At 51.9% G+C, this 45,000-nt stretch carries 31 protein-coding genes, 2 rRNA genes, 1 other RNA gene and 1 riboswitch (1 of these 35 only partly in view); of the genes, 21 read left to right on the forward strand and 13 right to left on the reverse strand.

Annotation, left to right across the window (positions count from 1 at the left end; all coding sequences use genetic code 11):
* Nucleotides 1-230: DUF6444 domain-containing protein (locus G491_RS35665; protein ID WP_248635518.1), on the reverse strand; the 230-nt coding region annotated here is incomplete at its 3' end.
* A 142-nt stretch (nucleotides 231-372) separates the two neighbouring features.
* Between G491_RS35665 and G491_RS0124615 the strand changes: the two genes are divergently transcribed.
* The 4 genes from G491_RS0124615 to G491_RS0124630 all read left to right on the forward strand — a co-directional run bounded on the left by G491_RS0124615 (nucleotide 373) and on the right by G491_RS0124630 (nucleotide 7,359).
* Nucleotides 373-1,257 carry a hypothetical protein gene (locus tag G491_RS0124615; protein WP_028316436.1) on the forward strand — a complete coding sequence of 295 codons (885 nt, stop codon included), beginning with the start codon at nucleotides 373-375 and terminating at the stop codon, nucleotides 1,255-1,257.
* Between the two features lie 165 nt (nucleotides 1,258-1,422).
* Nucleotides 1,423-3,489: a hypothetical protein gene (locus tag G491_RS0124620; protein ID WP_028316437.1), complete on the forward strand. Its 2,067-nt coding sequence runs from the start codon at nucleotides 1,423-1,425 to the stop codon at nucleotides 3,487-3,489.
* A 28-nt stretch (nucleotides 3,490-3,517) separates the two neighbouring features.
* Nucleotides 3,518-5,464, forward strand: a complete 1,947-nt coding sequence (locus G491_RS34585) for a serine/threonine protein kinase (protein WP_084511683.1) — start codon at nucleotides 3,518-3,520, stop codon at nucleotides 5,462-5,464.
* On the forward strand, nucleotides 5,461-7,359 hold the full coding sequence (locus G491_RS0124630) for a serine/threonine protein kinase (RefSeq protein WP_028316438.1): 1,899 nt from the start codon (nucleotides 5,461-5,463) through the stop codon (nucleotides 7,357-7,359). Before G491_RS34585 ends, G491_RS0124630 begins: the two co-directional genes overlap by 4 nt.
* Nucleotides 7,360-7,444: 85 nt before the next feature.
* Here the strand turns inward: G491_RS0124630 and G491_RS0124635 are convergent, their stop codons facing one another.
* From G491_RS0124635 to G491_RS0124655, 5 genes are all read right to left on the reverse strand, one after another.
* Entirely contained in the window at nucleotides 7,445-8,119 is a 675-nt protein-coding gene (locus G491_RS0124635; RefSeq protein WP_028316439.1) for a PspA/IM30 family protein, read from the reverse strand.
* A gap of 262 nt (nucleotides 8,120-8,381) precedes the next feature.
* On the reverse strand, nucleotides 8,382-9,935 hold the full coding sequence (locus tag G491_RS0124640; RefSeq protein ID WP_157468550.1) for a hypothetical protein: 1,554 nt from the start codon (nucleotides 9,933-9,935) through the stop codon (nucleotides 8,382-8,384).
* Nucleotides 9,895-13,182, reverse strand: a complete 3,288-nt coding sequence (locus G491_RS34590) for a tetratricopeptide repeat protein (RefSeq protein ID WP_051327509.1) — start codon at nucleotides 13,180-13,182, stop codon at nucleotides 9,895-9,897. Before G491_RS34590 ends, G491_RS0124640 begins: the two co-directional genes overlap by 41 nt.
* 1 nt (nucleotide 13,183) lies before the next feature.
* On the reverse strand, nucleotides 13,184-13,903 hold the full coding sequence (locus tag G491_RS0124650) for an IclR family transcriptional regulator (protein ID WP_157468552.1): 720 nt from the start codon (nucleotides 13,901-13,903) through the stop codon (nucleotides 13,184-13,186).
* A 273-nt stretch (nucleotides 13,904-14,176) separates the two neighbouring features.
* Nucleotides 14,177-15,460, reverse strand: a complete 1,284-nt coding sequence (locus G491_RS0124655) for a radical SAM family protein (RefSeq protein WP_028316442.1) — start codon at nucleotides 15,458-15,460, stop codon at nucleotides 14,177-14,179.
* A gap of 232 nt (nucleotides 15,461-15,692) precedes the next feature.
* Here G491_RS0124655 and G491_RS0124660 point away from each other — a divergent pair, with 232 nt between their 5' ends.
* The 5 genes from G491_RS0124660 to G491_RS0124680 are packed head-to-tail and all read left to right on the forward strand — an operon-like array spanning nucleotide 15,693 to nucleotide 21,969.
* Nucleotides 15,693-16,112 (forward strand): ExbD/TolR family protein, encoded by a 420-nt coding sequence (locus G491_RS0124660; RefSeq protein WP_028316443.1) that lies wholly within the window; start codon nucleotides 15,693-15,695, stop codon nucleotides 16,110-16,112.
* 1 nt (nucleotide 16,113) lies between these two features.
* Nucleotides 16,114-16,851: an energy transducer TonB gene (locus G491_RS34595; RefSeq protein WP_028316444.1), complete on the forward strand. Its 738-nt coding sequence runs from the start codon at nucleotides 16,114-16,116 to the stop codon at nucleotides 16,849-16,851.
* The gene (locus tag G491_RS0124670) at nucleotides 16,848-18,125 is read left to right on the forward strand and encodes a tetratricopeptide repeat protein (protein WP_028316445.1); all 1,278 of its coding nucleotides are present in this window, start codon (nucleotides 16,848-16,850) and stop codon (nucleotides 18,123-18,125) included. Before G491_RS34595 ends, G491_RS0124670 begins: the two co-directional genes overlap by 4 nt.
* Nucleotides 18,122-18,922: an ATP-binding protein gene (locus G491_RS32385; protein ID WP_051327510.1), complete on the forward strand. Its 801-nt coding sequence runs from the start codon at nucleotides 18,122-18,124 to the stop codon at nucleotides 18,920-18,922. Before G491_RS0124670 ends, G491_RS32385 begins: the two co-directional genes overlap by 4 nt.
* Nucleotides 18,923-18,942: 20 nt before the next feature.
* Nucleotides 18,943-21,969: a hypothetical protein gene (locus G491_RS0124680; RefSeq protein WP_028316446.1), complete on the forward strand. Its 3,027-nt coding sequence runs from the start codon at nucleotides 18,943-18,945 to the stop codon at nucleotides 21,967-21,969.
* On the opposite strand, the gene G491_RS0124685 is transcribed toward G491_RS0124680, so the two are convergent.
* Nucleotides 21,944-23,236, reverse strand: coding sequence for an MFS transporter (locus tag G491_RS0124685; RefSeq protein ID WP_028316447.1), 1,293 nt, complete (start codon nucleotides 23,234-23,236; stop codon nucleotides 21,944-21,946). The two genes, G491_RS0124680 and G491_RS0124685, sit on opposite strands and share 26 nt — an antisense overlap.
* A 180-nt stretch (nucleotides 23,237-23,416) precedes the next feature.
* Nucleotides 23,417-23,537, forward strand: a riboswitch (cobalamin riboswitch).
* Nucleotides 23,538-23,676: 139 nt separating this feature from the next.
* Between G491_RS0124685 and G491_RS0124690 the strand changes: the two genes are divergently transcribed.
* Nucleotides 23,677-23,871, forward strand: a complete 195-nt coding sequence (locus tag G491_RS0124690) for a hypothetical protein (RefSeq protein WP_028316448.1) — start codon at nucleotides 23,677-23,679, stop codon at nucleotides 23,869-23,871.
* A gap of 22 nt (nucleotides 23,872-23,893) precedes the next feature.
* Here G491_RS0124690 and G491_RS0124695 read toward each other — a convergent pair whose 3' ends face one another.
* The gene (locus tag G491_RS0124695) at nucleotides 23,894-24,640 is read right to left on the reverse strand and encodes an esterase/lipase family protein (RefSeq protein WP_248635520.1); all 747 of its coding nucleotides are present in this window, start codon (nucleotides 24,638-24,640) and stop codon (nucleotides 23,894-23,896) included.
* Nucleotides 24,641-24,929: 289 nt separating this feature from the next.
* On the opposite strand from G491_RS0124695, the gene G491_RS0124700 reads away from it, so the two are divergent.
* From G491_RS0124700 to G491_RS0124725, 6 genes are read left to right on the forward strand one after another with little or no spacing between them, the layout of a single operon-like run.
* Nucleotides 24,930-26,291, forward strand: a complete 1,362-nt coding sequence (locus G491_RS0124700) for a nicotinate phosphoribosyltransferase (RefSeq protein ID WP_028316450.1) — start codon at nucleotides 24,930-24,932, stop codon at nucleotides 26,289-26,291.
* A gap of 60 nt (nucleotides 26,292-26,351) precedes the next feature.
* A complete protein-coding gene (locus G491_RS32390; protein ID WP_035220082.1) occupies nucleotides 26,352-27,305 on the forward strand; it encodes a sensor histidine kinase in 954 nt (317 codons plus the stop codon).
* A gap of 15 nt (nucleotides 27,306-27,320) precedes the next feature.
* The gene (locus tag G491_RS0124710) at nucleotides 27,321-28,049 is read left to right on the forward strand and encodes a response regulator transcription factor (RefSeq protein WP_015948354.1); all 729 of its coding nucleotides are present in this window, start codon (nucleotides 27,321-27,323) and stop codon (nucleotides 28,047-28,049) included.
* A gap of 36 nt (nucleotides 28,050-28,085) precedes the next feature.
* Nucleotides 28,086-28,766: a cyclic nucleotide-binding domain-containing protein gene (locus tag G491_RS0124715; protein WP_028316451.1), complete on the forward strand. Its 681-nt coding sequence runs from the start codon at nucleotides 28,086-28,088 to the stop codon at nucleotides 28,764-28,766.
* 14 nt (nucleotides 28,767-28,780) lie between these two features.
* Nucleotides 28,781-29,881, forward strand: a complete 1,101-nt coding sequence (locus G491_RS0124720; RefSeq protein WP_015948357.1) for a type IV pilus twitching motility protein PilT — start codon at nucleotides 28,781-28,783, stop codon at nucleotides 29,879-29,881.
* Nucleotides 29,882-29,924: 43 nt separating this feature from the next.
* Complete coding sequence (locus tag G491_RS0124725; protein WP_015948358.1) at nucleotides 29,925-30,977, forward strand: type IV pilus twitching motility protein PilT; 1,053 nt, start codon at nucleotides 29,925-29,927, stop codon at nucleotides 30,975-30,977.
* Between the two features lie 135 nt (nucleotides 30,978-31,112).
* Here G491_RS0124725 and G491_RS0124730 read toward each other — a convergent pair whose 3' ends face one another.
* From G491_RS0124730 to grpE, 3 genes are all read right to left on the reverse strand, one after another.
* Nucleotides 31,113-32,831 carry an alpha/beta hydrolase gene (locus G491_RS0124730; RefSeq protein ID WP_015948359.1) on the reverse strand — a complete coding sequence of 573 codons (1,719 nt, stop codon included), beginning with the start codon at nucleotides 32,829-32,831 and terminating at the stop codon, nucleotides 31,113-31,115.
* Between the two features lie 441 nt (nucleotides 32,832-33,272).
* A complete protein-coding gene (dnaK, locus tag G491_RS0124740; RefSeq protein WP_028316453.1) occupies nucleotides 33,273-35,192 on the reverse strand; it encodes a molecular chaperone DnaK in 1,920 nt (639 codons plus the stop codon).
* 95 nt (nucleotides 35,193-35,287) lie between these two features.
* Entirely contained in the window at nucleotides 35,288-35,914 is a 627-nt protein-coding gene (grpE, locus tag G491_RS32395; RefSeq protein WP_015948361.1) for a nucleotide exchange factor GrpE, read from the reverse strand.
* 269 nt (nucleotides 35,915-36,183) lie between these two features.
* Here grpE and ffs point away from each other — a divergent pair.
* The 5 genes from ffs (at nucleotide 36,184) to G491_RS0124770 (ending at nucleotide 42,026) form a co-directional block, all read left to right on the forward strand.
* Nucleotides 36,184-36,398, forward strand: an RNA gene (gene ffs, locus G491_RS35085) — signal recognition particle sRNA large type.
* 61 nt (nucleotides 36,399-36,459) lie between these two features.
* Nucleotides 36,460-37,539, forward strand: a complete 1,080-nt coding sequence (locus G491_RS0124755; protein WP_028316454.1) for a S1C family serine protease — start codon at nucleotides 36,460-36,462, stop codon at nucleotides 37,537-37,539.
* A 13-nt stretch (nucleotides 37,540-37,552) separates the two neighbouring features.
* A complete protein-coding gene (locus G491_RS32400; RefSeq protein WP_015948363.1) occupies nucleotides 37,553-38,791 on the forward strand; it encodes an HlyC/CorC family transporter in 1,239 nt (412 codons plus the stop codon).
* A gap of 299 nt (nucleotides 38,792-39,090) precedes the next feature.
* The gene (locus tag G491_RS0124765) at nucleotides 39,091-40,341 is read left to right on the forward strand and encodes a thiolase family protein (protein ID WP_028316455.1); all 1,251 of its coding nucleotides are present in this window, start codon (nucleotides 39,091-39,093) and stop codon (nucleotides 40,339-40,341) included.
* 95 nt (nucleotides 40,342-40,436) lie between these two features.
* The gene (locus G491_RS0124770) at nucleotides 40,437-42,026 is read left to right on the forward strand and encodes a peptide chain release factor 3 (protein WP_015948365.1); all 1,590 of its coding nucleotides are present in this window, start codon (nucleotides 40,437-40,439) and stop codon (nucleotides 42,024-42,026) included.
* Between the two features lie 164 nt (nucleotides 42,027-42,190).
* Here G491_RS0124770 and rrf read toward each other — a convergent pair.
* Nucleotides 42,191-42,307, reverse strand: a 5S ribosomal RNA gene (gene rrf / locus G491_RS0124775).
* A gap of 65 nt (nucleotides 42,308-42,372) precedes the next feature.
* Nucleotides 42,373-45,000 (reverse strand): 23S ribosomal RNA (locus tag G491_RS0124780); it runs 395 nt beyond the window's last position.

The raw sequence follows: 45,000 nt of genomic DNA on the forward strand, positions 1-45,000 counted from the left end.
GAGGGCGGTTTGCTGGAATTACCGGAGTTCTTGTTGAGCTGGGCTTCCAATTTTTCAATGCGTTTGTTTTGCTGTTGAATGATTTGGCCCTGTTCCTGAACAAGCTGGGTGAGTTGGTCCACGGATTGTTGAAGCTGTTGGACGGTGCGTTCCAGATAGAGCACATACTCACGCATAGGTTGGGGAGTGAGTTGCCAGTCCAGGTCGGATATGGGGCGCTTGGGTTTCATGAAACAACCCTAGCACATAACACAGAGGACGTCTAGTAGGAATAATTCCTAAGTAGGACTTTTTTTAGCCCCCTGAACGCTTACGCTTTTTCTGCCTAATAGATCCCACGGGGGCGAACACGGCCGTTTTTTAAAAAAAGACATGGCGGTCGGCTCCGTTCTGGCAGCTTTCCTTCTGATTTTTCCGATCTCCGCAGGCACAGGCGCTCATAAAATAAAGTCCTATTCCGGAGAATTTGAAGCCTATAGAGAAAAACTCATTCATTCTGATGCGCAGGAACCCTTGGATGTCATGGTCGCTGAATTGGAGAGTTTTATTGATCACAGCTTTTCAATTCAATCTTCGATGAAGCCAAGGACCCAAGAAGCCCTTAAGAATGCAGAAAAAATGATCACAATATTGGAATTTTTCTTCATTCGCCTTCAACGCTTGCAAGCCCTCCAGATGCAAACCGAAGCAGGCGTCTCTCCTGATTTCACGGACGCATCGCTGGCCGGGCTTCAGCATCGTATAATGACGGATTTTAAAAAGAGAACCTCAAACGAAAGAACCGGGGTGACTTCACACGCTTTTCAAGTCTGGCTGCACCTTACTCAGACGTCCGTTAAATTGGTTAAGGACAAAAAAATAAAACCCTTTATGAAATGCATGAATGAATCCTTTGAGGTTCTGAATGATCAGTTAGCCATTTATATGGGGGAAAACTTTCTTACGCCTCCCATTCATGTCGACCAAATTTTTAACGCTCCAAATTACGCCGAATTCCCTGCGGATTATAAAAGCGTCTCAAAGGAAAAGCTGGAGGAGTATGTCACAATTAGCGTGAGCGAAAATGGGTTTATAACTTTCACAGTCAAGGCAAATGAAGAGTTTCCGGCCTGGACGGCTGGAAAAACAGTCGTGTTTATTCCCACGGCCACCAAAAAAATCGATTTTCGGGGTAAAGTAAAATACTTGTTCAAAATAAAAAGAGTCGGAGGAAACCTGCAAGACGCCTTTCTCGAGGAAAGAAATGTCCTATATTAAGCGACGCGCCAGTTTAAGCTGCAATTGTGACAAATAGAGCATTTTACAAAGACTCTCAAAGACGCCCTTCGTCGACCGCCCAGGCGCCCCTTTTGAGCGCTGCAATCGCCGATTTGTTCGCCGCCCGCTTGAGACCAGTGTTAACCTTGAGAAAATATATTATTCATGGAACCTCAATACAACATCATTTTCAGGGGTGAAGTCCTAAGCGGCAAGGATCCGAAAAACGCCCAAAAGGTCTTCACCGCGGTATTCAAGCAACAAGCGCCCAAGGTGTTGGCCTCCATGAACGGAGGCGCCCCGTACATCCGAAAAAACCTGACTTTGGACCAAGCCAGAAAGTTCAAGGCCGTCTTTGACAAGGCGGGAGCGCGGATACAGGTTGTAAAAACCTTCAAATGCCCGGATTGCGGCCATATCCAGAAGACCAACAGCCAGTGCGAAAAATGCATGAATCTGAAAATGGAGTTCGAGTCCGGCCCGGAGCCGGACCAGCCTGACGAACCTCCATCCAAGGCGGCTGTCAGCCCAAAGTCCCCCAAGGGCGGCGGGCCTGCTCCGACTTTTTCCACAAAAAGACTGAACCAGTTCGCCGCCTATAAAGTTGTCTTTAAAGGGCAAATTCAGGCGGGATTTGACCAGGAGACGGTTAAGAAAAACCTGGCTAACGAGTTCAAGACCGACGTCTTTAAAGTAAACGCCCCGTTTGCAGGGGGGGACGATTATCACCAGGGGCAGTTAAATGGGATAAAGGCCGAGGAACTGCGGGAACGATTTGAACGCGCCGGCGCCATAGTGGACGTGATCGAAACCGTCAAGTGCCCCATGTGCGGCAAGGTTTTGGAGGCGGGGGAAAACTGTCCGGATTGTTTTGAGGAGCACGAGGGCCCGGAAATTGAGGACGTAGGCTATGTAAGCAGCGTCCCGGAGTCCTCCAAAATAGAGAGGGAAAAATCCACCTTTGGGGAGGGGACGGGGGAGAAAGAGGAATTTCGCCAGGAAGCCGTCAAACGATTCAGAAGGGGCGCCATACTATTATCCCTTTTATTTGCCTGGGCTTATTATGCCGGAAAGGGCATGGCCTTTGATTTCGATTTTTCCTATCTCCTTTCCGCCCCCTACTTTTGCAGAGGCTGTTTTTTTACGGCCAGGGCGAAAGGCTATTCCAAATGGCTCTGGCCTCTGGGGCTGCTCCTGTTAATCGGCGTTGGCGTCATGTATTTATTGCCGGACAAAACAAGCGGCGAAGGCAAAACGCAAAACGCCGACAAGCCGTTTTATAAAAAGGATTATGTCTGGGGCGCTGTTTGTCTGGCTGTAATGGCTGTTTTGCCCCTGGAAGACGTGGTAACGCATTTCAGATACAATGCTGCACTAAAAAAAACGAACCTGATTTTGCAAAACGCCAGCGACATGTCTTATAAAACGCCTCCAATGGAGCAGGCTGACGAGTTAATTGCTCATTTAGATGATTTATTTTCCATACTCAGTTACAGCAAAGTAACTTCCCACAAGGCGATACTAATTCGCGAAGAATTTACTTCCATACTGGAACATTTTTTCATCGGGCTGCAAGGCAAGCATCTCAGGCAAAGCGTGTCGGCGGAAGGGGTTTTGGAAGGATACTCCGTGGAGGAAATTTTTCATCTTAAAAAGAAAGTGATCGAAGCGTTTGAAGAAATGGTCCTGGACGAGCCCACAACTTTAATGGAGCACACGTACATCGTTTGGTACATGGTTACGCACAAAAAGGACATACCGGAAAATTTCCCCAAGCAATTCATGCAAGAGCTTGACTCCAACATAGACGCGATAATGGATAACCTGAAAATATACATGGAAGAGAATTATCTGGCGGCGCCCATCCATGAAGACCAGATTTTCAATCCCCAGAACTACGCCTCGGACCCCAATGAGTACAATCCAAGGTCCAGGAAGGTGATTGAAAAAATGGCAACCATCAGCATCGACAAGTTTTCAGGCATTCACTTAGTGTTCAAGGAGACTCCGTTTACGCCAAAGGCATTTGTAGGCGCCCGCCTTGTGTTCATTCCCAAGGTCCACAAGGAATTTAATAATAACCGCGAAACGCATTTATACCGTTATTTCAGGGTTGGAGGCGACCTTCCGGACTACCTGCTTGGAAAAAGGGACGTCCTGGCGAGAGCGTCATATAAAATGGTTGAGAGACATAGGGTTTATCAAAAACACCACCCTTTACTGACCAGATAATCCTTTAAACCGCCGCAAGTCAGGTTTTATGGACGATATTCAAGCACTGTCCCAGAGCGGGCGATACGGGAACCCGAAGTTGATAGGCTCCGGCGCCACGGCCAACGTGTATGCGGCTCGCAACCTGAAGACCGGCCGGGACGTTGCGGTGAAAATCCTGCATCCCAGCCTGGCCCGGGACGCCGCCAACCTGGAGCAATTCAAGCGGGAGATTCAAATAGCCCGGCTGGTGAAGCACCCCGGCATGGTTCCGGTTTACAACATGATGCGCCTGAAAGGGCGGGTTTGCATGGAAATGGAGCTGCTGCGGGGCATGACCCTGAAGCAGTATCTCCACGGTCAGGGAAGATTGTCCCTAAGCCTGGCCGCTAAAATCGGGACGAAAATCGCCGGCATCCTCCAGGCGTGCCACAAAAACAACGTCATTCACCGGGACCTGAAGCCGCAAAATATTTTCCTCACCAAGGACGGACGGGTGAGAATCCTGGACTTTGGCATCGCCAAGATGACGGCCGTAAGCGATCTGACCAAGACCGGGGTTTCTCTGGGCACCCCGGAATACATGGCGCCGGAGCTGTTCGCCGGGTCGTCGTCGGACCCCCGAACCGACTTGTACAGCCTGGGGATCATCCTTTTTGAAATGATCGCCGGCCGCCCGCCTTTTCAGGGGGACTCCATCGCCGAGCTGTTCACCACCCATCTAAGGACTCCGGTTCCCAATCTCCAGGAGTACAATCCTCAAACCCCGGCCTGGCTGAAAGAGGCCGTTAACAAGCTGCTGGAAAAAAATCCGGTCAACAGATACCAGTGCGTGGAGGAGTTCCTGCTGGATTGCAAAACCCGAAATGTGGCCGCCAATGCCCTGCCCAGCCTGAACAAGGCGCCCTGCATCCATTGCGGGAATGAAACCATCAAAAACCTGCCTTTTTGCGTTTTTTGCGGGTTCGGCTTTTCCCAAGCCTCGCGGGACGGAAGATTCCGGCTGATTCGCAATGTGGGCCATCGGAACTTCCGCATACCTCAATCCGAAAAGCGGGAGTTGCTGTCCTTTATTAATGAAACCTTTGACCTGGATTTGAAAAAGATTCCCGCCCACCGAAAGGTCCTGCTTACGGGCGTGGACAAAATGTTTGCGGAGCTGGTTCAAAAAAAGGCGGAAAGGAAAAACATCTTTCTGCAAGTGCACGAGATTTCGGGCGTCAAAGACTCAACCACGGAAGCGCTCCGGCTGACGACCTTCCTGCTTCCCATTCTTTATCTGATCTTATTTCTGCGTTATTTCGTCCTTCTCATTTTTGAAGTCACCACCCGGGTCTCCTCTCTGCAATTTATACTGCCGCTTATAGTGGCGGTCGTCGCCGGCGCATTAGTGTTCGCCATATCAGCCTCCATTATCGTCCGATCAAGCCTGGAGCCCATTCTCAAGCATAAGGACATCTTCTCAAAGGATTTGTTCCAGGACGCCAAATGGCTTCGCAATGTGTCCGACGCCCTGCAAAAACCCAGGACCGATGAAATGCGATTGACGCTGGCGCAAAGCATTGAGCGGATCCTTCTGCTTAAGGAAAACGCCGGCGACGTTCCGGGCCAGGGCCTGGAAATGGAAAAAATGAAGGAATTGATTCTTATCAGCGCCCGCGTAGCCAACCTGGCCAGCGAGGTGGACAACGTGCTCACGCAAATTGACTGGCACGGACTGGACGCCGAGCGCCTGACGGACAAGGCCTTGAAAGGCGACATGTTCTACATGGACCTCTTGGTGCAATATCAGGATTTGCAGGAAAAGCGCGACTCCCTCATGGCCCGGTTCAACGAATTGCGCTTTACCCTGAATCGCTTGTGCTCCCAGACCCTGGTTTTGAAAATGGAATTGGAGCGGGACGTGCTGGAGGAATATGAATCCGGCCTGAAATCCCTTGAAATGGAGCTTGGCGCATTAGCTGAAGTGAGGCTGGAGGTGACATTCCTGGTATGAGCGCCTTTAATGATCTGAAAAAAGGCAGCGTGCTAAAAAAGCGCTACCGGATAGAAAGGGTTCTTGGCAGCGGCCATAGCTCGGTCGTTTATGAAGCGGTGGACATGCGGTCCGACACCCTTGTCGCTATTAAGGTCATGGATCCGCTTCTCAACCTGGACTCCACCATCCAGGAGCGTTTTCTCCGGGAAGTGCAAATCCTTCAGCCCATTAATCATCCGAACATCATCCAGGTTTACGACGCATTTGAAACTCAGGGCTGGCGCTGCATCAGCATGGAGATCGCCCCGGGCCGGGACGGGAAGGAATACATCAGCCAAAGCGGCCCCATGCCTTTTACCGTATTCCTGAAAATCATGGATCAACTTTTAGACGCCCTGGCCGCTTGCCACGATAAGGGCGTCGTGCACCGGGACGTCAAGCCTCAAAACATAGCCATAGATGAGGAGCATCATCTCAAGCTGCTGGATTTCGGCATCGCTAAAATGAATACCATGAGCGACCTGACCAAAACCGGCACATCCCTGGGCACCCCGGAATACATGGCGCCGGAAATCTTCCGAAAAGGAGCGTCGTTCGACCCCAGAATAGACATCTACGCCGTGGGCCTGGTTATGCACGAGTTTTTGTCCGGCAAATCCCTGTTTCAGGCCAAAACGCTGAACGCCTTGTTTCAATTGCATCAAACAGGGGACAGAGCGCCCGTAACCGAAATGAGGCCGGACCTGCCTGACTGGATCGATTCCATCATCGCCAAGTGCCTGGAGCCCGACCCGGCGGAGCGGTATCAGTCGATTATTGAACTTCGAAGCGACATCAACAAAAGCAAAATGGCGTCCGCCCATTTGCAAAGACAGGCTGAACCGGCGCTTTGCAGCAATTGCCGAGCCAAGTTGTTCGCCCATACGCCTTTTTGCTGCCAATGCGGGGCCTTCGCCGAAGTCAAATTGACTCCCGGCGAGTACTCCCTGATCATCCAGGAATGCGGGGAGCATAGGCGGCTGGCGAAGTTTCTGGAAAAAACGCATAAGAAGGTTTCGGCCAAAGAGGTGGAAAAAAGCCTGGAAAAGCCTCCGGTGCTGGTTGCCAAAAACGTCAGCAAAGAGACGGCGGAAAGGCTTGCGGCGGACTTGTCGCTGTTTCCTTGCCGCACCCTGGTTACCAACCGTCTGTCTCAATCCTTTAAGCTGCCGGATTATTACGCTGCCATAGCATTTGTTTTGCCTCTGATCCTGATCATGTTCTCCGGAGCCAAAGCCAACGCCTTGCTGACGGCGGGCCTGGTCCTGCTTGCACTGGAAGCGGCCGCCTTTGCAATGTTCATGCGCAAAACCCGGCCGCTGATAAACATCAGCATCCAGGACGCCGGGCAGCCCCCGCCGCCAAGGGCCTTGGAATACGCTGAAAGAATCAAGGGGCTTTCCACGCCCAGATTCCGAAGCGCCATGGGAAACCTGTTCTCCAAATATTTCAGGATTCACAAAAAGGTCTCCCGGATGACCGGCGGAGAGCTTGAAGCCGAGGCGCTCGACCGGGTCATGGGCCTCGCCCTGGACAGCCTTAAAACCGCGGAGGAGTATATGCAGGCCCTAAGCTCCACATCCATTGCGGAGCTTAAGGAAAGGGAGTTTCGGCTTTCCACGCAAATAGAAATGGCAAAAAACGTGGAAACAACCGATAAGCTGATCAAGGCCAAGGCGGAATGCCTGTCTCAAATCACGATGTACCGGGAGATGGAGGACAAGTATCACAACCTGTTTACGTCCGTGACTCAGGCCAACGGGGCTTTGCAACGTTATGAAGATTCTCTGATGGACGCGTCGGAGGAAGGCATGATCAACGCTCTGGTGGAAAAAATGAACAACGCCCTGGTTATTGACGGAGATTTTCACTGACGAAAAAAGCCCCGGATGGATTTCCGGGGCCTTTATAATTCATGATGTTATTTCCGCGCTTAAGCGCGTTTTTTTTCGGCGGGTCTTAACGGCTCATTTTGGCTTTCAGGGCGGCCAGGGCGTCGTCGCCTTTTTTGTCGCGCTCCATGGCGGCGAACTTGGCCTCCAGAGCGTCGGAGGCGGGATCGCCCATCAACTCCACGGCGGCTTCCGCATCCGCTTCCATTGCCAGCACCTTTTCGTTCAATGCCTCCATGGCCGCCAAGGGGGAGCTTGCGTCGGTCGAGCCCATGCGGTCCGCCACGCTTTTCTTGGCTTCCGCCGCCTTATATTGGGCCGCCAGCAGGTTGTATTTTCTTTTGGAGTCTTCCACCTGCTTTTTCGCCTTGCCCAGGGATTGCTTCAGCTTTACCGTGGCGTCCCGCTGGGTTTCCCAATCTTTCAGGACTTCCCTTGCGCTGTCGGTAAACTCTTCCTTTTTCAGCAGGGCTTCCTTGGCCAGGAACTCATCGTCGTTTTCCAGGGCCAGCATGGCTTTCTTTTCCCAGGAGTCCGCTTTGGCGATTAAATCGTCCAACTGCATTTTCAGACGCTTTTCATCCGCCATGGCGGCTGCGACCGCTTTTTGCAGCGTGGATATTTGTTTGTTGGTTTCCTCCACAAACAGCCTGATCTGGTCTTCCGGGCTCATCATTTTATCAACCGCCCTATCGGTCTTTCCTTTTAACATAACGGAAACTTTTCCAAAAAAACCAGCCATCGCAGCCTCCTTTTTCACTGAATACGCGCAAGCCGCCTGGGTTTGGCGGTCTGCTCCTGTCTGTGAGATATTATGATTTCACCCTGGCAAGAGAAGTTGCTGTCAGGATACTGATTGCCCTAAAAGTTGATTGTTGAATTTTTGCATAAACTATCTTTCAATAGCGGAATTACATCGCGAATGCAACCCTAAGAATTCTAGCAATGAGGACAAGTTGTGACAGTAGGATGTTTTATAAAGGATAAATAGGGGGCTGTTTTCGCTAATCAACAATCTCGAATTTAACACGAAGACTGGCGGCCAAAATGTTTCGTTCTTCTTGACCTTGGCATTTGGCCCGAACTAAGTGCGACCTGCCCTTTTCCTCTCTTTCGCCTATGATGCGTTCCACATCAAACCATTGAAAAGGGGCGGAAATAAAACTTCGCAAGTCCTGCACGGGGTCTTTTTCATTCTTTGATTTCTTTTTGGAGCAACAACCCTCGTTCATTTTTTTCACTTGACCGCAAGCGTTGGCGAACACTGCACTGGTGCGGGTATTTGCAAAAAGGTCATCTAATTGGTGCGTTATCTCCCTGCATTCGGACGTCATGGCGGGCATAAAACACACGGTTGGGCGCATTTCATTGAATAGTTCGGTAGCTCTCGCGCTGTCTCCCTGGGCGCCCCAAAACCAATCCCTACAAATGCCAATGGCGAGTATCCCAATGGACGTGACCAAAAAGGTGTATCCTTTGCCAAGATGGATGTCTTCCGGCCTTGCTTCACCTTTCTTATAGACAAAAGGTGCGAATTTATCATGCCAGCAAACTTCCTGAAGCACCCCATTTTCGTTGGCGTACACGACTAAACGATTCCGGTATTTGCCCTCATCTTGCACATGCCAACTACCTCCCAAAAACAACAACGGGTATTCAGGCTTTTTTTCCTCGAAAAAACGATGACAAACGGCAGCGATTCTCGGCGAAGCCACCAGTTCCGGCAACAAAGCTATATGCACTTTATTATCGCAGCAGCTTTGAAGGTCTTCATAGATGCATTCCTCCCATCCTTCTCCCCATTCGTTCTCCTTGGGCTCCCTCAACAAAAAGGTGGGTTGCTTGGTTTCTCGGCAAAAATCATCCATGCAAATGTGCCGGGAGAGCGGCAAACAGGCCATGCGCAAACCCAGTTTTTCGTACTGCCCTGACAGCGTTTTATTAACTGCAGAACTCTGGGATTCCAAGTAGACAATAGAGGATTTTTCATCCCCTTTGGAAAATTTTACCCGGACAAAAGGAGGCAGGATTTTTGTATTGACGTCCCAGCCGTCTTTGGGCCATCCATGCAAAAGCGTGTGCTTGAGGGGCTCTTGTTCATTATTCAGGCTGCCTCCGTAAAAAGACGGAATGAGGCGGAACCGGTCGTCGCCAATGGTGTCTGACAGGCATTTATTGGTTGATAGGCCTTCTGCCGCGTCTGGATTCTTCTCGATAATGCGGGTTATTCGCCTATGTATCGGCTCACCCAAAATCCGCACTAAAGTCCGGGAGTAGCCAAAAAGGTTGTCACTGTGGGCTTGTAGCAGAAAGCGGCAAATAACTACCATTTTGCCATGTTCCGTGAATGGAGAATCGCTCCGGGGGCTAAAGGTCTCCAAATTTATGCCAGGGATGACAAGCTCTCCACCTCCATGGTATGAAGAATCCTTCATCTGAAGGATTGCACCGGCGTAGAGCTTGCATAATGCCGGCCACTGGCAAGAGGCCGCAGGAGGCTTCAAAGTCTCTAAGGTTTCATTCGCCGCTGTTTGTAATGGCTCCCCCATGGAAATCATCTAACCCCAATATCTTTAAACAAGGCTTAATGGCGACCGGATGCAAATCCCTGCTTCCGGCGGGAGGCTGGAACTTTTCAAGAAGCGCCGTCATTGAATTTATCAATAGTTCTTTTTTCTGAATGTCTACTAAAATAGATGCAGTTGCTGCAAAATGCAATACTATTTCAACTTCATTTGCTTTTAAAGCGCCCTCCAATTCCGAAGCAGCAATCGTTTCAGAGGCATGGAGGTCATCAAGGCCATGAATTATTGTGCATATCCACAGCAGCTGTTTTTCATAGAGACTCAATTTTTCACGTTCTGCATACTTTTGAATCATGCATGCAGTTTGCTCAACATCCTTATGCAGGGCTGCAAGGCAAATCCCGGGGAGGTCTGGCGCATCCGAGCTTATTAATTCTTCAATTGCGCATACTGATTCTTCAACAAGTTTAGCAGCTTCGTCCTCTCTGCCCGCCATAGCCAATAAGGTCGCCAAATTATATCTGGAGTACATCTCCCCAGATTGTAACTCCACTGCATTTCTGTATGCTGCCTCTGCGTCGTCAAATCGGCCTAAATGGTATGAAAGAAGATTGCCAAGGTTATTCCAAGAATAAGCATCTTTCGGATCCAACTCTATCGCTTTCCTGTATGCTGCCTCGGCTTCTTCGTAGCGGCTTAAGTGGTTTTTGAGAAGAAGACCAAGGTTATTCCATGGCATCTTATCTTTTGGATCCAACTCTATCGCTTTTTTATAGGCAGCCTCGGCTTCTTCATAGCGGCCTATATGTTCTTGGAGAAGATTGCCAAGGTTATACCATGACCTCGCTTCTTTCGGATCCAACTCTATGGCTTTCCTATAGGCGGCCTCGGCTTCTTCATAGCGGCTTAAATGATCCCTGAGAAGATTGCCAAGGTTATTCCATGCGCCGGCTAATTTCGGGTCCAACTCTATTGCTTTTCTATAGGCGGCCTCGGCTTCTTCATAGCGGCTTGGATGGTCTTGGAGAAGATTGCCAAGGTTAATCCATGGCGCATCATATTTTGGATCCAACTCTATCGCCTTCCTGAATGCGGCCTCCGCTTCTTCATAGCGATTTAAGTGATTCTTGAGAAGATTACCAAGGTTATTCCAGGGGGCAGCATATTTCGGATCTAACTCTATCGCTTTTCTATATGCGGCCTCCGCTTCTTCATAGCTGCCTGTAGAATCCACTATCAAATTGCCTAAATGCAGTAAGGAGTACGCGTTTTTAGGATCTAACTCCATGGCTTTTTGATAGGCTTTGGTTGCTTCTGAATGCTGGCTTAACTTGTGCGTGTTTATCCATCCTATTAATGTCCATATTTTTGATTGAAGAATCTTATCTTCTTTATAATCAGGCTTTTTAGCCGCAGCGCCCAATAAAGCCAAAGATATCTCATGCAAACCAGCATCATTCACATATCTTTCAGCATAATCCAATAAAATGGCCGCTGTTACATCTTTGGTTTGAACTTTATTCCCAAGATTGATCATAGCGTTTGAAAGCAAAGGATTAGCCTGCACAATCTTGGGCTCCAGAAATGTTATCACCGCCAAAGATGCATCCACAGGCGCATCTTGACATTCAATGAGTTCAATCAAACTATCCTGCCCCCACTCCTTATCCACTGTTTCTTGGGCAAGCATCAGATACACGGCCCATCTGTCCAGGCCTTGGATATTGCCGCCCCCCTCCCTAACCATATCCACAATTTGGGAGCCAGGGAGCAACCTAGCTCCCAAAACATGGAGAATATCCACCCATTCGCGCATTGCGAGCAAAGTCCGTAAGGCGAAAGCTCGATACCTGGAGGGCTTGATGGAGCACATTCGATCCTGCTCCTTTCTCAAAATGAGCAACAGATCCCGCAACTCCCTGTCCTCCATAGTGTCTATTCGAGAAAGGAGATTTAATTTATTTTCATAATTTCTTTCAACGCTGGCAGCAAGTATGTCCAGAAACTGGCCTGCAATGTCTTCGGCCGTTACCGGAAATCTGGAAAGCAAAATTCTTTCATTATAGGGCTCCTTGCAGAAGGTAGAAGGCCATGTCCATGAAGGAAGATTCCGCCAAAAATCGGCGACCCATTCCCATCCATGCTGCCCCCCCTGAGTTTCCCCGCGCTCTATAGAATCATCTAATGCGGAATTTTCGTATTTTTTACACGATAGCTCTTTCTCCCGTTTTACTGCCCATTCTTCTTCAAGCGCTTTTTGTGCAATAGCTAAAATTTCCTGGGCAGATCGGGATTCCGGGTATGCTTCCACAATGGGAGCGTCTAACAGTGCGATCTGATCACAATAATGAATCACTGGCAAGTCCGGATTCGGTATAAGAGTGTCATCTTCAAGCATTTGAAACGGAGAAGGAGGCAACACAAGAATCATGGGAAGGTTTTGATTATGAAAGTCCTTTGATAAATTGTGTAAAAGTATGTTAGCCTCATACAAACGTTTACGTGAGTGCTCCAACTCCGCATTAGGCACGGGGGAAAAAATGGGCCAAATCCTTAGATAAGGCACGTTGCTTCTCTGGAGCTTATTGGCCAAACCACGCAATGCGGCTTCCAAGCCCTGGATGTTTTGAGAATTGAGGCCGGAGACGAAAATCATTTCATCGAATAAAACGCCCGGGGCTGAGTCGGCTAATTCCGTCAGGCCGGTTCGAAGGTCAGTCAATAAGTAATCCAATTTATGGAGGCCGGGATTACGCAACTTATTGGCTAAAAACGCCTCTTTTTCCAGTTCCTTTTTGATAAGTCGAAAAATGTCCGGACCAATGGTCCGGTTCCCTTTGAACCATGGCTCATTCAGCGCGGATAGCACATCTGCATGGCTATTATCCTTTTTATGAGGGTTGTAATCTTTATACAAACGATACGGCCAGACAGGCGCAAGGTGGACCGACCCAGAGTACTCATAAGCCAGTTTTGTTTCATAGAAAATATCTTTAATTGCGGGCAGATTGAAACTTGTCTTGTCCTGATTTTCTCCAAATTCTCTGAATTCCTTGGTCGCAGCCACAAAGAAATCCCATAACCCCTTATCAGGATAATTGGACTTCTTTTTCACTGGGGTTGGTCTGAGGCAATCAAGGACGGAAAGACCGGGCGCTTCGAGGTCCAAATCCAGAAGGCCCACATGCTTCCCCGCTTTCGCAAGGATGTAGGCAATATTTAATAGCAGATTAGTTCTTCCCACCCCGCCCTTATAGGAATAGAATCCGATACTCCTCATTTTATGCCGCCTCGTCTAAAATACTTTCTATGGAAATTGGTTGGTTGCCCACAGAATGCGGGTCTATGCCAGGCTCAATACCGGAGGATTGAGTCCCATCCAATCCACTGTTTACCGATTGGCTAATATCTGCGGCATTTTCCACAAGACCTAACCCTTTGCTTTTCGCCCATGCAAAAGCTCTGGCTGTTAGCCGTATGGTTTGTCCTTTGGTGATCCCGTCCCTCTGCACGTACCCAGCCTCCTCTAAAGATCCTAACACCCTGGAAACAGTAGGTTTAGAAGGTTTATTCCCTAAAATGGGCCATTCTATACACAGATCGTTCAGAGTGAACGGATTACGCCCCAAGCCGAATACTGCTTCCAGCACCATCTCCCCGTTGTGAATAAAACGGATGGAGGACAAGGGATCATCTTTTGTAAGAGTGTGGTAAAAACTCCGGAGCAGACCGACCATGGAACAGACTTCCATGGCTTGACGCTTTTCCAGGGGTACATCCAGAATCTGTTTCCGCAGACGGGCTGCAAGGGGAATGAGTTGTTCCCGCAATCCCTCCATTTCCTCCTGATCGTTCAGCCCGAACCCGGAAGGTTTGTACATGTGTTGGACAAGAATATCCGTCAGTTCTGAGACCCAGTCGTCTTCCATGGGCTGCAACTCCGAGGTCATGGCCCATTTTTCCAGATATTCCAAAATGGCTTCTTGATGTTTCGTGCTCATAAGTTCCTCTCTTTCGACAACCATAAGCGTCATGAAAGGCCATCTTGCCCCGTTGTGAAATAATATGCAATAAAAAATCACACATTTCACAAGCTCTGGAGCACCTCGCCTCCTTCACGAATATCGGAATAATTATTTCATTTCTTTAGGTATATAGTAAATACTTATCCATTAATTGTCTATAAAGAAAACGAATACCCCCAATATAATGATACAAATGAAACAAAAAGACGCCAAATATGGAACTAAAAATCACGTATTTTTTAAAACCCTTTAAAAACTTTCCTTGGGCGGGTTGAAGTAGCCGAAGCGGACGTTGGGGCGCTGCCGGGAAATTTGATCCAGCATGACATCCACGCCGATGGGAACACCGCATTCGCCGGCCTGAGACATGGCGTCGTAATACTGCCTGGGATTGAAATTCATGTTTCGCCATTGGATCATGTTCACAGGATGATCCTTAAGGAACTTGAGGAAGGCCTCGGACTCTTCCGGGGAGTCCGTAAAGCCAGGCATGTTCAGATAATTGATGGACACCCACTTGCCGCGAAATCCCGCCATGTCGATGCTTTTCAAGACATCCTTAAAATCGTAGGATGGCCGGAAATAGGCCTCGTAGCATTCCGGGCGCACGCTGTTCATGCTGACCCGGATGGAGTCAAGGCCGGCGTCCAGGCATTCCTGCAGCAGGTCGGGCCTGCTTCCGTTGGAGTTCAGGTTGATGGTTCCGTCGGAGGTCTGCTCCCGAATCATGGCGATGGCCGGAGCGATGACCTTGGTCGCCAAGAGGGGCTCGCCTTCGCAACCCTGGCCGAAGCTGACCACACCGTTTTTCACCCGGGAAAGATGCTCCAGAGCCACCTGGGCGATTTCTTCGGCCGTGGGCGTAAAATTGATCCGGTCCTGGCTGTGAGGGATGGGGCTGTCCTTTTGCAGAGACAGGCAGCCCAGGCACCTTGCGTTGCAAGTCTGAGCCGTGGGCAGGGGGGCTTCCTCCCGGCCGATGAACATGTTCTTGGCCGCTGGGCATCCGTAAACCAGGGCGCAGTGCTCCAAATGCCTGGCCAGCCGGTTTTGGGGATATTTTTTTTGAAAACGTTTGACCCCGCTTTCCACTTTTTCGCGAGGCATGAGCCGCAAGTCCTGACGGCGGGAACGATCCACACGCAAGGCGGCGACCACCACGTCTTCGCCGTCCCATCCGCAGGCGCCGTAGGAAAACAAAGGCAAGGCCTGGGCGCCGGGTTCTTCAATAAATGCACAGGAAGCCGCGGCGATATAGCCGGGGGAGTTGAAGGTTGCCACGGGAAATATGGGCTCGCCGGGATTGTAGGGATTTTCCTCCAGGGCGACCAGATCCATGGAGTCCAGGTCCAGGGCGACCAAGGTTCTATCGGGCAGAAAAAGGGTTTCGCTGCCGTGGGGCTGGACAATCAGCTTTTCCCCGTCCAGGGGCCTCAGGTAATTGCCCGAGGCGCCGACGGCGGCGTAGCCTTCCAGTTCAAAAATCTCGCCTTCTTCATTGGCCGCCAAGGGCGCTACGGCTTCAAAATCCATATTTTTTAATCCCTTCTTGCAGTTTATTGATGACGGCAGGATATTTCTTTACGTTAGCCAAGTCAAGGGGGCTCAAACGCCTAAACTTTAAAGATGTGCTGGCGCTAACAGCAGGTTTTCATGTACAATAGGGGTTTGGGAAGACGCCCGGCGGTGTTGCGAAACGCCTTTAGTCCGAAACTTCCGTTATTTTTGCATGGTAAAAGCCCTGTTGCGTGGAGCCAAAAGACCAATGCTTAACATCACTGCATCCAGACGAAACAAAGGCCAGGGAGTGGAGTTGAACATCGCCCCTCTCATTGATATGGTCTTTATTTTGCTGATATTTTTCCTGGTCACCACCAGCTTTGTGCGGGAAACCGGCGTGGACGTGGAGCGCCCCTCCGCGGCTACGGCTGTGACTAAAAATCAATCCAGCATCCTGATAGCCGTCACCCGGGATAACCGGGTGTTTATGGAAAAAAGGGAGTTGGACCCGCGCACAGTGCGCGCCAATGTAGAAAGGGCCCTGGCTGAAAATCCCGAGGCCGGAATCGTGGTGGTGGCTGATAAAGAAAGCATGACCGGCATGGTCATTGAAGTTATGGACGAGTGCAGGCTGGCGGGAGCAAAAAACGTGTCTATTGCGGCGAGCCTGGATTCGGGAGGATAACGTGGGCGAGGCCGTCGGCAGCCAAAAGCAGTTTGGGTTGGGAGAGGGCAAAGCCTGGGCTTTGGCGATAATTGTCGCGCTGGTCCTGAACCTGTTTTTTTTCGGCCTCATGCCGGGCCTGATGACCCGGGCGCCCCGGGAGCAGCCGCGCATGGCGACAGGCGATCCCGTACGCATTGAAAGGGTTCGTCCGCCCGAGCCTGAAGAGCCCCGACCGCCTAAACCCCAAGAGACGCAGCAAGCCGCATCCCAGCCGGTCTCCCCCATGCCCCAAGCCAGCGCGCCGGACGCGCCCCGGCCGGACATCGCTCCGGTCCCCTTGGAGTTGAACCCGGCCCTGCCGCCTTCCTCGGTGTCATTCCCGGCGCCCAAGTATAAAACAGTTCCTTTGCCCGACGCCAAGCCGGCGCCCGCGCCTGCAGTTGTGCAAAAAGGACTGTATGAAATCTCGGAACTGGACGCCCCGCCCCGGCAGTTGTCAGGAGGAAGGCCAGTTTACCCGTTGAGGGCGAAACGCATGGGCGTGGAGGGGTCGGTCAAGGTCCACTTCATATGGACCAAAGAGGGAATAATCCGGGACATCCAAATTTTGGAAGTCGATCCCCCCGGATTTTTTGAAAAAAGCGCCAAAGACTATTTGGAAAGAATCCTGCGGTTGAGCATCGGTACGAAGGACGGAGTTGCGGTGGATTATCCCATGACTCAAACCCTGCATTTCCAACTGGGAGGCGAAGAATGATCAAAATCCGCCTCCATATTTTTATAGCCCTGTTGATATTGTTTGCCTGTCCGGCCTCTTCATTTGCGGACGAACCGATTTCCCAGCCTTTGCACAACGCCCTGGAAAAAGCCCAGTCTCTGATGGCGATGGGGGAGTATATGCAGGCCTCCAATCTGCTGGAAGAATTCCGCAAAAACAATGATGATCAGCATTATCTCCTGGATTTCATCCTGGGCGCCGCCTATCTTGAACAAGCCAAGCCTTCCCTGGCCAGGGATCGATTTGCAGCCTGCATCCAAAAAAAGCCTGACTACCTTCCAGCATTGCAAAACCTGGCGCGCTGCTGGTTTGACCTGGGCGACATGCCCCAGGCCGCAGATTATTACAAAAAGGCCTACGCCCTTTCCAATCCCCAGGAGCCGGATCTCTTATATTACGCAGCTGTGTGCCTGGCTTCGGGCGGAGACTATCCCGCGGCCTTGGAAGCGTTCCGGCGGCTCATGGCAGAACACAAAAGCCAGGCCCGGCTGGAATGGAAAGAGGCCATGGCCCAAACCCTGATTCAAGCCGATAAAAAGCGCGAATCCCTGCCCGTTCTGGAGGAAATCATCCGGGAGGCGACGGACGATAGAAAACGCAGGTGGCAGGAGGTCCTTTTATATCAGTACGCGGAACTGGGCATGGATACAAAGGCCGTGGCCTATGTGCACGCCCTGCTGGACGAGTATCCGGACGAGCCTTTATGGTGGAAAACCCTGTGGCGCCTCCATTTGAACCAGGGAAGATATAAAGAAGCTTTGGCCGGCCTGGTTGTATACAACTATTTCCAGCCGCTTTCGCCTAAGGAAATCGAATTGGCCGGGGACTTGTATTCGGCCTCCGGGGTTCCTGGAAAAGCCGTTAATTTTTACGAACAATCCTTGGAAAATAAACAGGATCCGGACGTAATCCTTAAGATTGCCGACGCGTTCCACCGAATAGGAAAGCTCCAGGAGGCTCTGGATTGGCTGGATAAAGCCTTGGAGCAGAATCAAAAAAGTACGATTTTGTTGTCCCGAGCCTATATCTTATATGATATGAAAGATTATTCAAACGCTGCAACGGCGTTCAAGACGGCGGCGCCCCAGGCGAAGAAGCCGGGGCAAGCCTGGCTCATGGCGGGATTTGCAGCGTATTATGCGAACAGCCTGGGCAATGCCAAGGAGTTCTTGAAAAACGCCGAAAAATACCAATATTCTAAAAAGACGGCGTCGACGCTGTTGTCTCTCATAATGCAACAGGAGGATTCATGAAGATTGCGATATGCGGAAAAGGCGGGGCCGGCAAAAGCACCATTTCGGCTCTTATTTCCCGGGGTCTTACGGAAGCGGGATTTCGGGTTTTGCTCATGGACGCGGATGAGTCCAACTTTGGGCTCCATCGCCTGCTTGGCGTGGAGCAGCCCGTCAATTTGATGGAAAGCATGGGCGGCAAGCCAGAGCTGAAAAAAAAGATGAATCAGGCTTTTCGGGAAAACCAGTCGGTTCAATATCTCAGCAAGGCTTTGACCACTTCGGACATCCCGGAGGAGTGCTTTGCCGAGTCCGACGGGGTCAAACTGGTTTCCATGGGTAAGATTCACGATTTTGGCGAAGGCTGCGCCTGCCCCATCGGCGTCCTATCCCGGAACTTTTTGAATAACCTGGTTCTTTCGGACGACGAGGTTGTGGTGATAGACACGGAAGCCGGGGTGGAGCATTTCGGCCGGGGTTTGGACGCCAACTGCGACCTGATTATCGGAGTTGTGGATCCTACCTTTGAGTCCTTTAAGCTGGCGGGAAAAATGCTTGAAATGTCTGACAAGGCTTTCAAAAAGATCTTTTTCATCCGGAACAAAGTAAGCGACAAGGTGCGGGAGGCTTTTTCCGCGGCCCTGCCCGCGGATAAAATCGCCGGAGAAATTCCCCAGGACGAAGACCTGTTTCTGAACAGCCTCAACGGGACGAAAATGTCGTCCGCGCCGCCGCAAGTCCGGGATATTTGCGCATTCATCAAAGAGCACTGGGTTAAGCCGGCGCCCAAAAGCGCGGTTTCGCCTCTTAAGTTGTAATCGGCTTTAGAAAGGGCTTTATGGCTGAGCGTTCGAAGAGCATATTTTTTGATGATAAAGACCACGAACTCCTTGAAATCGTAAACGGCGTAATCGCCCGGGGAGAGACCGTCAGCGTCCCCGGCGGCGCCTTTTACGACCATTTTCATCCCAATGGAATCATGGAGATGGCTGAGTCCCGCGGGTTAAGGCTTGCGCACGCCGTGGTCATCTTGCTCCAGTCCCTGGAAGTGGGAGGATTGGAGGATCGTCTCAGGGCTCTTCGTTATCTTCGCGTGGCAGTATACAGCATGTCGGTCGGCCCCATGCCCCAGAATACGGCAAGGGTGCTATTGCAGATCACCAAGGAACTGGTTCGCGCCCAGGGCGACTACCTGCGGCAATTGGAGCTTGCCCGCGACTTTCGCATGACCGCCACGGGCAAGCCGCGGAAAGTCCGGCAACAGCTAAGAAAGTATCATTTATTGGAAATGCCGGAGGAGTGGAACCAAATCGCCTTTGACGACCACGTGCACGACTCCAGCACCAAAGGCCGCAAAAGCCCCACGCATCTGATTATGGACGCCTGGATCAAAGGAATCCGGCGCTTGAGAATCATCCAGTATAATTACGTGGAGCCCAGAGCAGCCGCCGAGCTCATGGAAGCCGGCAAAATTATGGGCATGGACGTTCGCATCGGGATCGAATACGCCGCCAAATTCCGGGATAAATACGTTTATCTGATCTGGCGCCCCCGGGGGTTCGCCGACGTCCAGTCTTTTTTATGCTTCCTTGCAGAGCCTGAAATTGCGGACTTTTTGGCCAAGGGTAAAAAGGTGGCCCAATATCAAAAAGAGCATGTCCTGGAGGTTTTGGACAACTTTAATTCAAAGCATGCGCCTGCTTTGGAAAAAAACCTGGGCGTCAGGATGACGCCTCTCGGGCATCGGGATTTTCTGGAGTTTGTGGGCTCCGCCCAAGTATCATTGCTGCATCTAGCCAGATTCATCCATATGAACCTATTGCCTTTGATGCAAAAACGCACGGAGGCCTTGCGCCAGGAATACGCAGAGGCCGGCGATTCCAGAAAACAGGTGATAGAAGCTCTAGTGGAGGAAATGAATCGCCTGGACATGGAAGCCATTTACCAACAGCATTTGGAACCCACGGCCAATCCCTGCCTTGCGGACTCCCAGCAAGTTTGCAAGATAGGGGATGTGCCGGAGCTGTTGACCCTGACTCCATCCGAACTGGTGCATCGCCTGGACAGGCTTCACCGGGACTACCGCCTTACCCTGAACCTGAGCAACCTGGAAGCGGTTGATGTCTTGGAGTTGCTGTACGACTGCGAAGGGCTGATCACCCGTCTGGAAATATTCAATCTCAAGGATTTTGATAAAGGGCAAACCCACCACACAGCCGGCATCAACGAGCTTCAACGCGCCTTGAATGCGGACAATCCCATCAAGCTGAAAAAGGTCATCAACAAAATCATCAATTCGGTGCAGGCTTCGGACAAACCTGACAAGGAAGATCTCCTCGCCAAGCTGGACGCAATTCTTCACGACCTGGAAAGCTACAACGCCCTGTACTCCGGCCGTCCTTTAAAGCCCCGCATCGGGAGCGACTCAACCGGCTTGTCGCCCTATGTCCATGGAATGGGGCTTGTAATCCGGGAAACCCTGCCGGACCGGATGCAAAAGCACTTGAAGCGTGATCGCGATCCTGTCCGCGTAACTATCCCGCTTCGCATGGAAGTGTGGAAGAGGACGACTTTTGTACCGCCCCACGGGGCCAATCTTCCTTTAAGGCTAATCAGAAAAATTCCCGGCTTGCGCAGAATCGGGTGTTTGAAAGTCAACGACTGGCTGGTTCAGCAAAATACGGTGCGAACCGTGGAGCCCGGCAATATTGTCACCCTTGGCGGCCTCCCCAAGACGCGACAAAACGGGCTGAGCCTCAATCCTCCGGAAAAAAAGCCGCCAAAGAGGCCGTCCTTGACGTATCTGAGCACGCCGCTATTGAACTTCCTGAAGGTGTTTATAGGTTTCATCCCGGCATTCCTGACCTTTTTTCTGACCAAGGACTGGTGGCTGCTCGCCTATTTTGGCGCCCTGATTTGGTTCAGCATAACCGGGTTTCGCAATATCGTTCAATCCGTGCTTGGAGGCGGGGGGCTTAAACGGTCTCCTTTTTTAAAGTGGGGCGATTTTGTCAGTTGGGACCGCATTACCGACTCCCTGCTGTTTACCGGATTTTCCGTGCCTTTGCTGGATTACCTGGTCAAAACCCTGCTCATGGACAGAACCCTCGGCCTGAACACCACGACCAACCCTCTGGCCCTGTATGCTGTAATGGGGCTGGTCAACGGAATTTATATTTCGGGTCATAATATATTGAGAGGCCTGCCGCGGGCTGCAGCCACGGGAAACTTTTTCAGGAGCATCCTTTCCATTCCTGTGGCGCTTTTTCTGAACTTTCTCGTGGGCATGATTTTAGGCGCTCTGGGAGTTCAGGGCGTTGACCAGGTTCTGCAAAAATGGGCGGCGATTATCTCCAAAACGGCTTCGGACTCGGTGGCCGGCATCATTGAAGGGACTGCGGACCGACTTGTAAACATGCGCACCGGCCTGCGCGACTACGCCGGCAAGATGCGCAGTTTCATGGGGGTTTACACCCAACTCCAGGTTCTGCTGCCTGAGGTTCCCGCGGACGACATACTCAATTCTCCGGCCCTTTTCGCCCGCAAACCCAAATCCGAGATAGAAGACCTGCAAAAACTGCTGATCATGCATTCCCTGGACATGCTCTATTTTTGGGACTATCTGCCCCGGGGCCGGGACGCGCTGAAATCCCTGCTGTTCAACTTGTCCAGAGAAGAGTATCAGATGCTGCTGCATTCCCTGGAGGTTCTGGAGCAGCAAAAGCTGGTCAGCCAGTTGTTCATCGACGGTCTGGTGGGCAAAAACTTCGCCAGGGCCCTGGCCTTTTACCTGAATCGATCAGGCCCCTATTTGAAATCCATGCGGATGCTGGAATTTTCTATGCTTGGGGAACTGGGCGTTTGATGGTCAATACCAGCGCGGAGCCCCCAAACGCCATGACTGCGTACAAGGCGTAAGCAGAGTCATATGAGCCGGTGAGGTCGTAACTGACCCCGGCGGCGATGGGGCCGATAAGGGGCAGGGTCAGAAACAGCATCAGATATTTTAAAACGCTGGCAAAAGCCCGGCGGCCGAACAGGTATCCCGTTAAAATGGGGTAAGTGGACATGACGCCGCCCATGCAAAAGCCGAAAAGCGCCATAAAGCCGTACATGGCCGGCAGACAGTCTTTAATCAGGGAGAGGGAGAGGCCGATCCCGGCGCCTGACATCAGCAGGGAAATCACCCGCCTCGGCTCAAACCGGTCGCACAAAGAGCCCCACACGTATTTTCCCACGGCTCCGATAAAAGCCGTTATGGCCATCAGCACCATAGCTTTCATGGCAGAAAAGCCCTCGTCCGCAAATCGGGGCTGCAGTTGGCTCATCACCCCCATGACCCCGGCCAGGGTCAGCACATAGGCGAAGCCCATCTTCCAAAATGCCGGGGCTCTTACCAGATCCTTGAATTTCCACTCCGCGCCCTCGAAATCGGGAAACTGATTGGGCAGCAGGTCTGCTGCGTCCAGTTCTTCCCCTTGGCCCTCTTCCTCCGCATTGCCTATGCCGCTTAAGCCGTCCGGAAGCAGGCCGTAGGTCTCGGGCCAGTCACGGACGATGAACCAGGCTATGGGTCCTAAAAGCATCATAAACAGCCCGATGATGAGCGTGGTCCATTTCATGCCGATGGCAAAAACCATGGACATAGCGACCAGAGGAACCACCGCCCCGGAAAAACTGATGGCTGAGGCTGCAAAGCCCATGGCCTGCCCACGCTTGAGAATGAACCAGTTGCTGACAGCCGTATTGGCCACGATGCCGCCGTAGGCGTTGTTTCCCAGGTACAGCAACACAAAGATGATGTAAAACTCCCAAAGGGCCGTTACATGACCGATGCCTATAAACATGATTCCGGCGAAAAACGGGCCGATGACCATTAGGAGCCGCGGGCCGATTTTTTCCACCACGGTTCCGTACAAAAACTGCACCAGATAGCCAAAGAACATACCCGTGGACAAAGCGAAGTTTACGTCCGTGCGCGACCAGCCATTGGCATGGCACAATGGGTCCATGAATGCATTAAGAATGTAAAAACCGGTTCCCACGCTTAAAAAATTTGCAGCAAAGGCTACGGCGACAACATACCACCCATAAAATATCTTACTGTCCGGACGGGGAATCAGCATCAGCATATCTATTTATCCTTATTGAAATAGCCCAAAGGCGAGGAGAAAAACATAGCATTTTGGCCTCGGGTTCAGCAACACAATTGTATAAATTAAAACACGGAGCCGGCAACGCCGGGCTTGCATGCGGCATATTTTTCCTGTAATAAGAGCGAGTAGTAAATTTGTGCGTTGAATCGGCAATTCAGGGAATCCCGTGAGAACCGGGAGCGGTCCCGCCGCTGTAAACGGAGACAAAGCCGCATTGAGCCACTGTCATTGATGACGGGAAGGCGCGGCTGAGAAAGACCCGTGAGCCAGAATACCTGAGTCGATTTCATAACGGCAGCCTCCGTGGATTGAGGGACAGGCCGCAAGCGAACTTGCACCTTTCCCGGCATGGCCGGGATTTTTTTTTGACGCAAGCCCCGGAGGCATTCTTCATTTGACATTTAAGGAGAGCAAGAATGCATCTGTATTGGAAAATCTTTGAGGAACTGAAACTTCTTGGGGAATACCCCGTTTTATTGGACCCCAGCCTGAAACGCTGCTTCAAGCACTGGATGGAAACCCATCAATACTCCCTGACCATGGCCGAGCAAAGACACATACCCATGTTTCCCGGACCGGAAGCATTTGGGGTGACGCTTTCCTTAAATTAGACTGGAGCTTTGGAGGCTTGGGTTAAGGAAGAAAGCGGCCCGTCCGCAAAAAACTGGTCACTCGCGCTTTAACTTTTGCTTTGTTCATAAAAAAAGTGTGGTTGTAGGGAAGAGTCAGGAACTCAGACATGCCTTCCACTTTGGCGCGCTCCACGGAAACCTTGCCGTCGTCCTCCCCTTTCAACCAATTGGAAAACAAGGGGTTTACGCTCAACGTGCCGGCCAGTACGCCCACTTCATAATCCACCGGGCCGAGGCGGTTCGGCGCGGACTCGGGGTCCGTGCCCAGCTGCCTTCCGGCCTGGCCGTTCAACGCGACAAACAGAGGATTGTCCTTAAGGTGGTCCACGACTTCGCTGCCCTTGTTGGGCGGACATAGCATGACGACTCTGCCCAGGTTGTGGGGGTGGAATTCGGCGAACATGGCCCGCACAATGATTCCTCCCATGGAATGGGTCACGAAATGGACTTTGGGCGCGTCCCAACAGTCCAGGGAGTTGAGCTTTTCCTTCACCTGTCCGGCCAACTCCCCTATGGGGAATTTGCGGGAGGGATACCCTATATTTATGACCTTAAACCCCTGGCAGGACAGGCTTTTTTCCAAAGGCTTCATGGATCGTTCCGTCCTGGCCAACCCGTGCAGCAGCACTACCGTCTCTTTTTGGGGCTCGGAATCCTTGTCAGAGGCCCAGGCGTCCTGAGAGCCGAAAATTAACAAAAGGCCTAACAAAGACAGGGCGAGAAGCGTTCCTTCCGTAATATTGGTCATCCGCAGCATGTCCGTCCAAAATATTCAAGATTGCTTGATACCGCCAAGATGCTGAAAATTATAGATAGCCCGCTCTGTCGCCAGAGTCAAAGCTTTACTTTGGCTTTAACTAAGGTCTTGCTTATAATTGCATGCGCATGATATTCCTTTTTATTCATATGGTTATTTTTTCAGCACGCCGCGCTTTGGCTGTTTCAGGAGAGGCGCCAGCGAGCAAAGGGCTTCATGGCCGTGAAGAATCCAAAAGTTAAATTGTCAGACAGAAACGCCCGTAGATAAAGGATGCCCAATGAAACAGATTAATTCCTGGGTAAATGACGCCAACAGTTCTTTACTGACAGACCTGTATCAACTGACCATGCTTCAGGCTTATTGGGAGCTTGGCATGGAGCAGGAGTCCGTATTCAGCCTGTTTGTACGCAGACTGCCTGAAAACAGAAATTATCTTGTGGCGGCGGGCCTGGAAGACGTGCTGCGCTACCTGGAAAGCATATGTTTTGACCAGGGCGCTCTTGAATCGTTGAGAGCGCTCCAATTGTTTTCGGATGATTTTATCAGTTGGCTCGGCGCCTTTCGATTTACCGGAGCCGTCTACGCCATGAAAGAAGGCACGCCGTTTTTTGAAAACGAACCGGTTCTTGAGGTTGTCGCGCCCTTGCCCCAGGCCCAACTGGTCGAGACCTTTATCATGAACCAGATCCACTTTCAGACTTTAGCGGCGACCAAGGCGGCTCGCGTAATTAATGCGGCTCATGGAAAAACCGTGTTGGATTTTGGCTTACGGCGGATGCACGGAACGGACGCCGGCATGAAAGCGGCCAGGGCCTTTTATATTGCCGGGGTGGGCGCCACCAGCAACGTTCTGGCCGGGTGCGAATATGGAATTCCCGTGGCGGGAACCATGGCTCATAGCTTTGTCCAGGCCCATGACGATGAAATGGAGGCCCTGCGCAACTTCACCAAAGTGCATCCTCAAACCATATTGCTGGTGGATACCTATCATCCCCTGGAAGGCGTAAAAAAAGTCATCGCCCTGGCAAAGGAAATGGGGGATGAGTTCCAAGTGCGCGGCATCCGGCTGGATTCCGGAGACCTGGCGCAACTGGCCGTGGAGTCCCGCAAGCTGCTGGATGAAGCAGGCCTTGAAAGCATAGGCATTTTCGTTAGCGGCAACCTGGACGAATACTCGTTGGAAGGCATTTTTCGGGCGGATGCGCCTATTGACGGTTTGGGCGTAGGCACTCGCATGGGCGTTTCCATGGACTGCCCCACCGTGGACTTTGTATACAAAATGGCGGCCTATGACGATAAAGGGCGGATTAAGACCTCGCCCGGCAAGGAAACCTACCCCGGCCAAAAGCAGGTGTTTCGCCAGGAAGAAAACGGCAAGGCAGTCTTTGACATTTTGGGTCAATGGGGAGAGGAGATCCCCGGCCGCCCCTTGTTGAGTTTGGTGATGGAAAAAGGGCGGAGGCTGGCGCCAGGGGACCTGGAGCAGTCGCGAGCACATTGTACGGATGCGCTGTCCAGGCTGCCTGAGCAAGTCCTCGGCAACGAGCCTGCCAAGCCCGGGTATGAAGTCCGCATCAGCCCCAGGCTGGAACAGGCGCGGCGAGAGTGCGTGCGGCAATACGCCGGAAAATTAACATAGTCTTCGGTTCAGCAGGCCGTCAGTCATATTCAGAATGTTTAACAGGCGGGATTTTTTCGCATGAAGCAGCCCAAATGGTTTACACATCCGGTTACAATGCTGGTCCTGTCCATTCTGGCCTTGGCCGGCTCCTTGTCTCTCTACATATACTGGTACGTAGAAGCCAGTTCCAGCCTATACAAAATCGCCCGGATGCTGAACACGGACCCGGCCCAGTTTTCCAAACCCGGAACCTGGGTGGTTATTTCGGTGTTGTCCATCCTGGTGGGGGTGATCCTATTAGGCATTTTAACGATTTTCGTGTACACCATCCAGGCCAGAAGACTTTATCGGGTGCAACGGAATTTCATCAATAACTTCACCCATGAGCTTAAAACCCCGGTCACCTCGCTCAAACTTTATCTGGAAACCTTTCAAAAGCATGAACTGCCCAAGGAGGACCAGCAGCGCTACCTGGGATACATGGTCGCTGACATCGACAGGTTGTCGGATAACATCGCCAGGATTCTCAACCTGGCGAAAATTGAAAGCAAAACCTATGAGGATGAGCTGATTCTATGCGACGTCTACGCGTTTACAGAGAGTTTTCTCAAGACGAATTCCCATGTTTTTCTGGATAGCAAAATCACCTTGAACAACCCTTCGGGACACATGCTTCCATGCAGGATCAATCAATCCTTGTTTGGAGTATTGTTGATGAACCTGCTCACCAACGCAATCACCTACAATGAGTCCAAGATTCCTGAGGTTGAAATCCGTTTTGAAATCCACAACAAAAAGCTGCACATTGTGTTTACGGACAACGGCATGGGCATGGAAAAGCGTCATTTTAAAAGAATATTTAAAAAATTTTATCAAATCGGCCGATCAGATGACATGTCCGCCAAAGGCAGCGGCCTGGGCCTGTTCATGACGGCCACAATAGCCCGGATTCACAATGCGCGAATCAAGGCCTCCAGCAAAGGGCTTGGGCAGGGGTCTGAATTCCGCCTGATCATGCCGTTTCGCTGGTAGAAAGGACCATTCATCATGGTGTTGCAGGACGAAGCCTCCAAACGCCGCATATTGGTTGTGGAAGATGAAGCCCACATTGCAGACGGCCTGAAACTCAACCTGGAATTGAACGGCTATGAAGTGGAGATAGCCGTGGACGGGGTGGAAGCCCTGGAAAAGTACAGATTCTGGGGGCCGGACCTTATTGTGTTGGACATCATGCTTCCCCAGATAGACGGGCTGTCGGTTTTACGGAACATCCGCTTGAACGACCAGCACATCCCCATCCTTATATTGTCGGCCAAGGGCGCCCCGGAAGACAAAATCACGGGTTTTTCCTACGGAACGGACGATTATCTGTCCAAGCCCTTCAACCTGCAGGAATTCCTTTTACGCGTGGAAAGGCTGATTTCCCGGGCCACCAAGGGCACTGCCCCGGTCTCGACCGAAACTCGAGAGCTCCAGGTGTACCGATTCGGAAATAATACGGTCGATTTCACCACGTTTTCCGCTGTGTGCCAAAAGGGAGAAGTCAAACTGAGCGATCTGGAGGCGAAGCTGCTCAAACTTTTTTTTACAAACAGGGGCAAGCCGTTATCCCGCAAGGAATTATTGGAAATGGGCTGGGGCTACACCGGAGCGACCAGCACGCGGACCGTTGATAATTTTATTGTCCGGTTCAGGAAATACTTTGAGGACAACCCCAAGAAGCCGAAATATTTTAAGAGCTTGCGCTCTGTAGGATATATCTTTGATTTCGAATAAAACCTTAATACGGCGCGTGTATATGTAGGGGGCGACATGGTAATTAAAGCGGATATGGCAAGCAATTATCTCTTGGATGGGTTGGGGCAGGATCAAAAATCCTGGCTGCTTTCCTGCTTTACGAAAAAAAGTTTTAAAGCAGGCGAGCAGGTGTTCCGAGAAAATGACAAGGGAGATGAATTGTTTTTTGTGGAATCCGGACGCGTGATAGTCAAGCGCTGGATCACGGAAGGCAATGTGGACAAAATCCTGCTAACGGCGGAAAGAGGCGACGTGTTCGGCGAAATGGCCTTTGTGGATTACGGCCTTCGGACGGCGACGGCGTATGCGGAAGTGGACAGCATGATTCGCTGCCTGTCGCGCAACACGTTCAACTCATTCTGTGAGAAATACCCCAACGCAGGCGCCAAGGCTTTAGACAACCTGCTGCGCATTCTTACGTTGCGCCTGAGGGCCACCACGGAATCCTACGTGGACGCCGTCCAGTACAACGTCCAGGTGAGCGGCACGGAGTCGCTTGGCTTTCAGCACCTTATAACAAGCAGCATGACAGTAGAGGTATTGCTGACATCAGGTGCGTCCATATACGGCACCGTGGTCACAGTGGAAAAAAGCGAGGCGGGCTTTCAAATCATCCTACGGCAGCCCAAGGGGGGGTTGATAATGACGCCTTATCACGCCATTGCATGCATTTATTTTGACGCTGACAAAAAATAATAGGGGTAAAAATAATGCCGGTATTGGACAAAGTCTTTAACGCAGCCGCCGAACATTTTGCATCCGATATCCATATTGCCCCGGGCGAGCCTGTCGTCCTTCGCATCCAGGGGCAATTGAAGCGGCTCAAGAGCGGCCCCTTGACGCAAGAGCAATGCCGTAAACTAATTCTTGAAATCCTGACTCCGGCCCAACGCAAACAACTGGAGCAAGACCTGCAACTGGATTTTGTATACGACCTGGGCGATGTGGGCAGGTTCCGGGGCAACGCCATGTTCCACCAAGCCGGGATGAGCGCGGCCTTCCGGTTCATTCCGCCCTGGATTTCCTCCTTGTATGAGTTGGGGCTGCCGCCGGTGGTGGAAAAGGTTCTGGACAACCACCAGGGGCTGATATTGGTAACCGGCGCCGCGGGCCAGGGGAAATCGACCACCATGGCCGCCATGGTGGATTACATCAACACCAAACGCTCCCACCATGTCCTGACCGTGGAAGACCCCATTGAGTTCGTCCATCCATACAAAAAAGCCGTGGTCAACCAACGCCAGCTCGGCGAAGGCACCCTATCCTACGCCAACGCCCTTAGAGCGGCGCTAAGAGAAGACCCGGACGTGATCATGATCGGCGAGCTCAGGGATTTGGAAACCATATCCCTGGCCATCTCCGCTGCGGAAACCGGCCATTTGGTCATAGGCACCCTGGCTTGCGGAAGCGCCCCCAAAACCATTGACCGGATTATAGACTCCTACCCGGCGGGAGAGCAAAACCAGATTCGCGCCATGCTGAGCGAAGGGTTGAAGGCGGTCGTCACTCAGCGCCTGATTCCGAACATGAACGGCAAGACCATGGAACTGGCCGTGGAAGTGCTTATCGTCACCCTGCCCATCTCCAACCTCATCAGGGAAGGAAAGGTTTTTCAAATTCCGTCCATCATGCAGACCGCCAAACGCGTGGGCATGGTCAGCATGGACGATTCTCTGATTCAACTGGTGGAGGACGGCAAGGTTGCTGCAAGCGAAGCGGTGTTGTACGCCAAGAACGCCCATCTGTTCAACCGGCTGCTTACCAAAGAAAAGGTTGGGGCTGGCAGGCGGGAGGGGTCGCAGGCCGCTTAAAACTTTAAAAGCAGGTATTTGGTTTTTAATAATAGAGGATCCAATGGCTGAAATTGATGCGTATTTTCGGGAAATGAAAGATAAAGGCGCCAGCGACCTGCACATGGTCATTGGCTTTCCCCCGCTTTTGCGCTTGCGCGGAGAACTGGTTCCCACGGATCATGACGTGCTTACTCCCGAATCCAACGAAAAAATTCTGTTTGAAATGCTGAACGAAGAGCAGCAGCAATATATTAAAAAGAATCGGGATTTTGACATGGCCTACGAAATTCCGGGAGTGGCCAGGTTCCGTTGCAACATGCTTTACCAACAGCACGGGATCGGCGCGGTTTTTCGCATTATCCCCACAAAAATCCTGACCCTGGAACAGCTTAATCTTCCTGAAGTTTTAAAAACCATTTCCGAATATAAAAAAGGGCTTGTTCTGGTCACAGGCCCCACGGGGAGCGGCAAGTCCACCACCCTGGCGGCCATCATCAATCATATTAACGAAACCCGCTCAGGCCATATCATAACCATTGAAGATCCCCTGGAATTCGTCCATCCCAATAAGAAATGCCTCTTCACGCAAAGAGAGATAGGAACCCACGCCCACAGCTTTTCCGACGCCCTTAGAGTGGCCACCAGGCAGGACCCGGACATCATTCTGGTTGGGGAAATGCGCGATCCGGAAACCATTTCCATGGCTTTAACCTGCTCGGAGCTGGGGATTCTGGTTTTCGGCACCCTGCATACCAACAGCGCCGCAAAGACCATCGACCGCATCATCAACGCCTTTCCGGCGGAACAGCAGGCCCAAACCAGGACCATGCTGTCCGAATCGCTTCAGGCGGTCATTGCCCAGCAATTGCTTAAAACGGCTGACGGCAAAGGGCGGTGCGCCGCCAATGAGATCCTTTTGGGCTCCTCGGCCCTTGCCTCTATGATTCGGGAGGGAAAAATAACCCAGATCGGGTCTTTGATCCAGACGGGAACTTCTCAGGGCATGCAGACCATGGACCAGCACCTGAAGCAACTGGTGGCGGAAGGACGCATTACCAACGAAGCCGCTTACGAAAAAGCCCTCAACAAAACCCTGTTTGAAGGCGGAGCTTAAAAACCGAGGGCGGCTTAATCCGCAATTTAAGCCGCAGCAATCCTGTTGGAGCGCTGTTTGCCGCATCCTGGATATATTGACACAGAAGCCAATGAATGCCAAGCCGGGATCAAACAACCCAGGCCGTAAAGGAGTTCAGCCGGCTTGCGCCGACGGGGAATATTGGCCGTCCCAGTCCCATACCTGATTGATTATCCTATGCAGGAGAGGTCGCACCAGAACCTCGGCGGCCTTTCCGTACAGCAAGTCCAGGTGATTCGCCCCATGGATGACGAAATCAACCAGTTGGGAGCGCTCGGGCGTGATCTCCACATTTTTCAGGTCGTCGGCGGTCTTCAGGTGGAAGACCCTTTTGACCTTGTGCGGATACAGGCTGCTGAATTTCAAGTTCGAGGGCGGCGCCAAGGGATCCGCAGCGCCGAAAAAGTGGAAGGTGGGAATTTCCGGAGGAAAATACCCCATGCTCTTGGAGTAGTTCAAACGCGTGGCGTCCATGCGCTTGAAGCCTTCGCCGTTGTATATGGCCTTTAAAAACTGGAAGCCCAGCCCCAAAGGCACGGATTCCATGGCTTTACGAACGTAGTCCGTGGAAAACCGCGTGCAATCCGTGTGGTTTTCAGGATTCACCAAAAAATTGACGCCCCCCAGGTCGCTGTGCAAAAACGCCGTGCTGATGTGCTTCAAAAAGGGCGGCTGCGAAACCATCCAAAACAATTCCCGGATGGGCACCCTATGAAAATGAAAAATCCTGGCAAGATGATTCAGCCACAAAGCAACCGGGAACAGCAAGTGCGCGCGTTTTTCAAAAAAACGGGGGGAGCCCAGACAAATGGTGGCCCGCACGGAGGACATGCTCTTATCCACTTCCTTTTGGGAGGGTAAAATCAAATCCAACGCCTCTTTCTGCTCGGAGGGTATTTTAAGGGAGTCGAAATTATTGCGCAGCCCCCAGGCCAGGGGCATGTGTTCGGCTATCATCCCGCCCATGCTGTGCCCGAGCAATATGCTGGGCTTGCCGCTGCTGCGGGAGTGCACAAAACGGACGACCGTGGGCAGGTCGTAATCGCTCAGGGTGTCCACGGTATAGAAGGGATCGAATTTTCCTTCGTTAATGCCCATGCCCCTGGGGTCGAAAAGATAAGTCCAGTACCCGCGATCCGCCAAATCCTTGGCCAGGGAGTATCGGTTATTGACGTTGAAGCAGTTGCTGTTATTGGAAAATCCGGGAATCAACACCACGGAGGGCCTGTTGTCCCCGGCTGTAACGTCCTCCATGGAGCACAGCCTGCGAAAACGGATTTCCTTTCCCTCTTCCGTGTAGTCCCGATAATACACAATCTCGTAATCGCCCCGGCCATTGAACTCCCGTTCGTCGATTTCGCTCTCAAAATAGGCCGGCTGCCGATCTTTAAGAAAGGCTTCCAGTAAAATACGCCTTCTTCGCGCCTCTTCCAAAATGGTGGAAAAAAAATAGGCCGGAACGGCAAAACGGATTTGAGACAGATGCTTAAGCTGCTTTTGAGTCAGCATAATGACGTTTTCCGTCAACTTCAGATTGCCCTTTTCCAACTCATCATACAACACCGCCTTGATTTCCACCCGGGGAATGCGCTGGCCGGTGGCCCGGAAAAACAGATGATACAAGCTCAGAGCCAGCTTGCCCACGGCCATGGCCTTCAACTCCTCCCGGGTCTTGATCAACTCCTCGGAGACCGGCAGGCCCAGGCGCAACTGGCCTTCATAAAAGGTGCTGTAATAATCATAGCCGGTGTTGACGGCCCATCCTGGAATTTCATTGAGCAACAGACGGGAGACTCCACGGGCGGATTTTCGAAGTTGGCTGGAAATCAACATGCACCTAACCTCTTATTTTTCATTAGAGCTAAAAGGGCTTCACGAGAAGATTGGGAGGCAACCACTATACCAAGTTATTTTAACCGGCGAATCATTGTGTGTCAATCCAAATCACATACTATATCTTGTGCCCAAGACAAAACAAAGGCCTGAAAGGCTTCATGCGATACAGATTATCACTCCCCCCTTGAAACAACTGCAAGTGATATTTAACTCCATTTAAGTCAAAAGGCAACAGTTTCGTAGAAAAAAATGATAAGTATTTTATTTAAAAAGAAATAATTTGAAACAAACGTAGAATTAATAAGGTTTTCCAACAAGGGCGACGTGAAGGGGAAAATCACTAGATAGTAGGCATTTAAGCAAAAAGAAAGGGGAAGGCCCCCGGTTCGCCAAAGCGGGAGCCTTCCCCATCAACTGGAGGAGCTATGGTTTCGCGGATCAGTCTTTCACTTCTTCAAAATCCGCGTCAACAACATCGTCGTCCGGGGCTGCGCCGCCTGCCGCGCCCTGGCCTGCGCCGGGATCGCCCGCTGCGCCGGCCTGGCCTTCTGCGGAAGCCTGCTGATACATGGCTTCGGCCAATTTGTGCGAAGCAGTGGTAAGCTCTTCGGACAGGCGTTTGATTTCTTCCACGTCCTCGCCTTCAAGGGCTTTCTTGAGCTTTTCAACGGCCGCTTCCACGTTTTCCTTGGTGGATGCGTCAATCTTATCGCCCAGATCCTTGAGGGATTTTTCCGTGGCGTATACCAGGGCGTCTGCGTTATTGCGCGCGTCGGCCAGTTCTTTCTTCTTTTTGTCTTCCTCGGCGTGGAGCTCGGCGTCCTTGACCATCTGATCGATTTCCTCTTCGGACAGGCCGGAGGAAGCGGTGATCTTGATGGACTGCTCTTTGCCCGTGCCCTGATCCTTGGCGGAGACGGACACAATGCCGTTGGCGTCGATGTCGAAGGTCACCTCGATCTGAGGCACGCCGCGCGGGGCGGGCGGAATGCCCACCAGCTCGAAACGTCCGAGGGTCTTGTTTCCGGTCGCCATTTCACGTTCGCCCTGAAGCACATGAATGGACACGGCGGGCTGATTATCGGCCGCCGTGGAGAACACCTGGCTTTTCTTCGTGGGGATGGTGGTGTTCTTTTCAATGAGCTTGGTCATGACGCCGCCCAGGGTTTCGATGCCCAGGGACAAGGGGGTCACATCCAGGAGCAGGACGTCCTTGACGTCGCCCATGAGCACGCCGCCCTGAATGCCTGCGCCGATGGCGACCACCTCGTCCGGGTTTACGCCCTTATGGGGCTCTTTGCCGAAGATCTTTTTCACGCGTTCCTGGACTGCGGGCATACGGGTCATGCCGCCAACCAGGATGACTTCATCCACCTCGGATGCGCTCATGCCGGCATCCTTGAGAGCGGTCACGCAGGGGCCTTCCAGCTTGTCCAGAAGGTCGGAAACCAGGGATTCCAGCTTGGCTCTGGTCAGCTTGACGTTCAAATGCTTGGGGCCGCTTGCATCCGCCGTGATAAAGGGCAGGTTGACTTCGGTTTCCACGGAGGTGGAAAGCTCCATCTTGGCCTTTTCAGCGGCTTCCTTAAGGCGCTGGAGCGCCATTTTGTCGCTTCTGAGATCGATGCCCTGATCCTTCTTGAACTCGTCGGCCAGATAGTCGATGACCAGCAGGTCGAAGTCTTCGCCGCCCAGGTGGGTGTCGCCGTTGGTGGACTTGACTTCAAACACGCCTTCGCCGATTTCCAGGATGGAAACGTCGAAGGTGCCGCCGCCAAGGTCGAACACCGCGATTTTCTCGTCGGATTTTTTATCCAGGCCGTAAGCCAGGGAGGCCGCCGTGGGTTCGTTGATGATGCGAAGCACGTTGAGGCCTGCGATCTTGCCGGCGTCCTTGGTTGCCTGGCGCTGGCTGTCGTTGAAGTAAGCAGGCACCGTGATAACGGCGTCGGTTACGGTTTCGCCCAGGTATTCTTCCGCGGCCTTTTTAATGTAGGCCAGGATGAAGGAAGAGATTTCCTGGGGGGAGTATTTCTTGCCTTGCAACTCAATGTAGGCGTCTCCGTTGTCCCCATCCACAATCTGATAGGGCAAAACGTTCATGTCGTCTTTAACTTGCTGGGATGCAAACTTGCGCCCAATAAGCCTTTTGACGGCAAAAACCGTGTTTTGCGGGTTGGTGATTGCCTGCCGTTTTGCAATCTGACCGACCAAACGTTCTCCGCTGCTTGAAATGCCTACAATGGACGGAGTGGTGCGTCCGCCGTCAGGATTTGTCAGAACCTTGGGCTCCTTGCCTTCCATGACCGCCACGCAAGAGTTGGTAGTGCCAAGGTCGATTCCGATTACTTTGCCCATATTTGAGCCCTCCTTAGTATGGATAGTATTTTGTAATTCTTCGCGCCTTTTATTATGCGCGTTTTAACGTCTTGTTTATTCCAGGCGTTTGGCTTTTAGGCCTTGCCTTTTGCGACCGCCACCAGGGCGGGGCGTATGAGGCGATCCTTTAAAAGATAGCCTTTTTGCATTTCCCGTATGACCGTTTCATCGGGATGTTCATCCGACTCCTCCGCCATAAGCGCCTGATGATAAGCCGGATCAAATGTCTCTCCGATGGCGCTGATACGGGTCACTCCGTATTTCTCCAGAACCTTGAGGATCTCCCTTTCAGTCATCTGGACGCCTGCAAGCAGATTCTGGGCGCAGCCGGGATCGTCGGTATTCACCGTGCACTCCATGGCCCTTTCCAGATTGTCTATGACCGGGATAATGTCCTTGATCAAGGTCTCATTCGCGTACTTCTTGAATTCATTGGTTTCCCGATCCGCCCGGCGCCTGTAATTTTCGAACTCAGCCAGGGTCCTCAGGTACAAATCCTTATAATCCGCGGCTTCTTCTTCCTGAGCCTCCTCAGCATCCTGGGCCTGTTCAACGGCTTCCTCGGCCATTTCCTGTTGAATTTCCGCTTCGCGGGCCTGCTCTTCCATGTTACCGGCTTCCTGGGTTTCATGCGCTTCCGCGCTGCTTTCCTCAGCAGCGTCATGAATCGGCACTTTTCTAGACTGGTTCATTCTTTCCATAATTAACTTCCAACAATCGGATTTTTTAAAGATTTGCCATCGCTCGGGAACAAGATAAGACCCGCTGGCGCCTTGTCAAGTGGCATAATGCCATGGAATCACTATGTTGAAAGACTTTTTTATGGACGCGAAATGCCTTCTGAGACTCATTATTAGTAAGGGACGACGGCGCCTTTCAATAAGGGTTTCTGCTTTTTTGTCCCCAATCTCAGGAAAATTCTCAGATACACCTTGAAAATGTCGTACAGAATAGTTATCATATTGATTGGTTGTGCTAGGTCCTTTCCGGGCTGAATTCCTCCCTGAGGTTTCCTTGTCCTGGATTAACGGAACACTCGGACCGGCCGCCGCGCAACAGACGGCCATGAACCTCGTCAGGTCCGGAAGGAAGCAGCGATAAGTGGTTTAGTCTGTGTCGTGGATCGATCCCGGTCATGTAGTGTTTTTAGTTGTTCAGGAACAGACTCCAAAGGGAGGTGCACAACCTCGCACCCAACCCTTAACAGACAGGCGGCAATCCATGTTTAGAAAAAGGAGAAAAACCCATGTCCCCTGGCAGTAGATGCGCCGGGCTTCTTGCGTGGATTATCCTTTGCCTTTGCCCCCCCCTTTGTTTCGGCCTGACCGAGGCTGAGCAAACGGTCATAGACATTCACCGCGACGCAGCGCCCGGCGTGGTAAACATTACTTCAATCACGGTCCAATATAATTTCTTCTACCAACCCGTCCCCCGCGAGGGGTCCGGTTCCGGCCTGATTATAGACAACCAAGGCCACATCCTTACAAATAATCACGTTATTAAAGACGCCCATCAATTGGAAGTCACCCTGGCTGACGGCAAGCATTATAAAGGACGATTGGTGGGCTCTTATCCGGACGGCGACATAGCCGTCCTACAGATAAACGCCCCCGAGGAAGTCCTGAGGCCCCTGCCCATAGGGGACTCTTCCCGCTTGCAGGTGGGCCAGACGGTTTTAGCCCTCGGCAACCCGTTCGGGCTGGGCGAAACCTTGACCACCGGCGTTATTTCCTCCTTGGGGAGATCCATAACGGGCGATGACGGCTACCTGATGGAAGGATTGATTCAAACGGACGCCTCCATCAATCCCGGCAATTCCGGCGGCCCCCTTTTAGACACATCGGGCAATGTAATTGGCATCAATACCGCCATCCTGTCCCCTAGCGGAGGAAGCATCGGGATTGGTTTCGCAATCCCTGCTGACCTTTTAAAGCGCATTGTCCCTGAACTCATAGAAAAGGGATATGTAGCTTACCCTTACTTTGGGCTGAGAGTCTTTCCTGTCTTTCCCGCACTCGCGGAGGCCCTGGGCCTGGGAGTGGATTACGGATGCTTGGTGGTGGAAGTTGTCAGAGGGGGGCCTGCGGACTTGTATGGCATGCGAGGTCCAACGAGAAAAATCAGAATCGGCAACTCAATCTTCCCCGTAGGAGGAGATGTAATAGTTGCCATCGACGATGATAAAATTACTGACGGAGACGACTTTCAACGCACCGTCGCAAGGCATTGGCCCGAAGACGAGGTTCAGGTGAAGGTGCTTCGCGACGGCAGATTTCTCACTATTCCAGTAACCCTTGGCGAAACGCCAAGAGCCAGGCGACGATAAGGGCGAGGGCTGCATGACCGTTACGCAAAATGCCGTGCTGCTGATTCTTTTTGTGGGGCTGTCCGGATTTTTTTCAGGGGTGGAGACCGCCTTCACCTCTCTTTCCGAGATTCGGCTTCAACATCTGTTGGAAAAAGACACCAAGGGGGCCAAGAAAATCGCCGCCTTGTTTGAAAACAAGGAACGCCTGATTATAACCATCCTCATCGGCAACAACCTGGTTAATATTGCAGCATCCTCTCTGGCGACCTCCATGGCCATCAAAATGTACGGGGCCACCGGCGTGGGAATCGCCGTAGGAGTCATGACCTTCATCATCCTGGTTTTTGGCGAGGTCACTCCCAAAACCATCGCCATTGCAAAAAATGAGTGGATAGCCACCAAGAGCGCTTGGACGATCCGCGCCTTGCAGGTTCTTTTCAGGCCCATCATCATTGTTCTGGAGTTGCTCTCCGTCCTCTTGGCCAAACCACTAAAATCCTCCGCCCAACCCATCATTACGGAAGATGAAATTAAAAGCGTCGTCACTTTAGGCGAGGAAATCGGGGAGGTTGAGGAAGACGAACGGATTATGATCCACAACATCTTCCGCTTTTCGGACCTGGAGGCTTACGAGATCATGACCGACCGCACGGCCATCTTTTCAGCTCCGGCCGAGTTCACCGTGGAAAAAGTGGCCAAGGAGGTGGTGCTCAGGGGGTATTCCCGCATTCCTATTTATGAAAACAAACGGGACAACATCGTCGGCATCCTGTACGCCAAGGACATGCTAAACGCGCTGATTTCCGGCAAGGAAAAAGCCGCCCTCAAAGAGCTCGCCAGACCGGTCATGTTCGTGCCTGAAACCATATTATTGGACGATTTGTTGAAACAGTTTCAAAAGGAACGGGTCCACATGGCCATGGTGGTGGACGAACACGGCGGCGTGGGCGGCCTCATCACCATTGAGGATCTTCTGGAGGAAATCGTAGGCGATATTGTGGATGAGACCGATAAGGAACAGGTTATGATCCACAAAACGGGCAAGAAAAAAGCCCTTGTCAAAGGCCAGACCGAAGTGGAGGAGGTCAATCGCGTCCTGCACCTGGGCATCAGCGAGCACGAGGACTTTGAGACCATATCAGGATTTATTTTAAGTAAGATGAGGAAGATACCCGAACCTGGAGAGGAACTTAACATAGGCGACATCGTCATCCGCATCACGAAGGCGGATAATCGCCATATAGAGGAAGTGGAAATAGAAAAAGTATAGCAGGGCCTCCCCCCCCTGGAACTTGCGCATTCCAGGCGTATGCCAACCTGTCTTCAGTAACAGAGACTTCATTCGCCCATTCATGCGTTTATCAATACTAAGCGTTGAACGCGCCATGTTCGGACTTCAGCACCCCCGCCTTGGCGTCTCAACCATGGCGCCGGTTTTAAAGATGCCTTGATTAAAAGGCTGGTTAACTGGTATATGATTAATCTTTATTCTAATGGCTAAACGGCCATTGAGGCGCCATGAAAATATTTTAACCCCCATTTAGTAACCCCCAAAGGAGAGAGATCAACATGAAGGATGTCGTTATTGTGTCCGCATGCCGGACGGCTATTGGAAGTTTTGGCGGGACCCTGCGTGATGTAAAAGCCTGCATGATCGGCAAGGTGACCATGGAAGAGGCTATCAAAAGGGCGGGGATTGATCCCGAAATTATAGATGACGTGCGCTACGGATGCTGCATGGAGCCCGCTGAAAGCCTGAACGTGACCAGAACGGCCGCTCTTCTGGCAGGCATTCCGGACACCACCACGGCAGTGACCATCAACCGCGTTTGCATCTCCGGTATGGAAGCCACAATTTCCGGTATGGCCATGATCCAGGCCGGCATGGCCGACGTCATCCTCTGCGGCGGCATGGAGCACATGTCCGGCGTGGAATACCGCGTGCCTAACGCCCGCTGGGGCTGCCGCCTCCAGGACGCTGAGTTTGTCGATGCTGTGATCCGCGGCCTCCATTGCGGTTCTCATATCATTCCCCATCCTGAAGAAGGCCCGGTCAACGCCGACGAACCGCCTTTGAGCTTTTTCAAAGGCAAACCCTACATCATGGGCCACACCGCTGAATTCATCGCCCAGCATTACAACATTTCCCGCGAGGAAATGGATGAAATCGCTCTCAAGAGCCACAACGAAGCGGAAAGGGCCACCAACGACGGCTCCTTCGCCGATGAAATCGTGCCCGTCCCTGTGCCTCAACGTAAGAAGGATCCCATCTTGTTTGATAAGGACGAACACTTCCGTCCCGGCATGACGGCGGAAACTCTGGCCAAGCTGCCCCCCGCCTTTGTGCCGAAAATCGGCAAGGTTACCGCCGGCAACTCCTCCGGCCTCAATGACGGCTCCACCGGCATGATCATCATGAGCGCTGACAAAGCCAAGGAACTTGGCCTCCAGCCTCTGGCCAAAATCACCGCCACCGGCCGCGGCGGCTGCCATCCTTCCGTCATGGGCCTGTCCCCGGTGCCGGCCGTGAAAGACTTGATGGCTCGCTCCGACTACAAACTGGAGGACTTTGAACTGATCGAACTCAACGAAGCGTTCGCCGCCCAATACCTGGGATGCGAAAAGGAACTGGGCTTGAACCGCAGCATCACCAACGTAAACGGCTCCGGCATCGGCCTTGGCCACCCCGTGGGATCCACCGGCGCCCGCATCATGGTCACCTTGATGTACGCCATGAAGAACCGCGGCAAGAACCTGGGCATGGCCACCCTGTGCGGCGGCGGCGGCGTTTCCATGGCTGTTGCGCTTGAAATGATGTAGATTTTATTATAATCTACCGATATTTAAAAGGGGGCGGTTTTCCGTCCCCTTTGTTTTGTAAACCATTTAACTTTGAGCTTTTCTCGTAAAAAACAATGAGCAAGCAACAAAAAAAAGAAGTCGAACAAAGACGCTGTTTCGGAATCATCAGCCACCCTGATGCCGGCAAAACCACCCTTACGGAAAAATTCCTTTTATTCGGCGGAGCTATCCAGTTGGCTGGCGCGGTCAAAGCCAGAAAAGCCGCCCGCCATGCCACCAGCGATTGGATGTCCATTGAAAGGGACCGCGGCATTTCCGTCACCACCTCGGTCATGACTTTTTCGTACAGGGATTTTTTCATCAACCTGCTGGACACCCCCGGCCACCAGGACTTTTCCGAGGACACATACCGGGTGCTCACCGCAGTGGACAGCGCCCTCATGGTGATCGACAGCGCTAAAGGCGTGGAAGCCCAGACCGAAAAGCTGATGGAAGTCTGCCGAATGCGCAACACTCCCATCATCACCTTTATTAACAAGATGGACCGGGACGGCATGGCGCCCCTTGATTTGCTTTCCGACATTGAAGAAAAGCTCCAAATCGAATGCGCGCCTCTCACTTGGCCCATAGGCGCTGGGAAGGGCTTTGCCGGGGTTTATAACCTATACAAAAAGGAATTGCAGCTTTTTACGGCCGGCGGCAAGACTCGCCAAAAAGACGGGATCGTCATCCAGGACCTGGACGATCCCAAGCTGGCGGAATTGATAGGGGAGTCCAAAGCCGAAGAGTTGAGAGAAGACATCGAATTGCTGGAGGGCGCCGCCAACCCATTTGAAATGGAGCATTACCTTTCCGGCTCTCAGACTCCGGTGTTTTTCGGCAGCGCCATCAATAATTTCGGCATTACCGAACTGCTGGACGCCCTGGTGGAAATGGCGCCCGCTCCCGGCTTACGCCCCGCAGAGTCGAGGGACGTTTCCCCACTGGAGGAAGACTTCTCAGGCTTTACCTTTAAAATTCAGGCCAACATGGACCCTGCCCACCGGGATCGCATCGCCTTTGTTCGCATCTGCTCAGGCAAGTTCAATAGAGGCATGAAGGTCATGCATCACCGGATCGGCAAAGAAATGATCATCTCCAACGCCACTATGTTCATGGCCCAGGACCGAGCGAATGTTGAAGAGGCCTGGCCAGGCGACATCATCGGCGTCCATAATCACGGAACCATTAAAATCGGCGATACGTTTACCATTAAGGAGCCTTTAAAATTCACGGGCATCCCAAACTTTGCGCCGGAGCATTTTCGCCGCGTCATGCTGAAAGACCCCATGAAAGCCAAACAGCTTAATAAAGGCCTGACCCAGCTTGCTGAGGAAGGCGCCGTGCAGGTTTTCAGGCCGTTGACCTCAGCAGACAATATTTTGGGCGCAGTGGGCGTGCTTCAGTTTGACGTGACCATGGCCCGGCTGAAGGCGGAATATAATGTGGACTGCATATATGAAGCCATCGATTATAATACGGCCCGCTGGGTGGAGTGCCCGGACAATAAGATGCTGGACGAATTTAGAAAGGCCAATCAGGCCAACCTGGCGCTGGACGGAGAAGGGCAGCTTGCTTACTTGGCGCCCAGCCAGTGGCGTTTGGGATTCGTCCAGGAGAACTGGCCTGACGTTGTTTTCCACAAGACCAGGGAATACAACTAAAATATCCTATCGACATTTTAGAATAGAAAAAGCCGTTTCAAGCGGATGAAATCCGATTGAAACGGCTTTTTTATTTTCATTAGGAAGGCGCTATGTAAAACTAAAGCGTTTCCTAAAAAAGAAAGGCCCGAGCCTTTTTGGTTGACTCGAGCCTTAGAAAAAGAATCCGGCGACGACCTACTCTCCCACAAAGCTGCCCTTGCAGTACCATCGGCGCGGAGGAGCTTAACTTCTGTGTTCGGGATGGGAACAGGTGTGGCCTCCTCGCTATAGCCGCCGGAAAGCGGTTTGCATTCGAGATATGCACATGAAAACGTTCATTTGTTGTTAAACAGGGGGATAAAAAGTGGCCAAGCCGCACGACCGATTAGTACCGGTAAGCTAAACATATCACTATGCGTACACACCCGGCCTATCAACCTTGTAGTCTACAAGGGGTCTTAAGTTCGCATGTCTCCATGCAAAGGGATATCTTATCTTGAGGGGGGCTTCCCGCTTAGATGCTTTCAGCGGTTATCCTTTCCGAACATAGCTACCCTGCTATGCCGCTGGCGCGACAACAGGACCACCAGAGGTTCGTCCACTCCGGTCCTCTCGTACTAGGAGCAGATCCTCTCAAATATCCTACGCCCACGAAAGATAGGGACCAAACTGTCTCACGACGTTTTAAACCCAGCTCACGTACCACTTTAATTGGCGAACAGCCAAACCCTTGGGACCTGCTCCAGCCCCAGGATGTGATGAGCCGACATCGAGGTGCCAAACCGCCCCGTCGATGTGAACTCTTGGGGGCGATAAGCCTGTTATCCCCGGCGTACCTTTTAGCCGATGAGCGACGGCCCTTCCATTCGGGACCGCCGGATCACTAAGACCTACTTTCGTACCTGCTCGAAATGTCTCTCTCGCAGTCAAGCTCCCTTATGCCTTTGCACTCTACGGCTGGTTTCCAATCAGCCTGAGGGAACCTTCGCGCGCCTCCGTTACTCTTTGGGAGGCGACCGCCCCAGTCAAACTACCCGCCAGACACTGTTCTCCGCCCGGATAACGGGTCGGAGTTAGAGCCCTAAAACAACGAGGGTGGTATTTCAAGGGTGACTCCACCGAAACTGGCGTTCCGGTTTCATAGTCTCCCACCTATCCTACACACGATGTTCCAAAACCCAATGTCAAGCTGTAGTAAAGGTGCCGGGGTCTTTCCGTCTTTTCGCGGGTAGACGGCATCTTCACCGCCAATACAATTTCGCTGAGTCCCTGGTTGAGACAGTGCGGAAGTCGTTACGCCATTCGTGCAGGTCGGAACTTACCCGACAAGGAATTTCGCTACCTTAGGACCGTTATAGTTACGGCCGCCGTTTACCGGGGCTTCGGTTCCCAGCTTCTCCACCGAGGTGGATAACAAGTCCCCTTAACCTTCCGGCACCGGGCAGGCGTCAGACCCTATACATCGTCTTGCGACTTAGCAGAGTCCTATGTTTTTAGTAAACAGTCGCTACCGCCATTTCTCTGCGACCTCCGTCAGCTCAATAAGTAAATTACATCACCAACAGAGGCACACCTTCTCCCGAAGTTACGGTGTCATTTTGCCGAGTTCCTTAACCAGGGTTCTCTCAAGCGCCTTGGGATACTCTCCCCACCCACCTGTGTCGGTTTGCGGTACGATCACCTGATAATCTCACTAGAGGCTTTTCTTGGCAGCATGGGATTAATGACTTTATGAGACAATGTCTCTCGTATTCGCATCTCGGCCTTAGGAAAGTGGATTTGCCTGCTCTCCCAGCCTACGTGCTTAAACCGCGTATTCCAACACGCGGATCATCTACCCTCCTGCGTCCCCCCATCGCTGATAACGATTATCTGGTGGTACAGGAATATTAACCTGTTTTCCATCACCTACGCCTTTCGGCCTCGGCTTAGGGATCGACTAACCCTGAGAAGATTAGCTTTACTCAGGAAACCTTGGGTTTACGGCGAACGGGTTTCTCACCCGTTTTATCGCTACTCATGTCAGCATGGTCTCTTCTGAACAGTCCAGCCGTCCTTACGGTCGACCTTCAGCCCGCACAGAATGCTCCCCTACCGATACATACATAGTATATATCCCGCAGCTTCGGTGGTGTGCTTGAGCCCCGTTACATCTTCGGCGCAGACCCACTTGACCAGTGAGCTATTACGCTTTCTTTAAAGGATGGCTGCTTCTAAGCCAACCTCCTGGTTGTCTCCGCGTTTCCACATCCTTTCCCACTTAGCACACACTTAGGGACCTTAGCTGGCGATCTGGGCTGTTTCCCTCTCGACCACGGAACTTAGCTCCCGTAGTCTGACTCCCGCGATAGAAGTTAACGGTATTCGGAGTTTGGTTAGGTTTGGTAATCTGGTAGGACCCCTAGCCCATCCAGTGCTCTACCCCCGTCACTTAATTACGCGAGGCTATACCTAAATATATTTCGGGGAGAACCAGCTATTTCCAAGTTTGATTGGCCTTTCACCCCTATCCACAGGTCATCCGAGCAGTTTTCAACCTACGGCGGTTCGGGCCTCCACGCCATTTTACTGGCGCTTCACCCTGCCCATGGATAGATCACTTGGCTTCGGGTCTACTCCACGCAACTAATTCGCCCATTTCGGACTCGCTTTCGCTGCGGCTACACCTAACGGCTTAACCTTGCTACGTAAAGTAACTCGCTGACTCATTATGCAAAAGGCACGCGGTCAGGCCGGAAAGGGCCGAAGCCGATTCCATAACCCTCCCACTGCTTGTAAGCAAACGGTTTCAGGTTCTATTTCACTCCCTTATAAAGGGTTCTTTTCACCTTTCCCTCACGGTACTGGTTCGCTATCGGTCGTCAAGTAGTATTTAGCCTTAGGAGATGGTCCTCCCGAATTCCCACAGGGTTTCTCGTGTCCCGCGGTACTTGGGTGTCCAATCCAGGAAGCCTGCTTTATTTCGCATACGGGGCTGTCACCCTCTATGGCC

It is taken from the genome of Desulfatibacillum aliphaticivorans DSM 15576 (genome assembly GCF_000429905.1).
In the GTDB taxonomy this organism is placed as follows: Bacteria; Desulfobacterota; Desulfobacteria; order Desulfobacterales; family Desulfatibacillaceae; genus Desulfatibacillum; species Desulfatibacillum aliphaticivorans.

What these genes read in the sequence shown, in the direction of transcription:
- G491_RS0124615 (WP_028316436.1), top strand. Translation starts at nt 373, where the DNA reads ATGGCGGTCGGCTCCGTTCTGGCAGCTTTCCTTCTGATTTTTCCGATC.
- G491_RS0124620 (WP_028316437.1), top strand. Translation starts at nt 1,423, where the DNA reads ATGGAACCTCAATACAACATCATTTTCAGGGGTGAAGTCCTAAGCGGC.
- G491_RS34585 (WP_084511683.1), top strand. Translation starts at nt 3,518, where the DNA reads ATGGACGATATTCAAGCACTGTCCCAGAGCGGGCGATACGGGAACCCG.
- G491_RS0124630 (WP_028316438.1), top strand. Translation starts at nt 5,461, where the DNA reads ATGAGCGCCTTTAATGATCTGAAAAAAGGCAGCGTGCTAAAAAAGCGC.
- G491_RS0124635 (WP_028316439.1), bottom strand. Translation starts at nt 8,119, where the DNA reads ATGGCTGGTTTTTTTGGAAAAGTTTCCGTTATGTTAAAAGGAAAGACC.
- G491_RS0124640 (WP_157468550.1), bottom strand. Translation starts at nt 9,935, where the DNA reads ATGATTTCCATGGGGGAGCCATTACAAACAGCGGCGAATGAAACCTTA.
- G491_RS34590 (WP_051327509.1), bottom strand. Translation starts at nt 13,182, where the DNA reads ATGAGGAGTATCGGATTCTATTCCTATAAGGGCGGGGTGGGAAGAACT.
- G491_RS0124650 (WP_157468552.1), bottom strand. Translation starts at nt 13,903, where the DNA reads ATGAGCACGAAACATCAAGAAGCCATTTTGGAATATCTGGAAAAATGG.
- G491_RS0124655 (WP_028316442.1), bottom strand. Translation starts at nt 15,460, where the DNA reads ATGGATTTTGAAGCCGTAGCGCCCTTGGCGGCCAATGAAGAAGGCGAG.
- G491_RS0124660 (WP_028316443.1), top strand. Translation starts at nt 15,693, where the DNA reads ATGCTTAACATCACTGCATCCAGACGAAACAAAGGCCAGGGAGTGGAG.
- G491_RS0124670 (WP_028316445.1), top strand. Translation starts at nt 16,848, where the DNA reads ATGATCAAAATCCGCCTCCATATTTTTATAGCCCTGTTGATATTGTTT.
- G491_RS32385 (WP_051327510.1), top strand. Translation starts at nt 18,122, where the DNA reads ATGAAGATTGCGATATGCGGAAAAGGCGGGGCCGGCAAAAGCACCATT.
- G491_RS0124680 (WP_028316446.1), top strand. Translation starts at nt 18,943, where the DNA reads ATGGCTGAGCGTTCGAAGAGCATATTTTTTGATGATAAAGACCACGAA.
- G491_RS0124685 (WP_028316447.1), bottom strand. Translation starts at nt 23,236, where the DNA reads ATGCTGATGCTGATTCCCCGTCCGGACAGTAAGATATTTTATGGGTGG.
- G491_RS0124690 (WP_028316448.1), top strand. Translation starts at nt 23,677, where the DNA reads ATGCATCTGTATTGGAAAATCTTTGAGGAACTGAAACTTCTTGGGGAA.
- G491_RS0124695 (WP_248635520.1), bottom strand. Translation starts at nt 24,640, where the DNA reads ATGACCAATATTACGGAAGGAACGCTTCTCGCCCTGTCTTTGTTAGGC.
- G491_RS0124700 (WP_028316450.1), top strand. Translation starts at nt 24,930, where the DNA reads ATGAAACAGATTAATTCCTGGGTAAATGACGCCAACAGTTCTTTACTG.
- G491_RS32390 (WP_035220082.1), top strand. Translation starts at nt 26,352, where the DNA reads ATGAAGCAGCCCAAATGGTTTACACATCCGGTTACAATGCTGGTCCTG.
- G491_RS0124710 (WP_015948354.1), top strand. Translation starts at nt 27,321, where the DNA reads ATGGTGTTGCAGGACGAAGCCTCCAAACGCCGCATATTGGTTGTGGAA.
- G491_RS0124715 (WP_028316451.1), top strand. Translation starts at nt 28,086, where the DNA reads ATGGTAATTAAAGCGGATATGGCAAGCAATTATCTCTTGGATGGGTTG.
- G491_RS0124720 (WP_015948357.1), top strand. Translation starts at nt 28,781, where the DNA reads ATGCCGGTATTGGACAAAGTCTTTAACGCAGCCGCCGAACATTTTGCA.
- G491_RS0124725 (WP_015948358.1), top strand. Translation starts at nt 29,925, where the DNA reads ATGGCTGAAATTGATGCGTATTTTCGGGAAATGAAAGATAAAGGCGCC.
- G491_RS0124730 (WP_015948359.1), bottom strand. Translation starts at nt 32,831, where the DNA reads ATGTTGATTTCCAGCCAACTTCGAAAATCCGCCCGTGGAGTCTCCCGT.
- dnaK (WP_028316453.1), bottom strand. Translation starts at nt 35,192, where the DNA reads ATGGGCAAAGTAATCGGAATCGACCTTGGCACTACCAACTCTTGCGTG.
- grpE (WP_015948361.1), bottom strand. Translation starts at nt 35,914, where the DNA reads ATGGAAAGAATGAACCAGTCTAGAAAAGTGCCGATTCATGACGCTGCT.
- G491_RS0124755 (WP_028316454.1), top strand. Translation starts at nt 36,460, where the DNA reads ATGTCCCCTGGCAGTAGATGCGCCGGGCTTCTTGCGTGGATTATCCTT.
- G491_RS32400 (WP_015948363.1), top strand. Translation starts at nt 37,553, where the DNA reads ATGACCGTTACGCAAAATGCCGTGCTGCTGATTCTTTTTGTGGGGCTG.
- G491_RS0124765 (WP_028316455.1), top strand. Translation starts at nt 39,091, where the DNA reads ATGAAGGATGTCGTTATTGTGTCCGCATGCCGGACGGCTATTGGAAGT.
- G491_RS0124770 (WP_015948365.1), top strand. Translation starts at nt 40,437, where the DNA reads ATGAGCAAGCAACAAAAAAAAGAAGTCGAACAAAGACGCTGTTTCGGA.